Here is a 57,671-nt window from a genome sequence, read left to right as displayed (position 1 = left end):
AGATGGCGGTGGTGGCTACACGCATGAACAACACAAGAAAAACTACAGTAATATGTTAAGCGCTGCTACCGCTTATCAAATATCTGGGCAAAAGAAATATGCAGATTACGTAAAAAACGTACTGTTAAATTATGCTTCGCAATATGAAAAATGGCCTTTACATCCCAAAAGAAAAAGTGAAGATGATGGTGGTCGTATTTTTTGGCAAAGCTTAAACGACTTTGTATGGCAAATTTATACCATACAGGCTTATGATTTGGTTTATGACGGTTTACCTGCTGCTGACAGGAAAACCATTGAAGAGAAATTGTTCGTGCCTATCTTAAAGTTCTTTACTGAAGATAGGTACGAAGTCTTCAACAAAATTCACAATCATGGTACTTGGAATTTGGCTGCGGTAGGCATTACTGGCTACGTTTTGAATAAAAAGGAATATGTAGAAACAGCCATTAAAGGTTCTAAAAAAGATGGGAAAACTGGTTATTTGGCACAAATAGACCAATTGTTTTCTCCAGATGGTTATTACATGGAAGGCCCTTATTACCAACGTTACGCTTTATTGCCTTTCGTATTATTTGCTAAAGCGATCAACAATTACGAGCCTTCACGTAAAATCTTCGAATACCGAGATAAGCTACTTTCAAAAGCTATTCAAACTTCTTTACAAACCTCATATACCGATAAAACTTTCTTCCCAATTAACGATGCCATTAAAGATAAAACCTACGAATCAATAGAGTTAGTTTATGGTGTAGATTTAGCTTACGCTGATATCAAGCCAGAGGTTGATTTATTGGATATCGCTAAACAGCAAAACCGTGTCATCGTTTCTGATGCTGGTTTAAAGGTAGCTGCGGATTTAGCCGCTGGTAAAGCTGTACCGTTCAAATATCAAACTTTGTTTATTAAAGATGGTGCAAAAGGAGAAGATGGTGGTTTAGGTATTTTGCGTAGTGGTGCAAATACAGACCAGCAAGCAGTTTTGATAAAAGCGGCGTCGCAAGGAATGGGGCATGGACACTTTGATAGATTAGGTCTTCTATTCTACGATAATACCACAGAGATTTTTCCAGACTACGGTGCTGCCAGATTTCTAAATATCGACACTAAGAATGGTGGAGGTTATTTGCCAGAGAACAATACTTATGCAAAACAAACGGTAGCTCATAATGCCTTGGTGGTAGATGAAACTTCACATTTTAATGCTAAAGTTGGCCCAGCCGATAAAACTAGTCCAAACTTATTGTATTTCTCTAATCAGCCAAATTTAAAAATAGTAAGCGCTAAAGAGGCTAAAGCTTACGCTGATGTTACGATGATTAGAACTTCTGCATTGGTGAAAGTGGATGGGCTAGAAAAGCCATTATTGATTGATGTAATGCAAGCACTATCTGCAAAGAATCATCAATACGATTTACCATTTTGGTACAAAGGTCAGTTGGTGAATACTTCATTTCCTATAAAAGCAAAAGCCGATGGCTTAACTGCGCTAGGCAACAACAACGGTTATCAACACCTTTGGTTAAATGCTAGCAATAAATTAGATGTTAAAGCTGGCTTGGTTGGGTTGTTGAATAAAAATCGTTTCTACACTACTCACTTCGCATCAGATAATCCTTTAGAAGTGAAATTGGTTTCTATTGGCGCTAACGATCCAGAAATGAATTTGGTAGATGGCAAAGCATTTATGTTGAGCAGCAATGGTCAAAATCAAACTTTTGCAAGCATTACCGAAACGCATGGCGGTACAGACCCAATTAATGAAACGGTATCATCGGCATTGCCATCCATCAGCGAATTAACCATTGTGAAATCTGATGCACAACAAACAGTTGTTAGCTTCAAACTGAAAGGAAAAATTTACACGTATCAGATCAATTATAACGATAAACAGAATTATATTTCTTTTAAGTAGGAGACAGGGGTTAGTGGTCAGGTATCAGTTAACCGATTTAAACAATTAAGCAATTAAACAATATCAAGATATGCAAAGCGAATTATTTCAAATAGAGACAGAAACCACTTGGGAAGATTTAGGTAACGGTGTACAACGTAAAATCTATGGTCACGATGACCAAATCATGCTAGTGAAAGCAAAATTCGAAGCTGGAGCTATTGGTCCATTGCACGAGCATTACCATGTACAAGTTACTTACGTTGAAAGTGGTGTTTTCGAAATGACTATTGGTGACGAGAAAAAAATCATCAGAAAAGGTGATGGTTACTATGTGCCACCTCACGCTGTACATGGTTGCGTATGCGTAGAGCCAGGTATTTTAATCGATGTTTTCGCTCCTCACAGAGAAGATTTTATAAAGTAGGATTTTCCTCCCCCTGCCCCCTCGAAGAGGGGGATAAGCAAAATGCTTAGAGCGAATGTGTCTCCCTCTGGAGGGAGAATTGAAGAGGGAGGAAAAAGAAATAACTAGAAATCAGATAAGATGAAAAAATTAATCATAAGCTGCTTTTTAATAGCAGCAGTGGGTTTTACTCAAGCGCAAGAAACTGAAGTAAAGAAAGTTACTTACCCAACTGGATTTTCTGAGCAATTGAATGTGGTTTACACCAAAGCTGGCGATTGGGAAGGCAAAATGGATTTGTACTTGCCATCAAAAGAAAAAGGACCATCTCCGATTGTCATCAACATTCATGGTGGCGGTTTTAACAAAGGTAATAAAGAGTCGCAAACAGGCTTTAATTCTTTTTTTAAAAATGGATATGCAGTAGCTAATATCGCTTACCGTTTGGTACAAGTTGCGCCGGCTCCTGCTGCAGTAGAGGATACGCGTTGTGCTTTAATTTACTTAATCAAAAATGCCAAAGCTCTAAATATCGATCCTAATAGAATTGTGATTATGGGTGGTTCTGCTGGTGGTCATTTGGCTTTAATGGGTGGTTTATTAGGTAACGATACCCGTTTTGATGGCAACTGCCCTGGAGTAAAAGAGGTGAAGGTTGCGGCTATTATCGATAAATATGGTATCACGCATATTGGTAATTGGGCAAGTCGTTCGGCTACTTGGTGGTTGGGTGATAAAGCAAAGGACCAAAAATTTATCGAGTCGGTTTCTCCTTTATATCAAGTAAAAAAAACCAGCCCACCGGTATTTATTGTGCATGGCGATGCCGATCCAGTGGTGCCCTATCAACAATCGGTAGATCTGAAAAAGAAACTAGATGAATTTGGTATTAAAAATGAATTTATGACGATAGAAGGTGGCGAGCATGGGAAATTTCCTAAAGAGAAAAACTCTGAATTGAATGCTGCCATCATCAATTTCTTAAAAGAATTAGGTATTCATAAATAGGACACAAGCTCCAATGCAAAAGATCTTCAATATATATTTGGTTATGGCTGCTATTGTTATCTCAACTTTTGGGATGGGATATGCAATACAGCCTTTTTTAAATTCGGCTAAACCAATTATCGTTGCGAATAGCAGTCAGTTGAAGAAAGCTTTGGCTACCGCGAAACCTGGAGATTCTATCATTTTAAAAGATGGTATTTATGAAGGGAAATTTGTAATTGAAGCAAATGCTAGCGGAACAAAGGCAGCACCTATTGTGCTTACAGGAGGCAGAAACGCCATTTTAGACGCTGGAAGTACAGAAACAGGCTATGTGTTATCCTTAAAAGCAAATTATTGGAAGTTAAAAGGCTTTACAATGCAAAATGGCTTGAAGGGGCTGGTTGCTGATGGAGCTAATTATAATGTAATAGATGGGGTTTTCGTCACTCAATTAGGCGAAGAGGGCATTCATTTCAGAACTTTTAGCAAACACAACATCGTTAAAAATTCGGAAGTAACCCACACGGGTAAAAAGAGACCTGGTTATGGCGAGGCTATTTATATCGGCACTGCTTACAGCAATTGGGCTAAATACACTGCTGGTGAACCAGATAAATGTGATTCGAATCTAGTGCTAAATAATAAGCTCGGGCCTTATGTTACAGCAGAATGTATCGATGTGAAAGAAGGTACGACGGGGGGGATCATTAGAGGCAATACTTTCGAAGCGCAAGGAATTACTGGTGAAAATAGTGCAGATAGCTGGATGGATGTGAAAGGCAATCACTATCTCATTGAAAATAATATCGGACATAACACACAGCCTTCAGTTCTAAAAGATGGTTATCAAGTGAATTGTGCTTACGAAGGATGGGGTTCTTATAATCAATTTAAAAATAACATCAGTAATGTAAACGCTGATGGCTACGGGATAAACATCAAATTGAAAAGCGGTAAGGGAGAAGCGATAGGTAATGAAGTTTATGCGGATAATAAAGTGGTAAATGCTGGAAAAGGCATTACGAATATCGAACTGAAAAAAAATTAATATATGAAAGTAAAAGGCTTAAGATGGTGGATCATTGCCCTTATTGGACTTGCAACTGTAATCAATTATGTGGATAGGAGTGCTATTAACATTCTTTGGCCTTACATCTACAAAGAATTTGGCATTGCAGATGCTGACAACAAAAGTGCGCTGGCATTAATTACCACTTTCTTCATGATTGCTTACGCATTAGGTCAAACTTTTACAGGAAAACTGATGGATGCTGTGGGTACACGTTTGGGGATGACTTTGTCTATTATCGGATGGAGCGTTTCTATTGCCTTGCATGCCTTTGCAAAATCGTTGCTTTCTTTCAATATTTTCAGGTTCATGCTAGGTTTCAGCGAAGCAGGTAACTGGCCAGGGGCAACAAAAAGTAATGCAGAATGGTTTCCGGCAAAAGAAAGAGGAATTGCTCAAGGAATTTTCGGTGCTGGTGCATCGCTAGGTTCGGTGGTTTCAGCTCCAATCATCGCTGCATTGTATCTGATATTCGGTTGGAAAATGACTTTCGTTTTAATCGCTGTCTTGGGTCTGATCTGGATTATTCCTTGGTTGTACATCAACAAAGCTACGCCAGATAAACATCCTTGGCTAACCGAAGAAGAGCGTGATCACATTTTGGATAAAAAAGAAGGTGTTGTTGTGGAAGAGGTTAAAGATGAAGCGCCTGCATTGACTTGGAAAGAACTTTTGAAAATTAGAAACACTTGGGGAATTATTACAGGTAGGTTTTTTATCGACCCAGTTTGGTGGTTGTTCGTTACTTGGTTACCTACGTTTTTGAAAGAGCAGTTCATGTTCGATATCAAGCAAATTGGAGCTTTCACTTGGGTACCTTATTTATTTGCAGCCATTGGAAGTTTAGCTGGCGGATATCACGCCTCTTTACAAATTAGAAAAGGAGTAGCTGCTACGAAGGCCCGTAAAAATGCCATTGCTGTAGGTTGTGTATTGATGTTGACTTCTTTAGTTGCTATCGTTTATCAGCTAGATAGCTTAAAAGACTCGCCAATGCTGGCCATGGTTTTAATTGGTATCACCTTGTTCGGTTTTCAATACCTAATTGGTAATATCCAAACTTTGCCTAGCGATTATTTCCACGGTAAAAATGTGGGTACGGTAGCAGGAATGGGCGGTACAGCAGCTGTAGCTGGTACACTATTAACCACTTGGGCGGTGCCAATAATTACACAAACTAGTTATGTATCATTCTTTGTATTGGCAGCTGTTTTAGTGCCGGTATCATGGTTGTGTATCAAATACATTTCATCAAGTAAGTTGTCATAAGTTTGGTGAGGATACCAAATTATAGAGTATAGCTATAAGTAGGTATAACCACCCACTTATAGAATTTTAAATATTTATAAACAAAAAATTAAATAATAACAATATGCGTTTAAAAAACAAAGTTGCGATAGTTTCTGGAGGTTCTAGAGACATAGGTAGAGCCGTTTCATTACAGTTGGCTAAAGAAGGTGCTAAAGTGGTTGTAAATTATTTCGATAGTAAAGAACAAGCGGATGATACCTTGAAATTAATACAAGATTTAGGCGGTGAAGCTATTGCTGTGAAGGCAGATATGACTAAAGCTGCTGAGGTTGAAACATTAGTAGCTGAAGCTAGAAAAGCTTTCGGTGATGAAATCAACGTGTTGGTAAACGTTGTTGGTGGTTTAGTTGCTCGTAAAACAACAGCTGAAATGGATGAGGATTTCTGGGATTTCGTAATGAACGTAAACTTGAAATCTGTGTTCTTAGCAGTTAAATCTGTTTCTCCGTTTATGCCTGCTGGCTCGTCAATCGTTAATTTCTCTTCATTAGCTGCAAGAGATGGTGGTGGTCCAGGTGCAAGTGCCTATGCAACTTCTAAAGGTGCGGTAATGACTTACACTAGGTCTTTAGCCAAAGAATTTGGACCAAAAGGTATTCGTGTAAATGCATTAGCACCAGGTATGATTGCTACTACTTTCCATGATACTTTTACAAAATCTGAAGTAAGAACTAACGTAGCTAATGCTACAGCGCTAAAAAGAGAAGGTGATGCAAAAGAAGTTGCTGATGTAGTAGCTTATTTAGCTTCCGATGAATCGAGTTTCTTGACAGGAAATAATATCGATATCAACGGTGGTTTAGCATTCTCTTAATCACAAATTGAAAAATACGCTTAGATGTTTTTGGTTTTGAACATCGCATGGCGATTAATAACTCTAAAATGGGGATGTTCTGAAAGGATAGCCTTTGCAGTACATCCCTTTTTTAATAATGAACAATTACCAAATGAACAGTTATCAGTTAACCGATTAATCAGTTAAACAAATAACCAAACAAACTAGTGAACCAACCAATATTAAACAAAGCCAACTAAAACCATTACAACATTCTTCTTTTTCGCTCCTCAGCAAAATTTTTAAATAGTTATACTATTTTTTTTGATTACAAATAATAATTATATATTTGGTTTACCAATTTTTGGTAAACCAATTTAAGCCGATGCTGAGAAGTTAAGGCAACCTAACCAACATATAAACTGATTTGCTATGACATTAAAGAATCGCGTTAGCAGCGTTGTTTTTTTACTAGTTTGCTTACTGTCATTAGGAGTAAGTGCACAAACCGTAAAAATCAAAGGCGTTGTTACATCTGCAGATGGACAGGGTATTCCTGGTGTTTCTGTTGTAATTAAAGACACCAACAAAGGAGTTTCTACCAATGAGAAAGGAGAGTATGAAATCTCTGTTCAGAAAGGAAAAATATTAGAATTTAAATCGCTCGGTTATAAAATCCATCTACAGGGAGTGGCAAATGCTACTACTATTAATGTGACTTTGGTAGACGACGTAAGCTCTATGAACGAGGTAATTGTAGTTGGTTACGGTACCCAGAAGAAATCTACGGTTAGTTCTGCCGTAAGTAAGTTAGAGAATAAAAACTTAGATGAAATTCCAACTTCGAGGTTAGATAATGCTTTAATTGGTAAAATAGCGGGTTTAACTGTTCAAAACAATAGTTCTGAAGCCGGTGCTGACCCAACCTTACGCGTGAGAGGTGCAAGTTCTATCAATGCTAATGCTGAACCTTTGGTAGTAGTAGATGGGCATCCTATTGCAGATGGTCTAGCCTTTATTAACCCGTACGATGTGGAGTCTATTGAGGTATTAAAAGATGCCGCTTCATCAGCTATTTATGGTTCTAGAGGTGCTAACGGTGTAATTTTAGTAACTACTAAAAAGGGTGTTGCCGATAAACCTAAATTCTCGGTTAAATCTTACTATGGTATTAAAGAGGCCTATAGTGTTTATCCCATTTTATCGACCACAGATTACACAAAATTACTTTTTGCAGAGGCAGCTTTGAGAGAAAATGATCCAAGTGTACCCGCGAATTTGAAGAATATCATTAATGTTAACGAACGAGCAGCGTATATTATAGAAAATCAAATTAGCGGTTCTACAACAGATTGGCAACAAGAGTCTTTGCGCAATGCGGGTATCTACAACATGCAGCTAAACGTAGCTGGTGGTAAAAAAGATTTTAGGTATTATGTATCTGGAAACTTACAGCAAGATCAAGGTGTAATGAAAGACAGCGAAAACAATAGAGGGAATTTTCGTGTAAAACTAGATGTTAATCTTTCACCAAAACTGACACTAAACGTTAACATCAACCCAACTTATACTAAAATACAACGACCAGCAGAAAATTTCACAAATTACTATAGATTTCCATCCTTTTTACCCGTTTACCATTCTGCATTTACTGCGGCTTTCGTAAACCAAAATACCCAATGGGCAAATTTAAGGTCTGGGGATTGGGCGCAGGCACGTCATTTTATTAATTTACCTTACGAAGGTACTATGCCTGATGGATCTTATTGGAAAAGTGGTACTGCTATTAATCCATTTTCATCGACAAATAACACGCCTTTATCTCATGCGGAAAGAGAAGATCGGTTTTCTGAAAGTTATCGCTTTCAGGGGGGTACAGATTTAACTTACAACCCAAGTAAAAACCTTTCATTTAAAACTTCGGTAGGTGCTTATTATCTTTCGAGAGAGGATAAAACCCTAATTAGAAGTGAGGCACGTAAAGATGGTGATGTTAACCAAGCAACTATAACTAACGGAACGACATTAGATGTTTTGTGGGAAAATACCATGAACTATAAAAAGAACTTCGGCAATCATAATTTTAGTGGATTGTTAGGTTTTACTGTACAAGGTAACTCGGTTACAGGTTCTCAGCAAATTGGTTATAGTTTTCCATCAGATGATTTTAGTACTTTAAATCAAGCTGCTTATTTCGATCAGGCGGCTGCGATACCTATAAACGTAAAAACAGGCTTAATTTCTTATTTAGGTAGAGTTAACTACGATTATAAAGGTAAATATATAGCAACGGCAAGTTTACGTACCGACGAAAGTTCAATTTTTGGCCCAGGTAATAGAAGAGGCTGGTTCCCTGCTTTTTCAGCCGGTTGGAATATTGCAAGCGAATCTTTCATGAAGGGCAGTAAAAAGTGGTTAGAAAGTTTGAAATTAAGAGCAAGTTATGGCGAAACAGGAAACAACAGAATTACACCATTCTCTTATCTAGATTTATTATTCAGATCAAACTACGTATTTGGAGAAGGTACTGGAAACGTAATAGCTGGTCAGTCGCCTAATAATGTAGTAACCTTTGGTAGTAACATTACTTGGGAAACTACACGTTCGGCAAACATTGGTTTAGACGTGGCTTTGTTTAGAAACAAAGTACAATTAAGCTTAGAGTATTATCGCTCTATCACTGATAAATTATTACTACAACAATCGCAACAGGCAATTACAGGATCAGACTCTTTCTGGAACAATAACGGAAAAATCAGAAATCAAGGTTTCGAGGTAGAGCTTACTTCTAATAACATTGGTACTAAAAACTTTAATTGGACAACCTCTCTTAATGTTGCCGCAAATAGAAATAAATTGTTAAAATTAGGTGGCGACGAGCCTTACCTATATAGTTATGGCGAACGTAGCGAAATTTATGCCTCTATTGTTGGACAACCTTACGTGCAATTTTATGGTTATAAAACAGATGGAGTTTGGCTTTCTCAAGCAGATGCCAATGCGGCTGTAGCATCTGGTCAAACTTCTGTTTTACAGAGTTATTACCGAGAAGGTGGCGTTAAATTAAAAGACATTAATGGTGATAATAAAATTGATTTAAACGATAGAGTAATCATGGGGTCGCCATTTCCAGATTTTACATGGGGCATCACCAATACTTTTAGATACAAGAAATTCGATTTAAATATCTTAATGCAAGGTTCGCAGGGTGGGCAGTTAATTAATGGCGATTTGTTTTACAATGAATCTAAAAGACAAAATGTCAATTATATCAAGAATAGGTGGGTAAGTCCTGCAAACCCAGGCGATGGTAAAACACCATATTTTAACAATGGTATTGCTGCAGATTTACTCCTTACAGACTATGCGGTAGAAAGTGCGAGCTATGCTTTCTTACGTAATATTATTGTAGGCTATACTTTGCCAGCTAAAACGCTTAAAAAATTCAAAGTAAACAGTTTAAGATTATATGGTTCAGTAGATAATGTATTTTTTATTACTGGCAACTCTTATCGGGGTATTAACCCAGAAGCAAGGGTTACCTCTTCGGCTTATGCATCTCCAGTAATTTCTGGTTATCAACGAGGAGGTTTCCCAATCAACCGTACTTACACTTTTGGTCTTGATTTTAACTTTTAATACCATCATATCATGAAACAAATTAAAAATATATCAACTCGCTTCATCATTTTGGTATCATTGGTATCTGCTTTTACCTCTTGTAAAAAGGTGGTAGATCAAGAACCTATATCAAACGAAGTTGCAAAAGATTATTATAAGGATTATAAAGAAGTTAGTGTTGCTCTTGCAGGATGTTACAACGGTATGCAGGAACCATTAATTAACGAGTGGCAATTTACAGAGCTACGTAGTGATAATGCTCGTCAACGCTCTGTAAATAGCACCACCAATACCAATATGGAGCTTAACGTGTTAAATCTTTATAACGCAGGGCCTCAGCACCAGCAAATTTACAACTACTGGTTAAGCGTGTACAAAAACATTCGTAATGTAAATTACGTGCTAAAAAGCTTAGGAGTAAGTTTTGAAAATGGACAATTGGTTTTTGGTACACCTACAGCCTCGGTTACAGAAGCGCAACGCAACGAATTAGCAGGACAAGCGCTCTTCATCAGGGCTCATCATTACTTCAATTTAGTGAGATTGTATGGTGGTGTTTTTTTGGTAACTAAGCCTTTAACAGCTGCCGAAGCTAGAAAAATAAATAGATCATCTATTAACGATACTTATAATCTAATCACCAAAGATCTAGAAGCTGCGGCTACTTTAGCTAGTGCCAAACCGTACAACCAAATTGCGTCTACAGATTTTGGTAGAGTAAATGCTTGGTCGGCTAAAGGTTTATTGGCTAAGGTTTATTTAACACTGCCAGTGCCACGTTCTGCAGATGCGTTAGCTCTATTAAACGATGTAATTGCAAATAGTGGTTATGGTTTAGAAACAAGTTTTCAACGAGTATTTGCAATCAATAACGAAATGAATAAAGAGATTTTATTTGCCGTTAGATACAGATCTGGTTTGGTTGGTTTGGGTAATCCAATGGCAAATCTCTTTGCTCCCGCTAGTAGTGGCGATGCGATAATAAATGGTGATGGAGGTGGTTTTAACTACCCAACACCAAGTGTTAACAGTGCATTTACTACGAGTTTAACTAGTTTCACCGACGCTAGAAAAGATGTGACTATTGCTAGTTATTCTGGCAGTACCACACCTTTGTATGTCAATAAGTTCTTTTCTAAAGTTATTGTAGCTAATGATGCGGAAAATGATTTCACCGTATTGCGTTTTTCTGATATTTTATTGTTGAAAGCGGAGGCGCAAGGTTATGATGGTGCTGCGGGCTCTTCGGTAGGTATTATTAATCAGATAAGAGAAAGAGCTGGTGCAGGTAATTATTCCACAGGTACGTTTACAACTGCCTTTTATAAATATCCAGCTTCTGGTACGGGTGCAATAACTAGCGATGCCGATTTTCATATTGCTTTGTTAAAAGAAAGACGCTTAGAGTTTGCTTTCGAGAACCAACGTTTGTTTGACTTGATCAGATTTGGAGACGCAGTAGCAACCATACAGGCCCATTACGCTACAGAATATAGTGCTTACTATGGCAGGTTTAACCCAGTTATTCCACTAGTAACATTGCAAGCCAATATAAATACCAATAAGTTGTTGTTACCGATTCCTCAGAGAGAAATTGATACCAACACAGAGATAACAATCACACAAAATCCAGGCTATTAAAAAAATAACGGAAATGAAAAAGATCTTAAACCCATTATTATTTTGCTTTTTGGCATTGGTGATCATAGCCAGCTGTAAGAAAAACGAACTTATTGGCGATGGCGAAGGTACTATTGAAACTAAGGAATATATTTTTAACCGCGCAACCAAAACATTTGAAACTGGTGATAAAGTAACAAGTAATATTTCGGCAGCTAACGGAGTAAAGTTTGTATATACCTACTTGGTACGTACTGGTCAACCAAATGTATTGGTTCACGTAGCTGATAATAGCAAGTTGTCTTCAAATAATTTTGAGTTATCTATGCCTGTAGATAGTATCAAAAATTATAATTTAACTGCTATAACCGGCTTAAAGGTTTTGGCAAAACTGGGCGACAATAGTTCTTTGGAAGGCTTTATTCCAGTGAAATATCTTGATCCGGCTTTACCTCAATTCAGTACTTTTCCATCTACAATTAATGCAGATCCTAATGGTACGCCAACAGCTATTACAGGTACTATTAAATCAGAATTCGGCATTAAGCAAGTTGATATTTTGGATGATCAGCAAACGGAAAATACATACGTTTTGGTTAACAGTATTACTGGTATTACTAACGTTAAAGAGTATGCATTAAATTATGCTTACACTTATCGTAAAGCAGCACAACATATTAAAGTAAGAGCTATCGATATCTATAACCAAGCCAATGAGATTATTATAAATATGCCTGTAGATGTGACCATTTTTAAACCTAAACTTCAAAATTTCCCTGCTAGCGTTGCTACTACTGCTACTTCAGTTGCAGGATTAATTACTTCGGTAACTGGTTTGAAAAAAGTTGATATCTATGATGATAGGAATGGTGCTTACCAGTTATTGAGTACTGTTAACAATTTAAATGGTGTTAAAACGTACAACTATAGTAGCAGTTATACTTTCAAAATGAGGGCATCGAATATTAAAATTATAGCTGTCGATATTGAGGACGTACAAACAGAGTTGGTAATTCCGATAAATATTACTTATCAAAGTGTGTTGTATCGAGACATAGTCATGTCGGCTCAAGGTACATCTTCCACTGGTTCAACAAATAGTATGTTTATTGCAGAAACAGGTAAGGTTCTGGGTAATTGTGAGCTAGGTGCTAATGAAGAAACAGCTGCGTTTCTAATGTATGGAGGTGGAAATAATACGACTACTCCGTCTAGTATCAGTTTAAATTTTTACAGCCCAACCAACTTGGGTACTTCTTTTACTAATTATAGATGTAATGGAGTATCATGGGTTCGTAACCCAGCATCAAATTTTAAAGCAACTAGATTTAGGGTCTTAGTTAAAGGAGCAAGTACCACTATTGATAAGATATATGCTGATATTGATGCAGGCAATGTTGATGTAATGGACGCTGCTTATTTCACGTCAATTTCTGCTCCAAGTGGTCAAAGTGCGCCTTCATATCATGCATCATCACAGGTTTATAACGTTGGTACGGCATCTATTATTTATGCTCAAATACCAATTGGCGGTGTAATGAAAAACGCACTTATTAAAGTTAAGGAGTTGACCGTTCATGATACAACTGCTGGTTTATCTTCAATTAAATTCGATATCTATATTCAGAAATAAAGGCTTTTGGTTTATATGTAAATGTTTGTCGTTTCGGTCGGTTAAAAAGTGAAAGAACTTTGTGCTTGTTTAATTTTCTTCACCCGATCGAGATGGCACCATTTTTACAAGGGTTCAGGTACTAGTAGTCAGGTATGGGTTTAGTACAATTGCCAATATCCAAAATCAGCGTCAATCTGCGTATAAAATCTGCGAATATCAGCGGGGAAACAATTAACCAATTTAAACGATAACCATATTTGATGAAATTCCGTATCTCTTTTTTAGCACTTTTTCTAATGGCTTCGTTAACTAATGCAGCCGATATTTTAGTCAGCACGCCACAAGAATTAAAATCTGCAGCTGCCAAAGCCAAACCAGGTGATGTTATCCTCCTTAAAAACAAAGTATGGACTGATGTTCAACTGGTGATTTCAGGAAAAGGAACTAAAGAAAAGCCAATTTGGGTAAAACCAGAAAGTGGCGATAAAATAGAAATTGCTGGAAAATCTAATTTGAAGATAGGGGGCGAGTACGTTTTTATTAAAGGCCTTCATTTCAAAAATGGTTACAGTCCTAAAGACCATCTTATTAATTTTAGGGTAGACAACAATAATTTAGCTAACAACTGTCGTATCACTCAATTTGCGATAGAAGATTTTAGTCAGCCAGAACGTTTTAAGGGTGATTCATGGGTAGTGCTTTGGGGAAAGAACAATCGTGTAGATCACTGTACTTTCACTAATAAATTAAATGCAGGCCCAGTAATTATAGCAGAGCTTAATGATGAACGCAGCCAACAGAACTATCATCGTATCGATTCTAACCATTTCAATGGCCGTCAACGTTTCGGTTCTAACGGAGGAGAAACTATCCGTATTGGTGTTTCTAGGTATTCTTTAACAGCTTCAAAAACACAAATTGTACATAATCTTTTCGAAAGATGTAATGGCGAGGTGGAAATCGTTTCGATTAAATCGGGAGAAAATAACATCAGCTTCAATACTTTCTTAGAATGTGAAGGAAGTTTGGTGTTAAGACACGGTTCTAAAAACGTGGTGCAAGGCAATTTATTCTTGGGTAACAATAAACCGTTTACTGGCGGTGTAAGGGTAATTAATCCTGGGCATGAAGTGTTCGAAAACGTATTTAAAGATTTAAAAGGTACTGCTTTTCGTTCGCCATTGGCAGTAATGAACGGTGTTCCAAATTCACTGATCAACCGTTATTATCAGGTAGTTGATGCTAAAATTGAACGTAATACCTTCATCAACTGTGAGCCGTCATTGTTTGGAACAGGTAAAGATGCAGAACGTACTTTATCGCCTCAGCGTGTAGTTTTTACAAAGAACTTATTGGTTCAGCCAACAAACGCACTTTATATAGATGAGAATAAAGATGGCGGTATTGTTATTAAAGATAATGCTTTGCAATCAAACCTTCCGGTTCAAGATGGTTTTGTAGTTAAGAAGCCAGCTCAAGTAAGCATCAATGGCATTTCATTTCCTTACTTGGCGGATTATGGTGCGTCATTGAAAAAAATGAAGTTCGTGCATAAGAAAGATGTTGGTGCATCTTGGTATAAGCAAGAAGTAAAAGCAATCAATACGCAACCTAAAATAGTGAAGCTGTCAGCAAAAGAGAGTACAAGCATTCAACAAACAATTGCTAAGTTAACCGATGGAGATATCATTGAATTAACCGATACAGGTCTTTACAGCATTGAAGATGAAATTGTAGTAGATAAGTCGATTACCATCAAAGCTGCCGCTGGTTTAAAAAGCAAGCCTGTGTTTGTGAATAGTAGCAGCAAAACATTAGCAGCTTTCATCACTATTGATAGCGGTGCGACAGTAAAAGTAACTGGAATTGCATTTAAGGGCGCTAATGGAAGCGGCGGCGATGTTCGTTGTGGCATTCGTTCAACTGAATTGCCTATGAACAAACCTTACAAAGCATTTATTGATGCTTGCGAATTTTACGATTACAACGAAGGTTCTTTTGCAGGCTTTAAAGGAAGTAAATCGACTTTGGCTGATAGTTTAGTGATTACCAATTCCTTGTTTAGGAATATTTCTGGAACAGGTATCAACTTAGCGGAAGAAAGAGACGATAAAGGCATCTACGGAGCGGAATATACTGTGGTTAAAAACTGTGTATTTACCAATATTCTGGGCAGTGCAATCAATGTGTATCGTGGTGGAAATGATGAAAGTACTTTAGGTCCATTCGTTACAATAGAAAATTGTACCATTAACGAAGTAGATAACAGGGAGCAGGGTTCTGCACTTCGTTTGTTGGGTGCACAATATGCAAGGGTGCTCAACACTAATTTCGTGAATAGTGGTCAGGGAGGTAGATCTTTAGAGTTCAGAGAGTTCCGTTGGGATAATATCTTGGTAGATAACTGCAATTTTTATAATTCAGGAAAAGTGGATACTTATTACAACAAAGCCCTTGGTAAAAACATCTTCGAGATCAAACCTGATTTTACTAATACCAAAGAATTCAATTTTAATTTAAAAGAAGGTTCTGAGCTTTCGGCAAAATCGAAGGCAGTAGGAGGTGTGGGCGCAAGTTTATAGGTTAAATCTTAAAATTCATACGATGAAAAGATATATTTTAATGTCTTTGCTAGTTGTGACACTTTTTTCTTGTGAGAAAGATGCTGTAGTTGAAGAAAAAGAAGAAACGGTTACACCAGAAGCTAAAAGAGAAGTTCAGGTGGAAGCGACAGCTACGGTTGTGAATGTAACGCCAACCACCGCACTAGATGCTGCATTTTGGACGGGTATTCAAACCATGTTGCAGTCTAACCACGTTGATGTAGTTTTTGCCGATGGAACTTACAATATTAGTTCTACCATTACCTTATCTAACATTGGAAGCGCAACAAAAAGACTTCAGTTAAAAGCAAATACCGTCGGTGCGGCTGTACTTACAGGTTCTATTGCAAAATTGATGTCGCTAAATAATTGCCAAAATATCTTAATTCATCGATTGAAGTTTACTGGAGCAGTATCGGAATATGCTTTGGTGATACAGCGTAGTCCTAATATTACGATAGCTTACTGTCGTTTCGAGAACATGCCGAATTTATATTATGGAGCGGTTGGAGCACATTATCCAACTTCAAATAATATCATCATCAGGCAAAGCCAATTCTCTAATGTTGGCATAGGTTCAACGGCACATATGATTTATGGCGCTTTTGGCGTTAAAAGATTAAAGGTTATTGAAAACACTTTTACTGATTGTTCGGGATCGTTTATTAGGTTTAGGGGTGATAATTCTACTCATGGCGTGGTCTACGGTAATACATTTAATTCAACTGGAACCTACATGGTAAATGGAGCAGGCGTAAATCCAATTTTTGTAGAAGTGCCTGTGTTTAATGATATAAATCCTGGAGACGAAACTTTTGGCACCAGTTTTATGGTCACAAAAAACAATTTTAATTACGCTACAATAGGCAACCAAAGTACAAGATTTGCGTTGGCATTTCATCATAGTGGTTTTAATCCTGTTGGCCGCACGCATTTAATAAGCGCTGCTGATGCGGCAACTTTGGGTACTGGTACAGTTGCCGAAAAGAGAGCAATGATGTCTGGCAAATTAGGTTTAGATGGCACGAAGATTTTATTTGGAGGAAATAACAATGTGAACCTATCCACCAATGTGGTTTACAGGTGTTGGAGTGCATACGATGGGGTAGTAGCACCATGGACAGGCGTGGTGAGCATTGGATCTGCAGTAACGTCAACTGGATTAGCTACTACTTACGATGCAGCGCTGGTTTTTTATGATAACCTATACTAAAGATATTTGAAATGAAATTTATTTTTTCCAGTAGTCTAATGCTTTTCTTTTTCCTGCAATATAGTAGTTGCGCAAAAGCGATAGAGGCTGATAGTATTTCCAATAATACAGAAAAGCAGATGGTTACTGCTAAAACCTATACTGTGGCTAATTCTGCCGAGCTAAATGCGTTGAGTTTACAACCTGGCGACAAAGTAATCATGAAATCTGGAGAGTGGAAAAGTCAGTTGATTAACTTTAAAGCAAAAGGAACAGCAGAAAATCCAATCACATTGGTGGCAGAAACTAAAGGATCGGTGATTTTAACTGGCAACTCTAACTTAAAAATTGATGGAGAATGGTTAATCGTAGATGGTTTATCGTTCAAAAATGGATTCTCTTTGAAAGATGATGTAGTGGTGTTTTCAAAAACTACCTCAAATAGCCGATTGACCAATACAAATATCGAAGATTATAATCCAAGTGATAAAACCGTAGACTATAAATGGGTTTCTCTATTTGGAAAAAATAACCGCGTAGACCATTGTTCTATTTCTGGAAAAACACATCAAGGTACTACTTTGGTTGTGTGGTTAGATGATAAAGCAAATTACCATCAAATAGACCACAACTATTTTGGTCCGAGGCCGGATTTGGCTAATAATGGCGGTGAAACCATTCGCATTGGTACAAGTACCTACTCAATGAACGATTCTTACACCACTGTGGAGAATAATATTTTCGATAAATGCAGTGGCGAGGTCGAAATCATTTCTATCAAATCGGGATACAATAAGATTTTGAACAACTTATTTTATGAATGCGTAGGCACGGTAACCTTTAGACATGGAAACCATTCTGAAGTAGGCAATAACTATTTTGTAGGCAATGGTATCACCAATACTGGTGGAATAAGAATTATCGGCGAAAATCAAAAAGTTCATGGAAACTATCTTTATAAAATAGCGGGAAGAACATTGCGTTCGGCAATTTCGATAATGAATGCTTATGAAAACCCAGCATTGAGCGATTATTGGAAAGTTAAAAATGCTGATATCCAATATAATGTTATTGTAGATGCCAGAGAAGCTTTTGTACTTGGTGCTGGTAAAGATGGCACTAGAACCGTAGCTCCAGACGGCGTTACCATTGCTAACAACTATGTGATCAATCCAACTACTTTGTTGGTAACCCAAGACGACCCTAAAAATTTGAAGATCGAGAATAATCAATTGGATGGCGGTACTTTGATTTCTGGTTTTGTAAAAATGGGTAACGATTTAGAGCTGTCGGATGGAGTTTGGCAAAAGAAAAATGCTTCAAAGAAACCTTTTTGGTTAAACACGGCTATAGGTCCTGGTTGGAAAAAAGACAATAGAAGCTTTATTTTTAAGTAATCCCTCTCTGCCCGTTGGGCATCTCTCCCAAAGGGAGAGAAAAAAGATATGTTTAAGCAGTTTTGTAATTCTCTCCTTTTGGGAGAGATGGCGAAGCCAGAGAGGGTTTTTCATTATGTCGATATCTAGCGTACATCATTTTAAACACCCCGCCCTTTGGGCACCCCTCTAAAAGAGGGGAATGTTGGAGGCAATTCCCTCCGATAAATTGGAGGGTGTCAAGGGATATGGTGTTTAGTTCTTCTTGTGCAATAACTAATTTTTTCGTTATAATTTTGGATAGTTTAATTGCTAGATATCTCCTTGTACCTTGTTCGAGATGACGGACGGCATAGGTACGGTTTTGCATCCAGTATCCCCCTTTGGAGGGGGTAGGGGGAGGAAGTTATTAGTTTAAGTTATTATCACCAGTTCTCTCTTCATACCTCTCCGAATAGCGATGTATTAAAGTGTTGGCATAAACAGCCGCACATTAATGGCCAAGTAGCCCCGACAGGAGTGGGCACGAAGCGAGCGCTAGCGAAGTGAAGTAAAAAGGATGGCGGGACTTCTCTCTAATTTTAACGGCGAAATTGCGCTTCAAAAAATAATTCGCTCCTGAAATCCTTAACAAAATTTAACGTTAAAACTCTTTTCTATAACTAAATTAGTTTCGTATATTTACGATTATTTCGTAATTAATTGATGGAGAAGTTAACACAACAAGAAGAAGAAGCAATGCTAGCCATTTGGCAAGTAGGTCCTGGATTTATCAAAGAATTTATGGATGCCATGCCCGAACCAAAGGCGCCTTATACTACGGTTGCTTCTACTGTGAAAAATTTGGAGCGTAAAGGCTTCTTAAAAGGCGAGCGCTATGCCAATGCCATTCGTTACAGTGCAAAAGTGAAAGAAGCAGATTATAAAAAACGTTTCATGAACGGGTTTGTGAATGATTACTTCCAGAGTTCTTACAAAGAATTGGTCGCGTTTTTTGCGAAAGATAAAAAGATAAGTGCAGCCGAGCTAAAAGAGATAATTGACCTGATTGAGAAACCTGAAGATAAATAGGTATGCCACATCTTTTTATTATTCTGTTAAAAATAAATTTGGTACTGTTATTATTTGCAGCCACCTATTATCTGGTGTTACGTAGACTAACTTTCTATGTTCTAAATCGTTGTTTTTTGGTGTTCGGCATTGTTTTTTCAACGGCCTATCCATTTATCGATTTAACTGATTTATTCTATCAGAAAGAAGTAGGTGAAGTGATTAATTATTTGCCACAGTTTAATGAGAAGGCGTCTGCATTAGTGCCAACAGGATTTTTTATTAATAATTGGCCAATTTTGAGTGCTGTTTTTTATTTGGGGGTATTACTGATGACTATTAGATTAGTCATACAGTTTATCTCGCTTTACAGCATTCATAGGAAATCAAACCCTGATATTGTAGCTAATTATAAGGTAAGAACCTTAAAAGAAAGTGTCAGTCCGTTTTCCTTTTGGCAAACTATTTACGTAAACCCTACGCTACATAGCGAAAGAGAATTGGATACCATTTTGGCTCACGAGACGGTGCATGTTAAGCAATGGCATTCTATTGATATCATCTTGGCAGAGTTAAGCGTGGTTTTCTATTGGTTTAATCCAGGAGTTTGGTTAATGAAAAAGGCGGTAAAAGAGAACTTGGAATTCATTACAGATCAAAAGATACTGAGAAAAGGAATGGATAAAAAAACCTACCAATATAGTTTGTTGGGGGTAGGAAAACTCAATACGTCAGTTGCCATTGTCAATAATTTCAACCTTTCTGATTTAAAGAAACGTATCCAGATGATGAATGTAAAACGCTCTTCTCGCCTAACTTTAAGTAGGTATGCGTTGGCATTACCTGTTCTGCTATTAACAACTTTGGCATTTACAGTATCAAAAAAAGAAGTAAAGGAAAGCTTACCGCAATTAGCCAGAATTATACCCCAATTAGCTGTTGAACAAGAGAAGCCTGTAGACATTGCTAAAGTCAAAGCCAAATCTGTAAAACTAGGTAAAAATAAAAAGCAAAAAATTGTTAAAAAAGTAGATACAGGGCTAGCAAATGTCAATATGATATTTGTTAGAAGAGATAGTCTTGTTGGTAAGCCTTCTGCCGAAGAAATACAGCAAATTATGGATGCAGTGAAGCGCAAAAATCTTAACGCCACTGAAAATCCTGCTAATGCCACTTTAGGTAGAGTTTTCTTTTACAGAAAGGATAGCGTAAACCTTGGGAATATCGAAGAAGCAAACAGGACTGCCCTTAAGTTTAGAGTAGAAGGGAAACTGGCAGACGATAAAGGTCTTTTTCAAAAAGGAGATAAGAAGCCGATAGTTAAGGTTTTTAAAATAGGAGATACACTTTTAAATCAAAATATAGAGTATTTGATTAACGGCAAAGTTGCTTTCATTAATGATATCAAAGATTTGAATCCCAATGAAATCCGAAGTGTAAACGTCATTAAAAAGGTAGTGGGTAAATCTCAAATACAAATAGAAATGAAAAGAAAGTCTGAACTGTAATCGTTCAGCTTTCTTTTTATAAAATACTTTTCAATCGTAAGTGTTGTAAGAGCATGATCGTTTTTCCGTCCTTAATTTCTCCGCTGTCAATCATATTTAAGGCGTCCTCAAAATCAAATTCTAACACTTCAATGTGCTCTTCCTCGTGAGCTAAGCCTCCGCCATCATTTACTTTCATGGTTTTGTTGTAAGCTGCAATAAAAAAGTAGAGGATCTCTGTTACAGAACCTGGCGACATATAAGCTTCAAATACTTTTTTTACATCAGTTATTTTATAGCCCGTTTCTTCTTCTGTTTCACGTTTAATGCAATCTTCCGCATTGTCTTTATCTAGCAAGCCTGCGCAAGCTTCAATTAACATCCCAGAAGGATTTCCATTCAAATAAGTAGGTAAACGGAATTGCTTGGTAAGGATAATAGATTTTTGTTCTAAGTTATAAAGTAGAATCGTAGCACCATTTCCTCTATCGTAGGCTTCTCGGTTTTGTATGTGCTTACTACCATCAGGTCTTGTAAATTCGTAGGTTACTTTGTTGAGGATGTACCAATTATCACTTAGTATTTCTGTCTTTAAAATATGGATATCGTTAATCATTGTTGTTTTTTTCTAATCTATAGATGCTCGGCATTGCTTTTTGTAACAGTTGGACATTAAAAAAAGGAAAAGCGGAAGTGACTAATCCAGTCGACTTCCGCTTTGTTAAAATTAACGCTCTCGTATATATAAACTATACTTTCGGGAAATTATTGTTTTGCAGTGTTAAAATTCTCTCCCTTCTAGGGAGAGATGTCCAACGGACAGAGAGGGTAATAGACATATGAGTTAGTTAAAGAACTAGGTGCTAAGTCTAGCACTAAGATTGCTTCATTCCTCGCAAATACCTGCTAACCACATAAAGCTGCTTTAATAATTAAACGTCGCTCTAAACATTGCCACTCTTCCTGGGATCTGATAAGTTCCGACGGTTAATGAGTTTGCCGTAACATTTATGGCTTCAAAACTCTTCACGTTAGCCAAATTGGTAACGCCAAACTCCAAATCTGTTTTTAGCTTAAGCACTTTATACCTGATATTAAAATCGGCAAACAAGTACTTTAAATCTGGTTGGCTTGATTGCTTAGTAAAAATATGCTCTGCCGAGAAATTCAAGAAAACCGATTTTAGCATGTTAACTGCTAATCCAGATTGTTGCCTCAACTGTTGATAGTTGGTGCTTACCCCAGTTCCGCTAGCCTTGTTTTTACTGTCAGTATAAGTTCCTGTGTAAGTGAAATTCATGAATTTGGTGAGCTTTGCCTCAATACCAGCTTTATATATGTAGTTGTCGCTTTCGAAAGGTAGCAAAATGTCGTTCTGTAATTGCTGGTATTGATTGTGGTTATAAGCAAAGCCTGCATTTACAGTGCTTTTTAAAGCGAAAAGATACTTGCTCAATCCAGCGTTTAAACCTAAACTTTTCATTTGGTTTTCTAAGGGAAGTACAATGCGTTGTTGTGTGTTGTTGGTAAGTGTAAATGAAGAAATGGTATTTAACTTAGTCGTACTATAGCTTAAGCTGATGTTTCCAAACAACATTTCAATCGCCTTGCGAAAATTGAAACCTCCTGAAAATGCATGTGATGAACTTTCTGAAATGGGAGCATTGTTGGCAAACAAAGAACGGTAGTTTCGTAAAACAGTGCCGCTGTAAACATCGTCTATAGTCCCTAGGTTATTCCTGAAGTTATAGCCTGCAGTTACGTAATTTTCTGCACTGGTTTGGTACTTAAAGTTAAATGACGGATTTACAAAAAAGCGATCAAGACTTTTATCCATTCCATGGTTTGCGTCACTGTAATTGATACTGTTGTAACTTACAGGTACCCTAACTCCAGCGGTTATTTTATCTGTAGTGTATTCATAAATATTCTCTACATATATCCTCGAACGTAACCAATCTAAATCGTTAAAAGTACCAGGTGCAGCAAGTTCGCTAAACCCATTGTCCTGCATTTTGGTGAGGTCGGTAGCCAAATTTTGCTGCTGAATCAAAAAGCCAGCTCGGTAAGTTTGTACAAAATTCCCCTTAGGAAAAGCCATCGAAGCAAAGTTGTTGGTATAAAGCGTTGGCAAATCTAGGTATTGGTTCAAAGCGGCGTAAGGTGCTCCATTATTAAGGATATCCTCATTTAAGCCTGGTTTGATATTTAGGGTTTCGGGTTGGGTACTTCTGCTAATAGCAGAAGAGAAGTGTAAAATATTGCCAGATTTCAATTTTTTGCGGTAACCTAAATCGTTAGATAAGGTAAACATATCCTGTTTTAACGTTTGAAAAGCACCTACACCATTTATAAATACGTTAGAATTTGTGCGAGTAGGATTATACTCAACAGAAAGAGTATTATTAATATAGTAACCATCTGTATTTCCGTTTAAAGTAAACTGACCTTTTAATTTTTGTGGGCTAAGGAAATTATCCTGATTTTCTTGGTAACTGATCGTCTGTCCAGCCAATTGGGTTTCCGAAAACTTATTGTAAACCTGCTTGCGTTCGTCATATAGGTAAGAAACGTTTGCTCTTAGCTGTAAATCGTTTTTAAACTTGAAAAGGTTATTCAAATTTGCTTGTCCAGCTTTGTTAAAAAGTGTACGACTTTGGGGCAGGGTAGGCACACCCGCTGCGCCTGCAGAAAGTAGACTAGTGGGTTTGGTATTATCGTTTGCCAAAGGATTAAACGAAGTGAGATCTAACCCAGGATCTATCCCGATATTGTTGCCCTTTAAATTATTCAAGAATTTTACCTTTTTGTTAAATAGCATTGCATTTACATTACCGTCAAAGCGGTCTGGTGTGCCCAAGCCAGCTTTAACTTCTCCCATCACTTTTAGCTTCGCATCATCTTTAATAACTAAGTTCAAAGCCACATCATCGCTGGTGTTGTTCTTCTGTAGCATTTTTATGGGTTGGTCTTTCTCAATTACCTGCACTTTATCTACCGCACCATGAGGAATACTTTTTGTACCAATACCATACTTATCTTCCAATAAATTATCTCCATCTATATACATATTGGAGATGTTTTTACCATTGTAACTTATTTTGCCATTTTCAGCAACCTCTATACCTGGCATTTTCCTTAATACATCACCAATGTTGCGATCTTGCTTATCTGAAAAATCCGAAGTTTTGTAATTTAAAGTATCTCCATTTGAACTTAAACGTGGTCTATTTTTTACTTCCACGGTTTTAAGGCTAATTTCACTTTCTACTAAAGTAATCTCATTGTTCTTGCTAAAATCTGATAGCTTAAGGGCTTTCTTCGCAAAGCCTAAAATGCTGAATTCTAAAATAAGCTCAGGGCTATTTTCATCGGTGCTAATTGTAAAATCGCCTTTGTCATTCGTTCTAGAAAAACCAAGCGTGCTTCCTTCTTTGTCTTTTAAACTAACCATGACAGAAGGAAGCGGCTTAGCTTTATCGTCTTTAACCTTGCCTTTAATTTGCTCTTGTGCGAGCACAGCAATAGAACTTAAGCTCAAAATCATGAGCATAAAGAGTAGCTTGTTCATCAGGATGTGTGTTGGATGAAGGCTTGCCAGTAATTGGTAGGCAAGCCCAAAATAGTTTGTTTGGTTTGGTTTATTTTTTCTCAGTAAGTTCTATTGGATTGTTGAATGCCATTTTTTTAGCACCACTTGGAGCGGGAACAAACTTCGTATTACTTGAAACTACCATGTTTCCACTTACACCTCTTCCGGCCATTTGTGCGTTTACAAAACCTTGTGGGTCTTTATCTCTGGCTTCTTTTAGCTTATCTATTTCTTTTTGTGTCGTTTTTACCGCATCTGTAGGTAGTTTGATTTCACTGCCTAAATAAGCGCTACCATCCATACCTCCAAACTTTAACACGCTCGGACCTCCGCTGCCTAAAGTAACGGTTTGCGTTTCTTCAGGCTTTTCTTCTGCAATCACTTTATCGATGCCCGCAAACTGGAATTTTACTTCGTTTCTTTCATCGTTGGCTTCTATAATTAGGCCAGGCAAACCATTTAGTTTCCATGGGCCACTTTGAAAAGGTAACTCGGGTGCAAACCAAGCAATCCAGTTTCTTCCTTTGAAATAAGTGGTAGCTTTTTGACATTTTACACCAGAAAAACTAGCAGTGTCCTTTGTGATTTTCCAATTGATTTTTGGCGCAGTTTCTTCTATTAAATAATTACTGATTACACGTTCTTTGGTGTAAAACTTATTTTCGTTCGCAAAATAAAAGTAATCTGCAGCAGTAACTGGTTTAGATGAGCTCTTGCTAATGTTTAAACTGGTTAAGTTTCCCCCTTGAGCTTTAATTTGCTCTTCTATATTTTTCTTTATCTCTAAGTCTCGGTTAATTTTATCGTAACTGGTGTAAACCGAAGCATTTTTTCCGATAACCAATAACATGTTTTCGGTCTGGAAGTTATCTCTTTGAGTGGTGTCTCTCATATGCGAGAAAGTATATCTCACTCTTGCTAGGGCTTTATCTGCACTTTGGGCAAAAACAGATGTGCTCACGCTAGCAACAATTAATGTAAGTTTTAGAATCTTCATAGCTTTTAATTAAGTTTTCGTAAAACTACGAAATATTCGTAACAAGAAAACACTTTTAACACTTTTTAACGAGAACTTGTGGCTGAGTGTCTAATGGAATAGCGTCTTATGTTGATTAGAAAAGCTTATTGCAATTGTTTGGGATAAGGTAGTCCCGCTTTCGCTCATAGCCTTCGCTACGTTTCGCTTACACTTCATTCTCGCTCTCAATCGCTGCGGGCTAATCCGCTCAATCGGGTTTAACTAACTTAAACCTGTGCATTAAACTTGCATTTTAAACCCGATGGGAACGAGCACGTAGGGCAAACCTATGTGTTTGCCCGAAGTAAAGTGGACAGCGGGGCTACGCTTATCTACAGCGGGAAGGTGTTGATTTTCTAAAAGAAAAATGAACAATAATCAATAACCAGATAGATAACCACCAATGCCTAATGAACGGATGAGCAAATGAACCAGTGAACCAACGAAATATTTTCTGTCAGCTATTGTGTTTGAACATTAAATGTTCTATATTTGCACCTCGAATAAAAATAAATAGAAATAAAATAATTATTTAACAATGTACGCAATAGTAAATATAGCAGGGCAACAATTTAAAGTTGCAAAAGACCAGCACCTTTTTGTACACCGTTTACAAGGAGATGAAGGCGCTAGTATTGAATTTGACAATGTATTGTTGGTTGACAATGGTGGTAAAATTTCTGTAGGTGCACCTGCAGTTAAAGGAGCTAAGGTTTCAGCTAAAATCGTGTCTCATTTAAAAGGTGATAAAGTAATCGTTTTCAAAAAGAAACGTAGAAAAGGTTACAAAAAGAAAAATGGTCACCGTCAGTCGTTCACCAAAATCCAGATTGAGAGCATCACTCTGTAGTTAAATTATTTGCAAATTCAATGGTTAGCTTTTTGCTAATTATTTAAAAGATAAAAAAATGGCACATAAGAAGGGAGCCGGTAGTTCAAAAAACGGTCGCGAGTCGCATAGTAAACGTCTTGGTATTAAAATTTTCGGTGGTCAAGAAGCTATCGCTGGTAACATCATCGTTCGTCAGCGTGGTACAAAACACCACCCAGATAAAGGTGTTGGTATTGGTAAAGACCATACTTTATTTGCTTTGGTACCAGGTATCGTAACTTTCAAAAAGAAAAGAGATAACAAATCTTACGTTTCTGTATTGCCTGCAGTTGTAGAAGATGCTGCTCCTGTTAAAAAGGAAGCTGCTCCTAAAGCTGAAGCTAAGAAAACTGCTGCTCCTAAGAAAGCTGCAGCGCCTAAAGCAGAAAAAGCTGAGAAAGCACCAGCTAAAAAAGCTGCTAAAGCTGAAGAAGCACCTGCTGCTGATTCTGCTGAATAATATTTGTATTCAAATACATCAAAAAGCCCCGATTTTATCGGGGCTTTTTTCGTTTTAGGCTTTTAAACAGTAGTGTTTGACAATTTTCAAAGACTGAAAATCCATTATTGAATAAATTGGGATTGCAAATCCCCGAATAGCATTAATAATAAAAAAATCTCCAAGAATTTCTTGGAGATTTTTTACCTTCGAAAGGTAAGCTTATTAGCTTTCTCTTTCCATAATCTGTTTTGTCAGTTCCCTTAGATTGGTTTTTCTGCTTTCTTCTACAGTTAAATCATCAAGTGCTTGGTATGCCTTAGCTAAATATTTTTTCATCTCTGTGTTAGAAAGCTCCTTTATTCCGTAGTTGTTATACAAATCGGTTACTACTGCTACTTTTTGTTCAGTATTTTCATGATTGCCTAAAAGGATATCAGTTTCTTCTGTTTTGATGAGCTGTTTTGCTGTTAAATGCAAAAATGTTTTCTTGTTAGAGATGATATCGCCTCCTACCTGCTTGCCAAATTTTTCAGGATCTCCGTAGACATCTAAAATATCGTCTTGTAATTGGAACGCGACGCCTAAGTTTTCTCCAAATTGGTAAAGCAATTCTGCATTTTTTTCATCGGCACCGCCAACAATGGCACCTAATTTCATTGCTCCACCTAATAAAACGGCAGTTTTTAATCTAATCATCTCGATGTACTCTTCAATACTTACATCATCTCTGGTTTCAAACTCCATATCTAGCTGCTGGCCTTCGCACACGCCTTGTGCGGTTTGGTTGAAGGTGTCTAAAACGGGTTTTAATACATTGACATCCACTTTGGAAAGATGTTTGTTCGATTCTACCATCATCACATCTCCGCTTAAAATAGCATTGTTAACACCCCATTTTTCGTGTACGGTTTTTTTGCCTCTACGTAATGGAGCATTGTCCATAATATCGTCGTGTACCAAAGTAAAATTATGGAAGGTTTCTATAGCAAGTGCTACATCAAGTGCTTTGATAACTTCGTCGGTAAAAAGCTCTGTAGCCATTAGCACCATTACTGGTCTAATTCTTTTGCCGCCTAAACTCATAATGTATTTAATAGGCTCGTATAAATTAGCAGGTTGTGGAGGATAAGCTATTTTAGGAATAGCATTTTCTATAATCTTTTGTAATTCTGTAGGATTGTGCATTGTTTAAGGATCTATCATAGTACCAAAAGCCGATTTACTTTCCATCATTTTAATGAAAGCATCCTCTAAAGCTGTTTGCTTTACAATAGGATTGTTCTTCCAGAATTCAGGATTGTACTCAATGGATTCGACAATAGCTTTGTCTTGTACTTTTCTATTTAACTCAGTGAATTTTTGTGTGCTTAGGTTTTTATCTAACTGGTAAATTGTTAGCATTGAACTAATGACTGGAGTGATGCTTCTGCCTCTAGTGCTTAGATTCAGGTATAATTTAGTAGAGATGTTCTGTAGTACTGGAATTGGGTTGTTTGTACCATTAAAAGTAGCAATTGTAGTTACTGTTGGTGGTATTTTAGAAGTAACGTTAACTTTTAATGGTAAATTAAAAATGCTGTTTTCCAATCTATATATTTTAGAATCTTCTACGCCGATGTAATAAATTGAGTTTACGTAAAACTCTTTTCTTTTGCCTTTATACTTACAGCTAACAACCGCAATGTCCTGATCTTTTTGTTCGATGTATCTTTCTACAGAAATCTCATAATCTTTTAAATTTTTTAATGTCACAAACTTTCCTACTTTCCTTTCTTCAAACAAGTTTCCCGCTAATAAAAAGGTAAGGTAAGATTGATTGCTCATTGAAAAAGAAATTCCATCGTTTGACTGTGCAAAGCGACTTTGCTTAGCTATCCAAGCGCTAACGTTGGATACGCTAAATTTTAGATCGTAAAAAAGCTCATAGATTTGACTAGGTTTTTCATTTATGGTGGTCAATTGTCTGTAAAAGGCATTTCCGTAAAAAATATTCTTCTCAAATTCTTTTGTTTTTTCTAAAGCTGCTTTTACCAATCTTTGTCCACGGTAGGGATCTACAGTGACTGTTTTTAGGTTAATAGCTGCTGGATTGAGCTTAACGAAAAGATTGTTGTAACTACTTATTTCATCTTCTATTAAAAGGTAGCTTACGTGGCTGTATCTCAATTTTGCTGGAAGACTAATGTTTTTTAAAATAAACTCTCCTGCATCATTGGTAACTGTGGTATTGTTAGTGCCAATTACACCGATGGATACAAATGGAATTGGCTCTCCACTCATTTCGTCGACAACCTTGCCTTGTACCGTTTGTGCATTTGAAATAACAGTAGTAAAAAGTATAAAAATGAGAAGAAAATATTTATGCATTAAACTAAGTAAAAGTTGAAAATAAAAAATCAAGATTTTATCGAATACCTCATACTGAATTGATTTCAGCACCAGTTTTATAACATACCTTGAAATAAATTTGCTTCGCAGCTACTGCGTGGTCACGGTGGCGGATGTTTGCTAATCTGGCATCAATGAAAAGTCAATTTGACGTTTGGATAAGTCTACTTTTTTAACTTTTATCTGTACTTCGTCGCCAAGTTGGTATTTGCGTTTTTTTCGCTGACCGATAATGCAATAATTCTTCTCATCGAGTACATAAAAATCGTCGCTGATATCACGCAATCGAATCATTCCCTCGCATTTGTTTTCTTCTATTTCTACGTACATTCCCCATTCGGTAACACCAGAAATGATACCGGTATAGGTTGAACCGATGTTTTCCTCCAAATACTCAGCTTGTTTGTATTTCACCGACGCCCTTTCCGCATCTGCTGCACGTTTTTCCATTGCAGAAGAGTGTACACTTGCTGCTTCTATTTCTTCGGCATTGGCGGATTTGCCACCATCAAGGTATAAAGCCAACAGGCGATGCACCATTACATCTGGATAACGACGGATAGGAGAGGTAAAGTGGGTATAATATTCAAAAGCCAGTCCGTAATGGCTTGTCTTTTTGGTTGTATAAATCGCTTTCGCCATTGAACGGATCGCTAATGATGTTAAAAGGTTTTGTTCTTTTTTACCTTCTACATCTGCCATTAAATAATTTAAAGACTTAGCAATTTCTTTATCAGATTTGGTATTGATTTTATAACCGAAACGTGAGGCAAAGGAAGCAAAACTGGTTAAAGCCTCCAGGTTTGGAGAATCATGCGAACGATAAACGAAAGTGTATTTCTGTTTGCCTTTTCCTTTTTTAGCTATAAATTCTGCTACTTTTTTGTTTGCCAAAAGCATGAAATCTTCGATGAGTTTGTGGGCATCTTTACGTTCTTTTACGTAAACGCCAATCGGCTTGCCGAAATCATCTAGCTTGAATTTTACTTCTGTACTTTCGAAACTGATTGCCCCATTTTTAAATTTGGCATCTCTGAGTACGTAAGCTATTTCGTTAAGCTTTAAAATTTCGTCAACATAATCGCCACTTTTATTTTCTATCACTTCCTGCGCTTCTTCATAAGTAAAACGTCGGTTAGAATGGATAACGGTACGCCCAAACCACTGTTCGTGGATGTTCGCTTGCTCATCCATTTCAAAAACAGCTGCAAAACACAACTTATCTTCGTGAGGACGTAAAGAACAAACTCCGTTACTCAGTCGCTCTGGTAGCATCGGAATTACCCTGTCTACCAAATAAACAGAAGTTGCTCGGTGCTCGGCTTCTTTATCTAAACTGCTTTTTGGAGTTACATAATGAGAAACATCGGCAATGTGAACGCCAATTTCGTAATGGCCATTGTCTAGTTTTTTGAAAGAAATAGCATCATCAAAATCCTTTGCATCAATAGGATCGATGGTAAAAGTTACGGTATCTCTAAAATCTCTACGATTTGCAATATCAGCCTCGCTAACTTGCTCAGGTATGGAATTAGCTTCTTTTTCTACTTCGGATGGAAAGCTTAGAGGAAAGCCGTATTCTGCTAAAATGGCATTCATTTCCGTGTTGTTCTCACCTTGCTCACCAAGAATGTGGATGATTTTACCAATCGGATTTTTAGCACCTTCTGGCCAGTCTTCTAATGATACTTGTACTTTTTGTCCGTTTTTTGCGCCATTTAAATCGCTTAGCGGAACAAAAATGTCATGGAGCATCTTCCTGTCATCAGGAATAACAAAAGCGAAGCGTTCGGACACTTTCGCAACCCCGATAAACTCTGTTTTGGCTCGCTTTAATATTTCTACAATTTCGCCTTCATTTCTTCTGCCACCACTTTTCTTGGCAAAAACATAAACTTTTACCTTATCGCCGTGAAGTGCATTTCGTAGTTTCCTTGGCGCAACGAAAATATCCTTCTCAAATTCATCGTCAGGGACAATAAAAGCGGAGCCGTCAGCAGTCATATCTACTGTTCCTGTTAAAAAAGTTTTTAGTTCTTTCATTTTAAACTTACCGCGTTCTGGTCTAATAAATAAACCTTTTTCGGTTTGTTCAATAAGTACTTCTAGTATTGCGTCTATAGATGGGGCGTCAGTTAAATTTAAGCGTGATGCTACTTGTTTATGGTTAAGTGCGATGTTTTTGTTCTTTTCGAAAATATCGCTTATTAACTGAGTGAGAACAAGTTTGAACTGAGCATTTTTATTTTTTGCCATAATCGTTTTCCAATTGTACCGAAGATAACAAATTAGGTCTTAATGTGTGTTGTTTAAGTGGCTTTTATTTGAGTTGGAAGCCTTTGGGAAGGGAGTAAAACAGGTATAAAACACAAAATCCAGGGCATGCCCTGGATTTTGAAAAAATTAAAATTATATCAGTTATATTATTTTTTAGCAGCTAGGTTGAATACATAAGTGCCTCTGTTGCCACAAGCTACAAATACATAGTTTCCAGCAACTCTAGAGCTAATTACATTAAATGTACCACCAAAAGCTGTTTCAAAATGCGTTCTAGCAATAACTTTTACTTTATTGTTTTCTATTTGAGCAACAACTAAGCTGTTACCAGTAGAGATATAGATTTTATCAGCAACAATTGAAATTGAATTTACCGAACCTCCAACATTTACTTGATTAAGTAGTTCGCCAGTTGCTTTATCTACGTATACTACAGCTTCGCTATTACCGAAAATGAAGTTTCCGTTGCTTAATGACGATGTTCTTCCTAATGAATTATCAGTACTAGCAATTGGCCAATGTTTATATGGTGACATAGCTAAAGTAGTAGGGTCGAAAAACGAATAGCTATAACCATTTGTTGCAACTACATCTGTACCAGAGATAGTGATCGATCTAGCATCTCCGTAAGATTGGAAAGCCGTTCTGCTCGCTTTTGATCCTGTGAATGAAATTACACTAACACCACCTTGAGTTGATGAAGCAGCGTATACTTTATCATTGTTAGCATTATATCTAACGTCTTTTGTAGAATAACCTTCTAAACCTACAACTTGAGGCTCTGCTAATGAACCAGCGTTAGTTCTTACAATACCTACAACTGCTGGAGCAGGATAGTCATAACTTTCGAAAGTTCTTAAGTCCATACCTAAATATAAACGACCACCACCGTTGTTAACGCAAGTGATGTCTGCATCAGGAGTGCTTACAGAAGAAATTAACTTTGGGGCACCATTTTGAATTTGAATTACGTCTACACCACCACCATAGTTAGCACCAGGAGTTTGGTAAGCGATAGCATAGTAGTTGCCAAAAGCAGAAACTTCAAGAGCACTAAGTGCGTTATTGCTAACACCAACTTGAGGATCAACTTTACCTTTGTAAATTAATTGATAAGGGAATTCAGAAGTTGTTGCGTCTGTTTTAACAAGTAGATTTCCTGTTTGGTTAACACCTTCGAAGTTTAATTCTAAACCAGCTTGAGTTTCATCGATACGGTTTGATGAAGCAGTGTTATCAATTTTAATGATTTTTGCTGCTGGGTCTTCTTGCGTAGACGAATCTTTTTCTTTTTTACACGAGTAGATAGTTGCTGATAATACAACTGCTGCAACTAATAGATACTTGTTCTTTGACATTTTCTTGCGTTTTAATTTATTCTCCTATAGAAAAAATGATTCCAAAAATAAGAAAAGTTTATAATTGTACTCCTAAAAGGTTTAAAACGTGTTTTTGAAAGAGCTTGTGGTTGTAATGTATTTTTGTTGTTGGGGAAATTACTCCTTTTTTGAGTAATGATTTCTACAGTTGTGTATTAAAAATTGCCTGGAATTGCTGCTATTAATTTCTGTGTGTAAGCCGCTTTAGGATTTTGGTAGATTTCTTCTGGATAGCCTTTTTCTTCTATTTTTCCTTTGTTCATGATAATCATCCTATCGGAAATATGTTTTACCACAGAAAGGTCGTGAGAAATAAAAATATAAGTTAGCCCAAATTCCTCCTGTAGATCTCTTAGCAGGTTTAAAACTTGTGCCTGCACAGATACGTCTAAGGCAGATACTGATTCGTCGCAGATAATGAATTTTGGTTTAAGTGCTAGTGCTCTAGCAATTACAATGCGTTGTCGTTGTCCTCCAGAAAACTCATGAGGATAACGGTTGAAATGATCTGCACTTAAATTAACTTTCTCTAAAAGCTCAATGACGTGCGCCTTGCGTTCTACGTCATTAGCATATATGCTATGGACAATTAGCGGTTCCATGATAGATTGCCCCACGGTGATTTTAGGATTCAAGGAAGAGTAGGGGTCTTGAAAAATAATTTGGATATCTCTTCTTAAGTGTCTTAGCTCTTTCTTGCCGATATGCGTAATATCATTTCCCTCAAAAAGCAATTGACCAGAAGTTGGTTCTACTAGACGTAAGATACTACGTCCAAGTGTAGTTTTGCCACAACCAGATTCCCCAACTAATCCCAATGTTTCTCCTGGAAAAACCTCGAATGAAACATGGTCTACGGCTTTAACAAAATCATGTGTTTTGCCAAACAACCCTTTTTTGATAGGATACCAAGTGCAAAGATCCTGCACTTTTAAAATCGGTTCCTTACTGTATAGTTTTGCTCTTCTTAAGTCGACTTCTTCTTGTGTAAATGCATTTTTTGCTAATAGATGCTGTAAACCGATGTCTTTGTCTTCATTTAGGAAGTCTGCAACGGTCGGTAGTTTTTTAAGCAATCGTTTTGGTGATGGTCTGCATGCTAGCAAACCTTTGGTGTAAGGATGCTGTGGATTTTCAAATAACTGTTTGGCTGTGCCTTGCTCCACAATATCGCCTTTGTACATTACGAGTAGTTCATCTGCTATTTCGCTCATCAACCCTAAATCGTGAGAGATGAAAATCATCGCCATGTTGCGTTCGGTTTTTAAGCGAGAAAGCAATTCTAGGATAGTTTTCTGCACTGTTACATCAAGCGCTGTAGTGGGTTCGTCTGCAATCAATAATTCTGGATTGCAGCTCAGCGCCATAGCAATCATTACTCTTTGTTTCTGTCCGCCAGAAAGTTGATGTGGATAGTTTTCAAAGATATTCTCAGGACGTGGCAATTGTACCTCATTGAATAATGCAATGGTTTGCACTTTTGCAGTTTGTTTGTCCACTTGTTGGTGTAACATAATCGCCTCTCTAACTTGCTCTCCGCAGGTAAAAACTGGATTGAGAGAAGTCATGGGCTCCTGGAAAATCATCGCGATTTTATTGCCGCGATATTTCCTGATTTCTTGGTCGCTTAAGTTAAGTAAGTCAATGTTGTCTAGATTGATCTCTCCATCTATCTGCGTATTTTTACTATCGTGCAAGCGCATAATAGAAAAAGAAGTAACTGATTTGCCAGAGCCAGATTCACCAACAATGCCTAAAACCTTACCCCTTTCAAGATTAAAACTTACTTTGTGAACGGTTTCTAACCAAATTCTGTCTTCTTGGTTATAAAATTTTATGGCGAGGTCTTTTACTTTCAGCATTACTTCACTAAAGTAATATTTTCTTGCGTAATTATTGGTAGTCCTTTAAATCGTAAGAATAATTGTGCGGTGGTTATCACATCGTTTTGACAATACTTCTCGATTCGAGCTAAATCTTTGTCTTGATAGTAAACGTTTTTAACCTTGCTGCCGTCAATATCATTTTTAGGCGTAGGCAAATCGAATATAGCCGCTAATAAGTTCAAAGAAGTAAAGTTTTTGTAATCGCCGAATTTCCATAGTTCCATGGTGTCGATATGGTTGATCTCCCAAGGTTTTTTACCAGCTATTTCTAAGTGAGAAGGAATAGGCAGACCATTGATGAGCATTCGTCTGCATAAATAAGGAAAATCGAATTCCTTGCCATTATGTGCACAAAGCTGTAGGTTTTTAGATTGTTTGTTGAGCAAACTAATAAGCTCTTTTAGAATGACTTTTTCATCATCGTGAGCAAATGAGCGTACTCTTAAATGGACTTCCTTACTTTCTAAATGATAAATGCCAATGCTAATACAGACTATTTTTCCAAACTCTGCCCATATCCCAGCTTTTTCATAAAACTCATTTGCTGTTTGATCTTCTTTACGTTGATATCTGCTTTTTTGGTCCCATAGCTCTCGTAAATGTGGCGGTAATTCTTCAAATTTTTCCTTTTGAGGAACAGTTTCAATATCGATAATAAAGACATTGTTAAGTTTAATATCTTTTAACATAGTAGGTAGGATAGATGTATATACAAATTAGTAATTTTTTTTGAACCACCTTAGACACCTTAGCACATTTTAGTAATTTATTTCCCTAAGATTTAAGAAGATAGGTTGTAATAGAAAAAATAACCATCTAAGAGACCTTAGCAAACCTTAGTTTTAATAGTTTAATTAAATTATTCGTTTTATTTTAATCTTCATTAGAAAAGTTAATCTTAAGTGGACTTAAGTGTCTAAGGTGTTTAAATACAGTAAGTACGTAATTAATTCTTCATGTTTCTTAATTCCTTAATGTTTCAAAATAAAAAATCCCTCCCGAAAACGGAAAGGATTTATGCGCAAAGTCTTTATTCCTTGCTCCTTATTCTTTATTCCAGTTAAACGTAACCCAGAATTTTAAGTACTTGCTTACTGTTTTGCTCTTCACCAAAAACTTCGAAATTAAAAGTCTCATCGCGGTTTCTGCGAATAATTACATGTTTTGGACTAGGCAACAAACAATGGTGAATACCACCGTAACCGCTTAAGACTTCCTGATAAGCACCAGTATTAAAGAAACCTAAATACTGCACCTTACGGGTTTTAGGCATAAATACACTGTTCATGTGTGCTTCTTGATTGTAATAATCCTGTCCATCGCAAGTAATACCACCTAAGTTTACACGCTCATATTCTGCATCCCAATTGTTGATAGGTAGCAACACATATTTTTGGTTTAATGCCCAAACGTCAGGTAAGTTGGTAATGAAAGAACCATCTAGCATCAACCATTTTTCACGGTCGTTTTGTTGTTTACGGCCCAATACTTTGTATAAAATTCCTGAAGCTTCGGCAACGGTGTATTTACCAAACTCGGTAATGATATCTGGTTCAACCACGTCGTGCTCTGCACAAATTTCTTTGATACGTTTTACAATCTCGTTTACCATATACTCGTAATCGAAATCGAATACCAAGCTATCTTTAAATGGCATACCACCACCAATATCTAAAGTATCTAATTCAGGATTGATTTTTTTGAACTTGCAGTATAAGGTCACATATTTCTCCAATTCGTTCCAATAATATGGTGTATCAGAAATACCAGAATTGATGAAGAAGTGCAATAATTTTACCCTAAAATTTGGGTTTGCGGAGATTTTGCTGTTGTAAAAATCAATTACATCTTCCATACGCACACCTAAACGCGACGTGTAGAATTGCGAATCTGGTTGTTCCTCAGCCGCAATACGGATACCCAAGTTACAAGGCGTATCCATCTCAATCTCGTCATCGTAAAGATTAAATTCCTCTTTATTATCCAATACAGGAATGATGTTTTTATACCCATCGTGCAACATGTCAATAATATATTGCTTGTATTGGAAAGTCTTGAAACCATTACAAATAATAGTGGTATCTTTAGTCAGGTTACCCTTTTTCTCCAAAGCTTCAATCATCGGCATATCAAAAGCCGAAGAAGTTTCCAAGTGGATTTCGTTTTTCAATGCTTCTTCAACAATATGCTTAAAGTGCGAGCTTTTAGTGCAATAGCAATATTTATAATCGCCACGGTAGTTGTTCTTGATAATCGCCTGTTGAAACAACAGTTTTGCCTGCTGAATTTTCTTACTCACCATCGGCAAATAAGTGAAACGTAATGGCGTACCATAGGTTTCAATCATTTCCATCAAATTTAAATCGTGGAAATATAATTCATCATCTATAATGCTATAGCCCTCTTGAGGAAAACCAACACTTAGATCAAGAAACTCTTCGTAACTCTGCATTGTCTAAAAATTTTTGCAAAAATGTAATTTTAAATCGAGAAAAATGTAGCTTAAATAACATTTTTATATTAACTCTAAAAAAGAGCTTTAGTTTTTAATTTTTATAACATAAAATAAAGTTTAGGTATGTTTTCAACTTGTTGATTTACTTTTGATTGTGTTTGACTATTGCTGTTTTCGCTACTTTTGGGGTAAAACTAAAATTGCTTCAACTAATTAGCATATTAAGCCTAATATTTTACCTATTTAGTATTTTAATATATGAAAAGCAATTACCGTATCATTTCGGTTCCGAAAGTCCCGCTTTTCGTTTCTCCCGATGAAACCTGTGAAGCAAGAAAGCATACAGATAAATCATAAAAACAGATGCTTAAATCGGGATCCACTTCAATCTGGTTTATTAAACATCTTTTCTCCCTCCGAAAGACCTAGCATAAGCCTATAATGCTACCGCTTAATCATAAGAAGATCAAAAAGCAATAATTAATCTACTAATCTACTAGATTTTAATACCTTTGCGCCTCCAATAATATTTGTATAACACGAATGATTGAACTGAAGAACATTACTAAAACGTTTCTGCATAAAAAGGGAAACTTTACCGCATTGAAAGATGTTTCCTTATTTGTGCCAAAAGGTAAGATTTTTGGCATTATAGGGGCTTCTGGCGCTGGTAAAAGTACTTTAATTAGAACAATCAACTTACTCGAGCCTCCAACAGCAGGCACGGTAACTATAGATGGTGTAGAAATAACCAGTTTATCATCATCAGCGTTAGCTAAAGAGAGAAGACACATCGGTATGATTTTTCAGCATTTCAACTTATTGTCTTCACGTACAGTTTTCGATAATGTTGCTTTGCCGCTAGAATTGGAAGGCTGGTCTAAAGCAGCTATTAAAGAAAGGGTTTTAGAACTGTTAAAGTTGGTATCGTTAGAAGATAAAACCGACCATTATCCTGCGAATTTATCTGGAGGACAAAAACAGAGAGTCGCTATTGCTAGAACCTTAGCCAATAGTCCGAAAGTGCTTTTGTGCGATGAAGCAACAAGTGCCTTAGACCCCGCAACTACTAATTCGATATTAGCGTTGCTGAAGGATATCAACGAACGTTTAAACATTACCATTTTGCTGATTACACATGAAATGAAGGTGATTAAGAAGATTTGTGATGAAGTAGCTGTAATTAGCGAAGGAAAAATTATCGAACAAGGTTTGGTAGGAGAGGTGTTCTCTAATCCAACACATCCATTAACCCGTGAATTTATTTTAGAATATGTCTGATTCAATGATTTCGCTCTTAATAAAGGGCTTAGGCGAAACTATTTTAATGACTTTCTTAGCTGGTTTTTTCGGTTTCGTTTTGGGTTTGCCAACGGGAGTTTTGCTTTTCACCACCAAAAAAGGACAATTTCTAGAGCATCGTACTTTAAACCGTTTACTCGCTGTACTGGTAAATATATTCCGCTCCATACCTTTCATTATTCTTATTGTATGGATGATTCCGTTCACTAGAATGGTTGTGGGCACTTCTATTGGGGTGTGGGCAGCTTTAGTTCCGCTGAGTATTGGTGCCGCACCGTTTATTGCTCGAATGGTAGAAAATAGTTTGACAGAAGTTCCATCAGGTTTAATTGAAGCAGCGAGAGCGATGGGAGCTACGCCAATGCAAATCATCAAAAAAGTATTGTTGCCAGAAGCTTTGCCTTCTTTAGTTAATTCTGCTGCAATTACATTGATTACCTTGGTAGGCTATTCTGCAATGGGTGGTGCAGTTGGTGCTGGTGGCTTAGGGCAAATAGGCTATCAGTATGGTTATGTAGGCTACGATGTAGTTGTCATGAATACAGTGCTGGTGATATTGGTATTGCTAGTTTTTGCCATCCAGTTTGCCGGCGATTTTATTGCGAAAAAAGTTGACCATAGAAAATAAATTCAATTATATGTATAATCAAATCAAAGGCTATTTTGTAGCTGTTTTTTCCGTTTTTATAGTTGCATGTGGCAGTGCCGACAAGAATAGTAATGTAATTAAAGTAGGGGTGCAAGCTGGACCAGAGTTTGAAGTTGCAAAAACAGCTCAAAAAGTGGCAAAAGAAAAATTTGGGCTTGAAGTGGAGTTAGTAACTTTCAACGATTACGTAATGCCTAACGAAGCCTTAAATCAAAAAGATATTGATGTCAATGTGTTCCAAAATAAGCCATATTTAGATGTACAGGCTGAACAACGTGGCTATAAATTTGCAATTTTGGGCAACACTTTCGTTTTTCCCTTAGCAGGATATTCTAAAAAAATAAAAAGCATTAGCGAGCTGAAAGATGGAAGTACCATTACTATTCCAAATGACCCTACCAATTTGGGTAGAGCCCTGTTATTGTTGCAATCAGCGGGATTGATTAAGTTGAAGCATGGCGTAGGTTTATTACCGACTGCCAATGATATTACGGAAAATCCAAAGAACTTAAAGATTTTAGAGTTAGAAGCTCCACAGTTGCCTCGAGTATTAGATGACCAGAATGTTACCATTGCTATTATTAACAATACTTTTGCTTCGCCAGTGGGCTTAGTGGCAAAAAGAGACGGTTTGTTTGTGGAAGATGAGAAATCGCCTTATGTGAATATTATCGTTTCAAGAGAAGATAATAAAACTGATGAACGAGTTAAGAAGTTTGTAAAAGCTTATCAATCTGAAGAAGTGGCACAAACTGCAGAGAAAGAGTTTAAAGGTGGTGCAATAAAGGGTTGGTAGTCGATGGTAGTGAAAACTTCGTAAGTTTTTAAAACTTACGAAGTTTAATAATTTCTTACTTCAAAGGCAAATGTATTTCTGCCAACATGCACCTCGCACTGCCACCGCCATTTTGTTCTATAGTATAGATAGGAGCGGTTACAATTTTCGAAAATGTAGATAACGCAGTGAGTTGTGTTCCATGTAAAGCTTTTAATGCTTGTTCCGACATGACTAGTAAACTTTCTCCATCTTTATTTTTTACCTCGAGCATATTACCAGCAAAATGGTTCATTTGTTCAAAAGAAATGTCAATTACCGTTTTTTTAGTAGCCTTGAAGCTTTCCAAAACCGCAATTTTATCTTCGGTATATTTAATGCTGTCTAAACAAACTACAGCAAATTTTTCTCCAATACACATCATCACATTGGTGTGGTAAATAGGGAAGTTGCTTTCATCTACGGCTTGGAACGTCACCACTTCATAGCCACTCAGCATCGCAAAATTTTCTAGTACTTCCTTGTCAGTACGGATACTTAAACAAGCGTATGCAATTTTATTGGTTCTATCTAAAACCATGCTGCCAGTACCTTCTAAAAACAAATGTTGTTGCTCAAAAAAGCTCAAATCTGTTAAATGGCCAACCTCGAAGGTTTTTCCTAACTCATCAATGATATCTTTTCTGCGCTCTTGCCTTCTGTTCGGCGAATGCATTGGATATAAAAACACAGAGCCATCTTCATGAAATGAAACCCAGTTATTCGGGAAAATTGAATCTGGCGTTTCTGGTTGTAAAGTATCATTAACAACAGTTACATCTACGCCGTTTGCCCTCAATACATTAACAAAGCCATCAAACTCAACTAAAGCTTGCTGTTGTACATCAGCTTGTTCGCTCGCTACCTGAAATTTGTTATCGCCAGCTGTTTGCTCATTGAATTTAAAATCAACGGGGCGTATCATGAGGATATGTGAAGTTGTTTGCATCTTTTGTTGTTCATTTGTTCAATATGTTCATTAGATCACTGGGCATACCCTAATGAACTAATGGCTAATGAACTATTTCTATAATATTTCATCTCTCAATATCGGCAAGCTCATACAGTGAAAACCACCTCTAGCTCTAGATAACTCTGCCGAAGGCATTAAAACCAAAGTATCTGTTAAAGTATCTGCATCCACTTTTCCGCTTTCCAAATCTTGAATTAAATCTTGAACTTTCACGACATTAAAATTACTAGCTTTAAAAGCTTCAACAGTTCTGTCATTGCGATCGTAACCTAAAACCACGCCTTCTTTCAACGCTAGCAAATTGCAAGAATCTGTCCATTGTTCTCTGCTGTCGTAAGGGAAAACGTTGCCACCACTGTAAATAATTTTAGTAGGAGTGGTACTGCCCAAGTCATTTCTACTGATATCATCTAACAGAGCCTCCACATGTTCATAATATTTCGGCTCGCCAGGTTTGTTTTTATGGAATTGTATCGCTGTGGTAGCTTCCAATTTTTCAGGTTCTTTTAAAAAGTGGATAGGTTCAGTTGCATCATAAGCCGGACTATGTGCAATGCTGTGTAAAATAACCCAAGTATCACGTTTAACCTGAGTGAAAACCGTGTCTAAGTGCATGTAATCACGCTTGGCTGGGATTTTAACTACAGTTACTTTTTCCACTACATCGTTCTCAAATAATAGCTTAATTGCTTCATTGGCACCTTCTTCCGATGTACGTTCACTTACGCCAATCAAAACATGGTTTTTACTCACCATCATTACATCGCCACCTTCTAAGGTTGTACGAAATTCAGGTTCATCGCCAGGTCTTAAAAAATGTTGCGTAGGGTCTGGAATTTCGATAACATTATCCTGATAAGCCGCAAAAAATGGATGATTAAAGAAAATATAACGCATCAACATCGTTTCACGAACACGAGCTTTTTTAGCAGGTTTGTTCAGTAAAATGTGGCTGTTAATTGTTGTGCCCACATCTCGAGTAAAAATTAAGTTCGGAACAGGGGCAAAAATCATGGTGTCATCTGCCATCGTGCCCGAAATAAAAATTTCTGCCAGCTCTTTTGGATCTGTGGCTGTTAGCTTTAATTGCAACTTATAGGTACAGCCTTCAATGGCGCAAACTGCTGCTGTCAACTTCTTGCGGATATATTCATCAGCCAAAATATCGGCCAATAAGTTCTGCAATTCCACTACATTTTCCGAATTATGAAAATTCGGGTGATTTGGTTTGTAGAAGCCTCTGTTTGCTTCTACACTATCTATTTCCGCCAATTTTCCTTTAATCTTTTCCGGATCAAGGAAATACATTAAAAGCTTAGTATAATAATCGTATTCGTCTTTTCTAATGGTATCAAGGTGTACAATATCCTCAAAAAGCCAATCTTGTGCTTTAGAAGGCACCACTTTGCCCAACCCGCTATCCGGACTGTGCACCAATAACTTTCTTAACCTTCCAATTTCGGTAGTAACGCCTATTTTAAAAACGCTCTCAAACGGATTTTGCTGCATGTGTTCATTTCATTTTGGTGTTGCTACAAAACTATTCTTTTTTTTGAAAGCACCTAATTGTTTCAATGGTTTATTGATTAATTTTAGAAAAGCAATGGTAGTGCTTCGAAGAAAATACAGTCCCGCTATTTGCTACAATTCCCGATGAAACCTGTGCAACAAGCGAGCATGCCTTTAAAACAATAAATACAGATGCTTAAATCGGGAGATTTCCGCTGCTATCGGGTTTATGTTACAACGTTAGTTCCTTTTAAAGCGCCGAAAGCAATAAGCATCCCCAACCTAAAATCATCAGTAAACCACCAAGTGGCGTAATCGGGCCTAAAAACTTGAAGTTCCTTTTCAGGTATTCTGATAATGACAAAAAATAGATGCTGAAAGAGAATAGTATGGTGCCAATAGTAACAAAATAATAAGCCCACTGTATTAAGTTAGTCTCGAAATTTGCATTGTATCCAATTAAAATAAGAAACAGTGCGCTATAAGTTTGATACCTTACGCCAACTTCAAAAGAAGTCAATTTTTCTGCAGATAAAACCTTTTTCAAGGCGTGTGCACCAAAAGCTCCTAAAATAATGGCAAGTAAGCCAAATGCAGCTCCTGTGATAATTGCGCAATTGTTTGTCATGTGGTAAAGGTAGGAAAAAATCATTGCCGTCGGCTTAAGCCGACGGCAATGATTAGCTATTTATTCAAAGCTTTTCTTACCTGTGGAGCAATCTTTTCTCCAAAAATCTCGATTGATTTCATCATGTGTTCATGAGAAGGAGCGCCAACATCCATGTGTGCAGAGAAACGAGTTAAGCCAAAAAGTTCATGCATCATAATTATTTTTTCTGCAGATTCATTGGCATCACCTATAATTAAGTGGCCGTGTTTAGAGCGACCATAATCATATTGTCCACGTTGAAATGGAGGCCAACCTCTCGATTTTCCAATTCTGTCCATTTGTGCAGAATAAACAGGGTAGTAGTAATCTGCTGTTGCCTGACTTTCATCTCCAAAGAAGGAATGCATGTGTACACCAACTTGAAATTTGCTCATATCATGTCCAGCATCTTCATATGCTTGTTTATAATAGTCAAACAAAGGTTGAAATTGCGTTGGATTACCGCCAATAATAGCGAACATGACAGGCAAACCTAATTTGCCAGCTCTAACTACAGATGCTGGCGTACCGCCAACAGCAACCCATATTTTCAAATTATTATCTACCGCACGAGGTAAAATCTGTTGTTCTTTTAATTCAGGTCTAAATTTGCCTTTCCAAGAAATGGTTTCTTCTTGGTTGATTTTAACCAAAAGATTCAATTTCTCTTCAAACAGAGCATCATAATCTGCTAAGTTTTGACCGTATAGAGGAAATGATTCGATGAAACTTCCACGACCAGCCATTAATTCTGCTCTACCGTTAGAAATCAAATCTACGGTGGCGAAGCTTTGATACAGTTTCACTGGGTCCGAAGAACTCAATACCGAAACAGCACTACCTAATTTGATATTTTTAGTAACTGTAGCCGCTGCAGCTAATATTATTTCTGGTGCAGAAACAGCATAATCTGGTCTATGGTGTTCGCCAATGCCATAAAAATCTAAGCCAACTTGATCCATCAACTTAACTTCTTCTATAATTTCTTGTAAGCGTTGTTGTGCCGATTGTATTTCGCCTTGTGCGTTAATCTGCAAATCGCCAAACATTCCAATACCTAATTCCATATTGTTCCTTTTTTATTTGATACAAAGATAACTCTAACCTTATCGCAAAGTTTTTGATGTATGTTAAGAAATTATTGAGATTACGAAGTTTTTAAAACTTCGTAAGTCTAAGATCGAACGATAAAGGTTTTGTCAAGAAAATCGATTACTTCTTTAGATTGGTTTGGCTCAAACCAAGTAGTTTCAGTATCTTTTCTAAACCAAGTAAGCTGTCTTTTTGCAAAGCGACGAGTGTTCTGCTTAATCTTATCAATGGCTGTAGGTAAATCTATGCTATTATCTAAATAATCGAAAATTTCGGAATAGCCAACGGTTTTTAAAGCATTTAGCTCTTTATAGGCAGTTAATGATTTTACTTCCTCAATTAATCCATTTTCAATCATGATATCCACTCTGTGGTTAATTTGATTGTACAGTTTTTCTCTGTCTGTATTTAAGCCGATTTTGATAATATTAAACGGACGTTCTTTTTTGTTCGAAGTAAGAAACGAGCTTAATTTTTGTCCAGTTGAAAGTACCACTTCTAGTCCACGAATCATACGTTGTGGATTGCTCTGGTCAACTTTTGCAAAATATTCTGGGTCAAGCTCGGCCAATTGATTTCTTATTACTTCAATTCCCTCTACTGCAAATCGTCGGTTTAATTGCTCACGAATTACTAAGTCTATTTCTGGCATTTCATCTAAACCATTACAGATGGCATTGATGTACAATCCAGAGCCACCAACCATCACTAAAACATCATGTTCGGTAAATAGTTTCTCTATTAAAGCCAAAGCTTGTACCTCGAAATCGCCAGTGCTAAAAAGTTGTGTAACGCTATGCGAATTAATAAAATGATGTGGCGCTTCTGCCAATTCTTCGTCTGAAGGTTTGGCAGTTCCAATACTCATTTCCTTGAAAAACTGGCGTGAATCTGCAGAAATAACCTCTGTTTGGTAATGCTTGGCCAACTCGATAGCTAACGAAGTTTTACCAATAGCCGTTGGCCCAACTACAACAATTAGCGTTTTTTGTGTCATTAGGTTACGGGTTACGAGTTGAAAGTTACAGGATTAATAGCAATGTCTTCGGACTCTCTGATATCCAACTTTCGGACTAGTAGTCGTCCTTATCACTTTCGTACTCATCGTTACCATAATCATCTTCGCCATCGCCAAATTCATCTTCTTGCTCATCGTCTTCGTCGTCATGTCCTTCTTCTTGCGCATTGATGCCTCTGCCACCCATTGCTTCCAACTCTTCGGTATCTTCAGGAACAAAATCCATCTCGTTTAAGAAATCAAAATCGCTATTAGCAGCTGCGCTACTTGCAGCAACGGCACCAATATTACCTTTTTCTATGATTTTTGGCGCTTCCCCAACACTTTTTACCAAGTATGGGTATTCAATTTTAGGATCGTTATCTAAAATAATCTTGATCAACTCAACGTGAAAATCGTAAGGTCTTTCGAAATTATAGATGTAGTAAAATTTTTGATGAGGGTCTTCAATAAAGCTGCTCAATTTTGATTTTTCCATCAAAGCTACACCATTATCAATTTTACGTTGATTAGGATGAATTGCGATTTCATCACCTTTAATCCAATTATCTGTACTCACATAAAAGGAAGAAGACTTGTCAGCATTATAGCCAGTACTGCGGTGTATAGCTCTGTGTAAATCTTCGAAAGTTTGAGTACTCTTGATATCTATTTCGCGGTTAACTTCGTCGTAATCTTCAAAAGAAATTCTAAATCTATAAATTGCCATGGGTTATAAATGCTGCTTTTTTTCGGTAAAAATATAAAAAAACTCTAAAAGTCCGAAGACGCATATCCAAAAGTTGGACGTCGGAATCTACAACAATAATCGTACCTCTAAAGTTTAAAATAGTAACTTAAACTGGTTTTAATCCTAACTCTTTGGCTTTTTGGAGCATAAAACTAAACGCCTCGTCGTAGTTGTTTGTGATATCTCCTTCTAAAATTGCCTCACGTATTGCATTTTTTAGAATTCCAACTTCTTTTCCGGCACTTAATCCAAATGTTTGCATAATATCATTGCCAGAAATAGGAGGTTGCCAATTACGTAGTTGGTCACGTTCTTCAACATCTTTTATCTTCTGTTTAACCAGTTCAAAATTGTTGCGATATTTCTTGATTTTGTATTCGTTCTTTGTAGTTACATCGGCATTGCAAAGTAGCATTAAAGCTTCAATATCCTCTCCAGCTTCGAAAAGCAAACGACGAACTGCCGAATCGGTAATCTTGTCTTGAGCCAACACAATTGGGCGTAGGTGCAACAAAACCAATTTTTGTACAAACTTCATTTTTTCATTTAAAGGAAGTTTCAGCTGTGCAAAAATCTGGGGAACCATACGAGCTCCCTTATCTTCATGACCGTGGAAAGTCCATCCATGGCCTTCTTCGAAACGTTTAGTTGCGGGTTTGGCAATGTCGTGGAGTATAGCCGCCCAACGCAGCCATAAATCATCCGTAGTTTCGCAAATGTTGTCTAAAACTTGTAGCGTATGGTAAAAGTTATCCTTATGGCCTCTTCCTTTAATTACATCAACGCCATATAATTTAGCCATTTGCGGGAAAATCAACTCCAATAAGCCGGTATCAAACAGATAATTGAATCCTATAGAAGGTTTTTTTGCAAGGATAATTTTATTGAGTTCATCACTGATTCTCTCTTTAGATACAATTTTGATGCGCTCTTTCTGCGATTTAATGGCATCAACAGCTGTTTTGTCTATTTCAAAATTGAGTTGAGTTGCAAAGCGGATGGCTCGCATCATACGCAGTGGGTCATCAGAAAACGTAACCACTGGGTCTAAGGGTGTGCGAATAAGCTTATTTGCCAAGTCTTCCAAGCCATTAAAAGGGTCTACCACTTCACCGTAGTTAGCTTTATTTAGAGATATAGCCAGTGCATTGATGGTGAAATCTCTGCGCAACTGATCATCTTCTAAGGTGCCATTTTCAACAATTGGCTTTCGAGAATCTGCCCTGTAACTTTCTTTACGGGCACCTACAAATTCTACTTCCAAATCAGCGTGTTTCAACATTGCGGTGCCAAAATTTTTAAACACTGCAACATTTGTTTTTAACTTCTGACCCACTTTTTCGGCAAAGGCAATACCATTGCCCAGAACTACCACATCAATGTCTTTTGATGGTCTTTTAAGATAGATGTCTCGAACAAAGCCACCAATAACATAAGTTTCGGTATCCGTACTTTCGGCAGTTTCAGCTAGCGTTTTGAAGATAGAAGCCTCAATATTTCCTAAAAGGGATTTCGCATCATGAGGCTGTAGGTTGGTTTGCATAGGCTGCAAAGTTAAGAAAAACCCTTTAATTATGGCGTCATTGCGAGGTACGAAGCAATCTTACTGCTATAGTCAGTTAATATTTCGTTTTAAGATTGCTTCGTACCTCGCAATGACGATAGCACTATCTCCTTATAAACTCAAACTGTCCACCATACCCTAGTTTAACAATTGTTGATGGTTGCTTCGGAGTTCTGTCTTCCTGTTCCAAATCCACAATGTAATCTACTGCATCTTTAATCTCTTCACTAATTTCATCGAAGAATTTAGCGGTAGGTTCGCCACTAATATTGGCAGAAGTAGATACGATTGGTTTACGGAAACGCTGAATCAATTGTTGGCAAAAATCATGTTTTGCTATCCTGATACCCAAACTTCCGTCTGCATTAATGACATTTGGAGCTAAGTTTTTGGCATTAGAAAAAATGACCGTTAAAGGCTTTTCTGTATACTCAATTAAATCGTAAGCCACTTCGGGAACATCATTTACGTAACTTTGTATCTTATTATCTGTGTCTAGTAGCACGATTAAACTTTTATCTGCAGCACGGCCTTTAATTTCATTTACCTTGGCTACAGCTTCAGTATTTGTTGCATCACAGCCTAAGCCCCAAACGGTATCGGTAGGATATAGGATTACACCCCCGTTTTTTAGTATTTCTAACGTTTTGTTGATTTCTTCTCTCATCGCCATTAGGCAAAGTTAAGCATTAGAAACGAAGCTTATATCCCCAATTTATTACATTTTTATACTAACATTTTTACTTACAGATGTGTTAGAATGTATGAAAGCAAAAAAGTTATCAGTAAATTTATAGAGGTTAAAAATTGTATAACGAAACACACAAATGTTATGGATTCAATTAAAAAATTAGGTGGTCTTTTGATAGTCGTTGTGCTATTGTCTTCCTGCACAAGTTTACGTGTTGCTTCAGATTTCGATAAAGAAGTAAACTTTAAAAACTACAAAACGTATAATTTTTATGAAAAGGGTTTGGAGAAACTGGAGGTAAACGGCTTGGATAAGAAAAGAATGATTGCTGCTGTTGATGCAGAAATGCAAGCTAAGGGTTTTGCCAAAGTAGAGAAACCAGATTTGTTAGTGAATTTAGTGGTGATGAAACGTGACCGCACTGATGTTTACGATAATGGTTTTTACGGTGGTCCTTGGGGATGGCGTGGAGGCTGGGGTTGGGGTATGGGTTGGGGTGCTTTTGGTGGCGGTATGCGAAGTGTCGACCGTTACCAAGAAGGCTTGTTCATCATCGATTTTTTAGATCCAAAAACTAAAATGCATGTTTGGCATGGCCGAGGCGATGGATTTAATTTAGATAGCTTTAAAAATAGAGAGGAAAGAATTAATACAGGTGTGAAGGAAATTTTGGCACAATACCCACCAAATGCAGGGCAATAAGCAGTTATAGCCACTTTACATTTTTATTCACAATTGATTTGCCTATTGTTGCAATAATATGGTTAAGGTTGTAGTTTGAGCCCAGTTTTCTTTGCAAACTTTGAGTTGCAAACTTAGACTGGGCAACTTTATTTTTTTGTGCTATAAATTCGCGTAAGCTCTTTAAAATCCAAAACTCTCCTTTTAACAAATGACCTAAAAGCGTTAAAGTCAACAACTGTACGAACCAAAGAACTCTTTTTGTTCCTTCTAGATGTATGCTTTGCAATAAGAAACTATTGCGATTGTAAATAACCTTAACAGAGTTGCCTTTATTAACCTTACCTGTTGAAGAACTTACTTGATGATAGCAGTAAGATTGGTGGTCGTAATAACAAAACCATCCCATTTTCCAAGCTCTCAAGCCTAAATCGAAATCCTCGAAATAAAATGGAGAGTAAATTTCGTCGAAGCCATTGAGTAAAAGTATTTTTTCTCGATCTATTAGTGCATTTGCGCCAGATAAATAGGTGGTGAACGTATTGCTGTCACCTTCAGTATAATAGAATTTATTTGCTTTGAACTTTCCTCCTTTGTAATAAGGCAACCTGGCTGTATCTTCTATATTTTTTCCATCAAAATTCATAATGCGCCCCATTACGCCAAATGTATTTATGTCAGAAAAATATTGGAACTGGTTCTCAAAATAAGATGGGGTTAGCTGTACGTCAGAATTCAGCAGAAATATCAGATCTTTACTTGCATGGTTTATTCCTTTGTTACAAGTTTTAGAGAAGCCATTGTTTATTTCATTTTTTAGGAGTATGAAATTTGGGTAATTACCCTCGATAAAAGCTACGGATTCGTCTTTAGAGCAATCGTCTATAATTATAAATTCGTATTCTACTTGGCTTAAAGCTAGAGCTTCTAGGGTTGATGGGATGAATTTTTCCATCAAATGCTTGCCATTGTAATTGGGGAGAATAACCGATATACTTTTCTTATTATTCATCCTCTAAGCAATTTTTTGATAGTTTTTATATTCAAATAGGCGTAAGCCCGATACCTTCTCTATCCAAGCTAGTATTTTTCTACGTAAAGGCAATTTATTTTTTGCTTTAGTAGGGTCAAAATTAAACTTCCAGTTGCTTTTTTCTACTCTCGATAAAAAAGTTTGAGGATGCGTTTCTGAAAAATGATATAGTTCATCAGCATTTTTGTAATCGAAGGCGGTAAACTCTGGATAGGTTTCCTCTATCCATTCATCATTGGTTGTATAAAATTTATTGAAGTTTCGCACTTTATTTGTCAATCCCTCTGGTGGTTTAACCCATCCATAATGATAAATGTAGGCATCAATGTGCTTCACTTTTACTTTTCTATCATTGTATCTAAATCCTTGCGCATCTTTGTAAGAATGCATGCCAGGAAGGTTTCTGATGATTCTCACTTCTCTTCTGTACCATCTTCTAGAGTGAGCTACAAAATCATAAGAACCATAAAAGTGTTTGTAATTGAAAAGTAGTCCTTCAATTTTTTTATCCTCTAAACAAAGCTCCATCTCCCTTTTGATGACAGGCAGGTATTTTTCGTGTACACACTCATCACCCTGTATATAAAAAGCCCAGTCTACATCTTTACTTATGGCATTAAAGGCTTTATCTGTTTCTAAAGCGAATGTTTGGCCGCCTTCTCTTAAACTATCATCCCAAGTGGTTTGAATAATACGTATTTTATCAGAAGCTATGCTCTTTAAAAGTTCTAGGGTGTTGTCATCCGAATTACCGTGTGCTATCACAAATTCATCACAAATTGGCAGTATCGAAGTTATCGCTTCAACTATGGTATAGTCGTTTTTTACTGCATTTCTGATGAATGTAAAACCGGCAACTTTCATTTGTTAGGGATTTGTTGGAGGACGAAATTAAGCAAATGCTTGCTTATTGTGGTAAATTGAAGCTATATCTTTTCTGAGAAGGCTTTCTGATAGCATTTCATTACTTCCTTGGCCACAAAATCATTGTTGAACTTTTGGACGTATTTCAACGATTTTTTAACCATCTCTTGTCGGAGGTTCTCATCTGCTAGTATTTTATCTATTGCCGAAGCAAGTTCTTTAGGATTGCTAGGCGAAACATAAATGCTATCTGGCCCCCCAGCTTCTTCTAGGCAAGAACCGCTAGCTGCAATAACTGGAACCTCACTATTAATTGCCTCAATAATAGGTATACCAAAACCTTCATAAAATGATGGATAGACAAATAAAGATGCAGATTGATAAACCGCAGGTAGGTCGTTAAAGGTAACATTATGCAAGAAAATTACCCTGTGTTGCAGCTGATATTTTTCGATAGACTGCTTTACTTTTTCGAGATAAGTTGTGGTTTTACCTACAACAACTAATGGGTGAGAAGTAGCAGCTGTAGACAAAGCTTCGATAGCTAAATTTAGGTTTTTTCTTTCCTCAATAGTTCCAACACTTAAGATGAACTGATTTGGAAGTTGATATTTTTCTCTAACTTCTGCTAATTTAGAGGGGCTTGCCTTTATTTTAAAAGCCTCTTCACAACCTTGGTAAACGATGTCTATCTTTTTTTCTGGAATTTGATAAAGCTCAATAATATCCAACTTTGTTCGTTCGCTAATAGCGATGATTCTGTCGGAATTTTTACAGGCATATCTACTTTTTAATTCGTAGATTTTTCTATCTATAAATTTATAATAGTTAGGTTTCCTGAGAAAAATCAAATCATGTATAGTTACAATAGATTTGATATTGGATTTTCGCAGTCCTAACGGGATTTCATGACTTAAACCATGAAATAAATCGATTTTATCAGCAAGTAATTGCTTTTTTATACCTAGAGCTCTCCAAAGAAATTTCGAAGATTTAGGAAGGCTTAATAAGACGTTGGCTAATGAGAAAACACTAATTTCTTTGAGTTTTTCCTCAACTTTTGGCGTATAAACAAAATATTTGTTTTCGGGATAATTGAGCGCTAAGCTTTCGATCACAAACCGACTGTAATTACCTAGTCCAGTGAGGTTATTTGCCGCTCTTTTGCCATCGTAACCAATTTTAAGCTTAAAGCCTAAAGCCGAAAGTCTAAGGCTTGATGGCTCAAGTTTAGTGCTTTCGGCTTTATTAGTTTGTTTTCTGCTTTCTGCTTTCACCTTTAAGCTTTATACAGCTACATTGTTTTCTCTCAACGCATCATTAAGAGAAGTCTTTTTATCTGTAGATTCTTTACGTTTGCCGATGATTAAAGCACATGGCACTTGAAATTCGCCAGCAGGGAATTTTTTAGTGTAAGAACCAGGAATTACTACCGAACGTGAAGGAACAATGCCTTTATATTCTACCGGAGTATCACCAGTTACGTCGATGATTTTAGTTGAAGCAGTTAATACCACATTTGCACCTAAAACAGCTTCTTTTTCTACACGTACACCTTCAACTACAATTGCTCTAGAACCTAGGAAACAATCGTCTTCGATGATTACTGGAGCTGCTTGTACTGGCTCTAAAACACCACCGATACCAACACCACCACTTAAGTGAACACGTTTTCCGATTTGTGCACATGAACCTACTGTAGCCCAAGTATCAACCATGGTACCTTCGTCCACATAAGCACCAATATTTACATAAGAAGGCATCATAATTACGCCAGGAGCCAAAAAAGCACCATAACGAGCACTTGCCATTGGCACAACACGTACACCCTTTTCTTTATAATCGGTTTTTAAATCCATTTTATCATGGAAAACAAAAGGACCAGCTTTAGTTTCGCCCATTTGCTTAATCGGGAAATAAAGGATAACGGCTTTTTTTACCCATTCGTTAATTCCCCAACCATTTAAGATCGGCTCGGCAACTCTAATTTCTCCAGCATTAAGTTTCTGAATAACTGTTTCAATGGCTTCAGAATATTCTTTGTATTGTAATAAAGCTCTGTCCTCCCAAGCTTCTTCTATTTGTTTTTTTAGTTCGGCAATCATTGTATTTTAAAAATTTATGCAAAATAAGCGTTTATAAATTAAAAGTTGAAGGTAAAAAGTGTAAAGTTGTAAGTAATAAGTTTTATGTGCTGAAATGTGCGTGCAAATCTCAATATGTAAATCTAAATTTTGTTTAATTTTGAAGCATGGGAGAAGCAGAGAAACTACGTGTCGATAAATATCTTTGGGCTATTCGTGTTTTTAAAACTAGAAGCTTGGCGACTGATGCCTGCAAAGCAGGAAGGGTAAAATTAAAAGGGCAAAATATCAAACCCTCAACAATTGTTAAAATTGGAGACGTTTATCAGATCAGTAAAGGTGCAGAAAGAAAAGTAATAGAAGTAGTTGATTTTTCTTATAATAGAACTGATGCTAAAATAGCTGTAACCAAGTACAAAGATCTAACACCAGTTGAAGAAACTCGTGCTTTTAAATCGGTATTTCATGCGCCAACGTTGCAAAGAGATCGAGGAGCGGGGAGGCCAACTAAAAAAGACCGTAGAGATACTGATGATTTGTTAGGTGGTTTTTGGCAGGATGAGGATTAGTTTGCGGTTGCTAACTCCCTCTCCTTGAAAAGGATAGAATTGTTTACAGTAGTGCAAATCAAATTATTTCTTCTGCTTCGCTAAATTTTGCACCACACAAAAATCGACTATCTTTTTAATCAAATCCATTGGTAAAGGTTTGTCAATAGGAAATTGCACTGTTCCTTTGGATGTATGATAGCCTTTTAAATCGTCTGCTAAAACTTCAACAGCTTTACCGCCTGGATATAAGCCAATATGATTTTTATAGCCAGCAAAATGAATTAAATTTCCGTTTAAAGTGAAAGTAGGTATCGCATAGCTGATTTTTTGCTTAGCCTCTGGAACCATTTCTTGCAAATCTTCTCTTAGCTGTTGTAGAATTTTTTGAGTTTCTACAGGAAAGCTGGCAATGTATTCGTCGATGGTGTTATATTTTTCCATACTCTAAATATCGTTTCAACACCTAAGACAGCTAAGTTCATCTAAGCTTAGGCGCCCTAAAGTGTCTAAGGTGGTTAATTTTTTATCACAGTTTTTTCGCTTCGTTCCAATAAACATCCATTTCGGCAAGTGTCATATCTTGCAAAGCTTTTCCGCTTTCTTTTGCCTTTTCTTCCAAATATTGGAAACGTTTAATGAACTTCTTGTTGGTTTTTTCTAATGCGTTTTCAGGGTTGATATCAATAAAACGAGCGTAGTTTACCAAGGAGAAAAGTAAATCGCCAAATTCGCCTTCTGCTTTCTCGATATCAATTTCTTTACCATCTACGATATTAAATTCATCCTTAAATTCCTGTAATTCTTCTTCTACTTTTTTCCAAACCTGCTGTTTCTCTTCCCAATCAAAACCAACACCTCTTGCTTTTTCCTGTATTCTGCTAGCTTTTACTAGCGCTGGCAATGAAGTTGGTACACCTCCCAAAACTGATTTGTTGCCTTCCTTCAGTTTCAGTTTTTCCCAGTTCTGCTTCACTTGCTCCTCATTTTCAACTTCGATATCGCCATAGATATGAGGGTGTCTGCTAATCAATTTATCGCAAACTCCGTTCAGTACATCTGTAATATTAAACTGATTTTGCTCATCCCCAATTCTGGCGTAGAAAACAAGGTGCATCATTACATCACCAAGCTCCTTTTTAATTTCCTGCATATCGCCATCCAAAATGGCATCAGAAAGTTCGTAGGTTTCTTCGATGGTTAAATGTCTCAAGGTTTCCATGGTTTGTTTTTTATCCCAAGGACATTGAGTGCGCAACGTATCTAAAACATTTAAAAAGCGTAAAAAGGCGCCATCGGGAGTTGAAGAACTTATAGGAGGAATATTAGCAGGCATAATTATATAACGTTAAAGGCAATCAGTATGGTAGTTAGAAATAAGATAATCAATCCACAAAGAAATAAAACATCGGCCAGTTTTTCTAACCGTGTTGAGCGTTGTTGTGATTTGTTCCTGATGGCAAGAAAAGAAAGCAAACAGCTGCTCATAAAACTTACAATTGCTAGGGTTGCGCCTTCATCAATGTAAGAAGCTTCACTCATTTTAGTGATTTTGCTAGACGTTAATACCACGAAGCAGAAACCTAAAAGATTTGCAGAAGTATTTAATATGTGAGGCGATTTAGAAGATTGGTTATTCTGCTCGCTCATCAGTTTGTATCGTTTTTTTAGATTTAAACAAGGATGTTCTCTTCTTTTTGCGATAGATCTTTTGCTCTTCGCCAAGCAGGATTGCCCAAGCGTCTAAACCATCCACTTTTTGGAAAATGATCTTCATCATCGCCAAATAAGGCATACACAAGAACATTCCAGAAATTCCCCAAATCATTTCGCCTACCACAATGCCAATAAATGCAATTAGGGCATTGATTTTTACTTTTGAACCTACGATTAGCGGCATTAAAATATTGCCGTCAATAGTGTGTATGCCCACATAAGCGAACAGTACAAAAAGAGCCTTAGTTGCGCCAGCGGTGGCAAAAGTGATTAATACGCTAATGATTAATGATATTGAAATTCCTAAATAAGGAATGATGTTAAAAATACCAGCTACTAGACCTAATAGGATAGCATATTTAACACCCAAAATAGAAAGCGTAAGTATCATGAGCACACTTACAATTACCATTTGGATAAAGAGGCCAGTAATATATTTTTTAATAATATACTGAATTTCGTTTACAGTTTCCGTTACTTTTACTCTGTGTTCTTCAATAAATACAGTACTTAAGAATTTATAAAGCAATCGCCTGTAATTAAGCATGAGGAACGTGAAAAGCAAGGTGAATGCTATAAACAACAGACTCGAAGAAAGTGTGATTAGCGTAGTACCAACAACGGTAGCACTTGTTGCCAATGCTTTTTCGGCACTGTCTGCTAAATAAGTTTCCTGTTTGCTAATGTTGACATGAAAAGTCTTCGAAATCCAATGCTGTAATTCGTGAAAAGAGTTAGTCACTTGTTTTTCAAGCAATGGCCAATCGCCCCAAAGCTCGCTTAATTGAATGGCAAAAAAATGCCCAATTCCGTAAAGCAAGCCCAACATGATGATGACTGTAAAGATAGTGGCAATACTTCGTTTTAATCTCAGCTTCGTTTCTAGAAAGTTAGCTAGCGGCAACATCAAAAATGCCAACAATAAAGAAAATAGAAGCGGCGAAAGTATGCTTTTGCCAATAATCGCAAGATAACCCAGCAATAATATGGATAGCAAAGTAAATGTTAGCCTAACTATAAATGGTAATTGTATTTGCATATGCTGCTAACTAAATTTAATTGTAAAGTTAAACATTAGAGTAGATAGAAAGTTGTTTTGGTTAGTAACTTTTCTTAACTTTTAAGAATGAACTCTAATAACTAAGTATTAAAAAAGTCTACTGTTATAGTAGATTTTTGTAGTTTTGTTGTAAATATCATATTCGCCAATATCTAGCGCTCGCACCATTACTATTCTATTGTAACGTTTAGATGAATAAAGAAGCATTTAAGGAGAGATTATTTAAGGAGGTCTATGAAAATCATTGGCTGAAGCTTTATTTGCACTCACTTAAGATAGTGGATGATGAAGATGACGCAAAAGATATTGTGCAAGAAGTTTTTACTAATCTCTGGCATAATTTTGATAGCGTAGGGATCAATACTTCTTACTCTTCTTATTTGTATGCGTCCGTAAGAAATAGAGCAATAAACTATCTGGCGCACAAAAAAGTTATCGTGGATCATGAAAGATATCAGGAAGCCCAGCCCAAAAGTCAAAGCTTCAATGAACCCGATGTTTTTCTAATTGAAAAAGAACTAGCTAGACAAATTAACGCAGAAATAGATAGTTTGCCTCCGAAAATGGCTGCTATTTTTAGAAAAAGTCGATTTGAAAACAAATCGTATAAAGAAATTGCCGACGAGCTTGAGATTGCAGAAAATACTGTAAAAAAACAGGTAAGCAGGGCATTGCAATTAATGCGAGAAAAATTTCTTCATATCAAGTACTACCTTTTCTTTTTATAGCTGTCTTATTATTGTTTTTAGCCAAACAATAATATGTCTATTAAAATTACCAACGAATTATTAAAACGATATGCTGATAATCAATGTACTTCTGAAGAAAAGATTTACGTAGAACTTTGGTATAATAAATACACCCAAAGTAAGCAGGCGAAGGTGTCAGATGTAGAAAAGTTAAATTCCATAAATCACCAGATATGGACAGGGATTAATCAAGGGATACATCGGAGACCTAATTCAAGATTCACCTTTTTAAAGGCGGCAGCAGCTATCACCGTATTGGTAAGTATCTCTTTTGCCATTTATCAATTTAATAATGATGCAAACAAACACACTTCTATTGCAAAAAGCAACTTTGTAAGTGGAAAGGTTAAAGCCCAAGTGATGGTGGCTTCCAATAGTTCTATCGTTTATGGCAATTCGGATGTTAAAAGCATGATGTCTGAGTTAAGCGGAACTGAGGAAATGTCTATTACTACGCAAATTGGTGAAGAATATCATGCTGTTTTAACGGATGGAAGTGAAATTTGGTTAAATGCAAATAGTGAGATCGTCATTCCGGCTAATTTTAATGAAACCTATCGAGACCTAAAGCTTAAAAAAGGAGAAGCATATTTTAAGGTAGCTAAAGACAAAACCAAACCATTTAGGG

Annotated in this window: 48 protein-coding genes and 1 pseudogene (2 of these 49 running past the window's edge); 23 read left to right on the top strand and 26 right to left on the bottom strand. The window is 36.9% G+C overall.

Features of this window, described 5'->3' with window-relative positions:
* From CRO54_RS09140 to CRO54_RS21710, 14 genes and pseudogenes are all read left to right on the top strand, one after another.
* On the top strand, nt 1-1,915 hold the 3' portion of the coding sequence (locus CRO54_RS09140) for a heparinase II/III domain-containing protein (protein WP_097131204.1). 218 nt of this gene lie to the left of the window's left edge; the window shows 1,915 of its 2,133 coding nt (coding positions 219-2,133); the start codon falls outside the window, past its left edge; its stop codon occupies nt 1,913-1,915.
* A gap of 70 nt (nt 1,916-1,985) precedes the next feature.
* Nucleotides 1,986-2,321, top strand: a complete 336-nt coding sequence (locus CRO54_RS09135; RefSeq protein ID WP_097131202.1) for a cupin domain-containing protein — start codon at nt 1,986-1,988, stop codon at nt 2,319-2,321.
* Nucleotides 2,322-2,441: 120 nt separating this feature from the next.
* Nucleotides 2,442-3,308, top strand: coding sequence for an alpha/beta hydrolase (locus CRO54_RS09130; RefSeq protein WP_097131200.1), 867 nt, complete (start codon nt 2,442-2,444; stop codon nt 3,306-3,308).
* Between the two features lie 13 nt (nt 3,309-3,321).
* Complete coding sequence (locus CRO54_RS09125; protein ID WP_138765792.1) at nt 3,322-4,338, top strand: chondroitinase-B domain-containing protein; 1,017 nt, start codon at nt 3,322-3,324, stop codon at nt 4,336-4,338.
* Between the two features lie 3 nt (nt 4,339-4,341).
* Complete coding sequence (locus CRO54_RS09120; RefSeq protein ID WP_097131198.1) at nt 4,342-5,628, top strand: MFS transporter; 1,287 nt, start codon at nt 4,342-4,344, stop codon at nt 5,626-5,628.
* 103 nt (nt 5,629-5,731) lie between these two features.
* Nucleotides 5,732-6,484, top strand: coding sequence for an SDR family NAD(P)-dependent oxidoreductase (locus CRO54_RS09115; RefSeq protein WP_097131196.1), 753 nt, complete (start codon nt 5,732-5,734; stop codon nt 6,482-6,484).
* 393 nt (nt 6,485-6,877) lie between these two features.
* Complete coding sequence (locus CRO54_RS09110) at nt 6,878-10,084, top strand: SusC/RagA family TonB-linked outer membrane protein (RefSeq protein ID WP_097131194.1); 3,207 nt, start codon at nt 6,878-6,880, stop codon at nt 10,082-10,084.
* A gap of 12 nt (nt 10,085-10,096) precedes the next feature.
* Entirely contained in the window at nt 10,097-11,707 is a 1,611-nt protein-coding gene (locus CRO54_RS09105) for a RagB/SusD family nutrient uptake outer membrane protein (protein WP_097131192.1), read from the top strand.
* 13 nt (nt 11,708-11,720) lie between these two features.
* Nucleotides 11,721-13,319 carry a hypothetical protein gene (locus CRO54_RS09100; protein ID WP_138765791.1) on the top strand — a complete coding sequence of 533 codons (1,599 nt, stop codon included), beginning with the start codon at nt 11,721-11,723 and terminating at the stop codon, nt 13,317-13,319.
* A 242-nt stretch (nt 13,320-13,561) separates the two neighbouring features.
* Nucleotides 13,562-15,883 (top strand): chondroitinase-B domain-containing protein, encoded by a 2,322-nt coding sequence (locus tag CRO54_RS09095; protein WP_240775067.1) that lies wholly within the window; start codon nt 13,562-13,564, stop codon nt 15,881-15,883.
* A gap of 22 nt (nt 15,884-15,905) precedes the next feature.
* On the top strand, nt 15,906-17,117 hold the full coding sequence (locus CRO54_RS09090) for a right-handed parallel beta-helix repeat-containing protein (protein WP_097131187.1): 1,212 nt from the start codon (nt 15,906-15,908) through the stop codon (nt 17,115-17,117).
* 11 nt (nt 17,118-17,128) lie between these two features.
* Nucleotides 17,129-18,493, top strand: coding sequence for a polysaccharide lyase 6 family protein (locus CRO54_RS09085; protein WP_240775066.1), 1,365 nt, complete (start codon nt 17,129-17,131; stop codon nt 18,491-18,493).
* A gap of 684 nt (nt 18,494-19,177) precedes the next feature.
* The gene (locus CRO54_RS09075; RefSeq protein WP_097131181.1) at nt 19,178-19,543 is read left to right on the top strand and encodes a BlaI/MecI/CopY family transcriptional regulator; all 366 of its coding nucleotides are present in this window, start codon (nt 19,178-19,180) and stop codon (nt 19,541-19,543) included.
* Between the two features lie 2 nt (nt 19,544-19,545).
* A pseudogene (locus CRO54_RS21710) lies at nt 19,546-20,301 on the top strand (M56 family metallopeptidase); the annotation flags it as partial.
* A gap of 745 nt (nt 20,302-21,046) precedes the next feature.
* Here the strand turns inward: CRO54_RS21710 and nudK are convergent.
* The 3 genes from nudK to CRO54_RS09050 form a co-directional block, all read right to left on the bottom strand.
* On the bottom strand, nt 21,047-21,625 hold the full coding sequence (gene nudK, locus CRO54_RS09065; RefSeq protein ID WP_097131175.1) for a GDP-mannose pyrophosphatase NudK: 579 nt from the start codon (nt 21,623-21,625) through the stop codon (nt 21,047-21,049).
* Between the two features lie 309 nt (nt 21,626-21,934).
* Entirely contained in the window at nt 21,935-24,580 is a 2,646-nt protein-coding gene (locus CRO54_RS09055; RefSeq protein WP_138765790.1) for a peptidase associated domain and porin domain-containing protein, read from the bottom strand.
* Between the two features lie 70 nt (nt 24,581-24,650).
* A complete protein-coding gene (locus CRO54_RS09050) occupies nt 24,651-25,598 on the bottom strand; it encodes a GLPGLI family protein (protein ID WP_097131168.1) in 948 nt (315 codons plus the stop codon).
* Between the two features lie 559 nt (nt 25,599-26,157).
* Between CRO54_RS09050 and rplU the strand changes: the two genes are divergently transcribed.
* A complete protein-coding gene (gene rplU, locus CRO54_RS09045; RefSeq protein WP_097131165.1) occupies nt 26,158-26,469 on the top strand; it encodes a 50S ribosomal protein L21 in 312 nt (103 codons plus the stop codon).
* A 58-nt stretch (nt 26,470-26,527) separates the two neighbouring features.
* The gene (gene rpmA / locus CRO54_RS09040) at nt 26,528-26,950 is read left to right on the top strand and encodes a 50S ribosomal protein L27 (protein WP_097131164.1); all 423 of its coding nucleotides are present in this window, start codon (nt 26,528-26,530) and stop codon (nt 26,948-26,950) included.
* A 204-nt stretch (nt 26,951-27,154) separates the two neighbouring features.
* Here the strand turns inward: rpmA and CRO54_RS09035 are convergent, their stop codons facing one another.
* From CRO54_RS09035 to CRO54_RS09005, 7 genes are all read right to left on the bottom strand, one after another.
* On the bottom strand, nt 27,155-28,117 hold the full coding sequence (locus CRO54_RS09035; RefSeq protein ID WP_097131163.1) for a polyprenyl synthetase family protein: 963 nt from the start codon (nt 28,115-28,117) through the stop codon (nt 27,155-27,157).
* 3 nt (nt 28,118-28,120) lie between these two features.
* A complete protein-coding gene (locus tag CRO54_RS09030) occupies nt 28,121-29,299 on the bottom strand; it encodes a carboxypeptidase-like regulatory domain-containing protein (RefSeq protein ID WP_097131161.1) in 1,179 nt (392 codons plus the stop codon).
* 141 nt (nt 29,300-29,440) lie between these two features.
* Entirely contained in the window at nt 29,441-31,576 is a 2,136-nt protein-coding gene (rnr, locus tag CRO54_RS09025) for a ribonuclease R (RefSeq protein ID WP_097131159.1), read from the bottom strand.
* 167 nt (nt 31,577-31,743) lie between these two features.
* Nucleotides 31,744-32,955 (bottom strand): hypothetical protein, encoded by a 1,212-nt coding sequence (locus CRO54_RS09020; RefSeq protein ID WP_097131157.1) that lies wholly within the window; start codon nt 32,953-32,955, stop codon nt 31,744-31,746.
* Nucleotides 32,956-33,131: 176 nt separating this feature from the next.
* A complete protein-coding gene (locus CRO54_RS09015; protein ID WP_097131155.1) occupies nt 33,132-34,838 on the bottom strand; it encodes an ABC transporter ATP-binding protein in 1,707 nt (568 codons plus the stop codon).
* On the bottom strand, nt 34,838-35,551 hold the full coding sequence (locus CRO54_RS09010) for a 3'-5' exonuclease (protein WP_097131153.1): 714 nt from the start codon (nt 35,549-35,551) through the stop codon (nt 34,838-34,840). The genes CRO54_RS09015 and CRO54_RS09010 overlap by 1 nt, the downstream gene beginning before the upstream one ends.
* A gap of 371 nt (nt 35,552-35,922) precedes the next feature.
* Entirely contained in the window at nt 35,923-37,314 is a 1,392-nt protein-coding gene (locus tag CRO54_RS09005; protein ID WP_097131151.1) for an arginine decarboxylase, read from the bottom strand.
* A 546-nt stretch (nt 37,315-37,860) separates the two neighbouring features.
* Here CRO54_RS09005 and CRO54_RS09000 point away from each other — a divergent pair.
* From CRO54_RS09000 to metQ, 3 genes are read left to right on the top strand one after another with little or no spacing between them, the layout of a single operon-like run.
* Nucleotides 37,861-38,598, top strand: coding sequence for a methionine ABC transporter ATP-binding protein (locus CRO54_RS09000; protein ID WP_097131149.1), 738 nt, complete (start codon nt 37,861-37,863; stop codon nt 38,596-38,598).
* 4 nt (nt 38,599-38,602) lie between these two features.
* Nucleotides 38,603-39,247: a methionine ABC transporter permease MetI gene (gene metI / locus CRO54_RS08995; protein WP_240775064.1), complete on the top strand. Its 645-nt coding sequence runs from the start codon at nt 38,603-38,605 to the stop codon at nt 39,245-39,247.
* 10 nt (nt 39,248-39,257) lie between these two features.
* Nucleotides 39,258-40,064 (top strand): methionine ABC transporter substrate-binding lipoprotein MetQ, encoded by an 807-nt coding sequence (metQ, locus tag CRO54_RS08990; RefSeq protein WP_097132318.1) that lies wholly within the window; start codon nt 39,258-39,260, stop codon nt 40,062-40,064.
* A 55-nt stretch (nt 40,065-40,119) separates the two neighbouring features.
* On the opposite strand, the gene ctlX is transcribed toward metQ, so the two are convergent.
* The 8 genes from ctlX to CRO54_RS08950 form a co-directional block, all read right to left on the bottom strand.
* A complete protein-coding gene (gene ctlX / locus CRO54_RS08985) occupies nt 40,120-41,031 on the bottom strand; it encodes a citrulline utilization hydrolase CtlX (RefSeq protein WP_097131144.1) in 912 nt (303 codons plus the stop codon).
* A 78-nt stretch (nt 41,032-41,109) separates the two neighbouring features.
* Nucleotides 41,110-42,564, bottom strand: a complete 1,455-nt coding sequence (locus CRO54_RS08980) for an arginine deiminase family protein (protein WP_097131142.1) — start codon at nt 42,562-42,564, stop codon at nt 41,110-41,112.
* Nucleotides 42,565-42,814: 250 nt separating this feature from the next.
* A complete protein-coding gene (locus tag CRO54_RS08975; RefSeq protein WP_097131140.1) occupies nt 42,815-43,192 on the bottom strand; it encodes a DUF423 domain-containing protein in 378 nt (125 codons plus the stop codon).
* 56 nt (nt 43,193-43,248) lie between these two features.
* On the bottom strand, nt 43,249-44,280 hold the full coding sequence (locus CRO54_RS08970; protein WP_097131139.1) for an LLM class flavin-dependent oxidoreductase: 1,032 nt from the start codon (nt 44,278-44,280) through the stop codon (nt 43,249-43,251).
* A 107-nt stretch (nt 44,281-44,387) separates the two neighbouring features.
* Entirely contained in the window at nt 44,388-45,302 is a 915-nt protein-coding gene (miaA, locus tag CRO54_RS08965) for a tRNA (adenosine(37)-N6)-dimethylallyltransferase MiaA (RefSeq protein ID WP_097131137.1), read from the bottom strand.
* Nucleotides 45,303-45,378: 76 nt separating this feature from the next.
* Nucleotides 45,379-46,032 carry an IS1096 element passenger TnpR family protein gene (locus CRO54_RS08960; RefSeq protein ID WP_097131135.1) on the bottom strand — a complete coding sequence of 218 codons (654 nt, stop codon included), beginning with the start codon at nt 46,030-46,032 and terminating at the stop codon, nt 45,379-45,381.
* A 127-nt stretch (nt 46,033-46,159) separates the two neighbouring features.
* Nucleotides 46,160-47,596: a CCA tRNA nucleotidyltransferase gene (locus CRO54_RS08955; protein WP_097131133.1), complete on the bottom strand. Its 1,437-nt coding sequence runs from the start codon at nt 47,594-47,596 to the stop codon at nt 46,160-46,162.
* A 124-nt stretch (nt 47,597-47,720) separates the two neighbouring features.
* Entirely contained in the window at nt 47,721-48,284 is a 564-nt protein-coding gene (locus CRO54_RS08950; protein ID WP_097132317.1) for an L-threonylcarbamoyladenylate synthase, read from the bottom strand.
* Between the two features lie 165 nt (nt 48,285-48,449).
* On the opposite strand from CRO54_RS08950, the gene CRO54_RS08945 reads away from it, so the two are divergent.
* A complete protein-coding gene (locus CRO54_RS08945) occupies nt 48,450-49,010 on the top strand; it encodes a DUF4136 domain-containing protein (RefSeq protein WP_171047867.1) in 561 nt (186 codons plus the stop codon).
* 4 nt (nt 49,011-49,014) lie between these two features.
* Here CRO54_RS08945 and CRO54_RS08940 read toward each other — a convergent pair whose 3' ends face one another.
* The 4 genes from CRO54_RS08940 to CRO54_RS08925 all read right to left on the bottom strand — a co-directional run bounded on the left by CRO54_RS08940 (nt 49,015) and on the right by CRO54_RS08925 (nt 52,991).
* Complete coding sequence (locus CRO54_RS08940; RefSeq protein WP_097131129.1) at nt 49,015-50,001, bottom strand: glycosyltransferase family 2 protein; 987 nt, start codon at nt 49,999-50,001, stop codon at nt 49,015-49,017.
* 3 nt (nt 50,002-50,004) lie between these two features.
* Nucleotides 50,005-50,886: a glycosyl transferase gene (locus tag CRO54_RS08935; protein WP_097131127.1), complete on the bottom strand. Its 882-nt coding sequence runs from the start codon at nt 50,884-50,886 to the stop codon at nt 50,005-50,007.
* Nucleotides 50,887-50,948: 62 nt separating this feature from the next.
* Entirely contained in the window at nt 50,949-52,163 is a 1,215-nt protein-coding gene (locus CRO54_RS08930) for a glycosyltransferase family 4 protein (protein ID WP_097131125.1), read from the bottom strand.
* Between the two features lie 9 nt (nt 52,164-52,172).
* Complete coding sequence (locus CRO54_RS08925) at nt 52,173-52,991, bottom strand: 2,3,4,5-tetrahydropyridine-2,6-dicarboxylate N-succinyltransferase (protein WP_097131123.1); 819 nt, start codon at nt 52,989-52,991, stop codon at nt 52,173-52,175.
* Nucleotides 52,992-53,137: 146 nt separating this feature from the next.
* Here CRO54_RS08925 and CRO54_RS08920 point away from each other — a divergent pair, with 146 nt between their 5' ends.
* On the top strand, nt 53,138-53,539 hold the full coding sequence (locus CRO54_RS08920; protein WP_097131121.1) for an RNA-binding S4 domain-containing protein: 402 nt from the start codon (nt 53,138-53,140) through the stop codon (nt 53,537-53,539).
* 63 nt (nt 53,540-53,602) lie between these two features.
* Here the strand turns inward: CRO54_RS08920 and CRO54_RS08915 are convergent, their stop codons facing one another.
* The 4 genes from CRO54_RS08915 to CRO54_RS08900 form a co-directional block, all read right to left on the bottom strand.
* Nucleotides 53,603-53,962, bottom strand: a complete 360-nt coding sequence (locus CRO54_RS08915) for an iron chaperone (RefSeq protein WP_097131119.1) — start codon at nt 53,960-53,962, stop codon at nt 53,603-53,605.
* Between the two features lie 85 nt (nt 53,963-54,047).
* Nucleotides 54,048-54,854: a nucleoside triphosphate pyrophosphohydrolase gene (gene mazG / locus CRO54_RS08910; protein WP_097131118.1), complete on the bottom strand. Its 807-nt coding sequence runs from the start codon at nt 54,852-54,854 to the stop codon at nt 54,048-54,050.
* A 2-nt stretch (nt 54,855-54,856) separates the two neighbouring features.
* Nucleotides 54,857-55,168 carry a hypothetical protein gene (locus CRO54_RS08905; protein WP_097131116.1) on the bottom strand — a complete coding sequence of 104 codons (312 nt, stop codon included), beginning with the start codon at nt 55,166-55,168 and terminating at the stop codon, nt 54,857-54,859.
* On the bottom strand, nt 55,152-56,273 hold the full coding sequence (locus CRO54_RS08900; RefSeq protein ID WP_097131114.1) for an AI-2E family transporter: 1,122 nt from the start codon (nt 56,271-56,273) through the stop codon (nt 55,152-55,154). The genes CRO54_RS08905 and CRO54_RS08900 overlap by 17 nt, the downstream gene beginning before the upstream one ends.
* 212 nt (nt 56,274-56,485) lie before the next feature.
* On the opposite strand from CRO54_RS08900, the gene CRO54_RS08895 reads away from it, so the two are divergent.
* A complete protein-coding gene (locus tag CRO54_RS08895; RefSeq protein WP_097131111.1) occupies nt 56,486-57,022 on the top strand; it encodes an RNA polymerase sigma-70 factor in 537 nt (178 codons plus the stop codon).
* Between the two features lie 33 nt (nt 57,023-57,055).
* Nucleotides 57,056-57,671, top strand: partial view of a FecR family protein gene (locus CRO54_RS08890; RefSeq protein ID WP_097131109.1) — the 5' portion only. Its footprint extends 446 nt past the window's final position; the window shows 616 of its 1,062 coding nt (coding positions 1-616); it begins with the start codon at nt 57,056-57,058; its stop codon lies off the right edge, out of view.

The sequence above is a fragment of the Pedobacter xixiisoli genome (assembly GCF_900215335.1).
Lineage (GTDB): Bacteria > Bacteroidota > Bacteroidia > Sphingobacteriales > Sphingobacteriaceae > Pedobacter > Pedobacter xixiisoli.
The sequence above is the reverse complement of the archived record's forward strand: the minus strand, read 5'-3'. Positions and strand labels throughout refer to the sequence as shown.

Excerpts from the sequence above, each read along its gene's own strand:
- CRO54_RS09105 (WP_097131192.1), top strand. The coding sequence starts at position 10,097 with ATGAAACAAATTAAAAATATATCAACTCGCTTCATCATTTTGGTATCA.
- rpmA (WP_097131164.1), top strand. The coding sequence starts at position 26,528 with ATGGCACATAAGAAGGGAGCCGGTAGTTCAAAAAACGGTCGCGAGTCG.
- CRO54_RS09135 (WP_097131202.1), top strand. The coding sequence starts at position 1,986 with ATGCAAAGCGAATTATTTCAAATAGAGACAGAAACCACTTGGGAAGAT.
- CRO54_RS09020 (WP_097131157.1), bottom strand. The coding sequence starts at position 32,955 with ATGTCAAAGAACAAGTATCTATTAGTTGCAGCAGTTGTATTATCAGCA.
- CRO54_RS09095 (WP_240775067.1), top strand. The coding sequence starts at position 13,562 with ATGAAATTCCGTATCTCTTTTTTAGCACTTTTTCTAATGGCTTCGTTA.
- CRO54_RS08895 (WP_097131111.1), top strand. The coding sequence starts at position 56,486 with ATGAATAAAGAAGCATTTAAGGAGAGATTATTTAAGGAGGTCTATGAA.
- CRO54_RS08980 (WP_097131142.1), bottom strand. The coding sequence starts at position 42,564 with ATGCAGCAAAATCCGTTTGAGAGCGTTTTTAAAATAGGCGTTACTACC.
- rplU (WP_097131165.1), top strand. The coding sequence starts at position 26,158 with ATGTACGCAATAGTAAATATAGCAGGGCAACAATTTAAAGTTGCAAAA.
- CRO54_RS08955 (WP_097131133.1), bottom strand. The coding sequence starts at position 47,596 with ATGCAAACCAACCTACAGCCTCATGATGCGAAATCCCTTTTAGGAAAT.
- CRO54_RS08945 (WP_171047867.1), top strand. The coding sequence starts at position 48,450 with ATGGATTCAATTAAAAAATTAGGTGGTCTTTTGATAGTCGTTGTGCTA.
- CRO54_RS09030 (WP_097131161.1), bottom strand. The coding sequence starts at position 29,299 with ATGCATAAATATTTTCTTCTCATTTTTATACTTTTTACTACTGTTATT.
- CRO54_RS08950 (WP_097132317.1), bottom strand. The coding sequence starts at position 48,284 with ATGAGAGAAGAAATCAACAAAACGTTAGAAATACTAAAAAACGGGGGT.
- CRO54_RS09115 (WP_097131196.1), top strand. The coding sequence starts at position 5,732 with ATGCGTTTAAAAAACAAAGTTGCGATAGTTTCTGGAGGTTCTAGAGAC.
- CRO54_RS08900 (WP_097131114.1), bottom strand. The coding sequence starts at position 56,273 with ATGCAAATACAATTACCATTTATAGTTAGGCTAACATTTACTTTGCTA.
- CRO54_RS08935 (WP_097131127.1), bottom strand. The coding sequence starts at position 50,886 with ATGAAAGTTGCCGGTTTTACATTCATCAGAAATGCAGTAAAAAACGAC.
- mazG (WP_097131118.1), bottom strand. The coding sequence starts at position 54,854 with ATGCCTGCTAATATTCCTCCTATAAGTTCTTCAACTCCCGATGGCGCC.
- CRO54_RS08970 (WP_097131139.1), bottom strand. The coding sequence starts at position 44,280 with ATGGAATTAGGTATTGGAATGTTTGGCGATTTGCAGATTAACGCACAA.
- CRO54_RS09005 (WP_097131151.1), bottom strand. The coding sequence starts at position 37,314 with ATGCAGAGTTACGAAGAGTTTCTTGATCTAAGTGTTGGTTTTCCTCAA.
- CRO54_RS09125 (WP_138765792.1), top strand. The coding sequence starts at position 3,322 with ATGCAAAAGATCTTCAATATATATTTGGTTATGGCTGCTATTGTTATC.
- CRO54_RS09035 (WP_097131163.1), bottom strand. The coding sequence starts at position 28,117 with ATGCACAATCCTACAGAATTACAAAAGATTATAGAAAATGCTATTCCT.
- CRO54_RS09050 (WP_097131168.1), bottom strand. The coding sequence starts at position 25,598 with ATGAAGATTCTAAAACTTACATTAATTGTTGCTAGCGTGAGCACATCT.
- metQ (WP_097132318.1), top strand. The coding sequence starts at position 39,258 with ATGTATAATCAAATCAAAGGCTATTTTGTAGCTGTTTTTTCCGTTTTT.
- CRO54_RS08925 (WP_097131123.1), bottom strand. The coding sequence starts at position 52,991 with ATGATTGCCGAACTAAAAAAACAAATAGAAGAAGCTTGGGAGGACAGA.
- CRO54_RS09010 (WP_097131153.1), bottom strand. The coding sequence starts at position 35,551 with ATGTTAAAAGATATTAAACTTAACAATGTCTTTATTATCGATATTGAA.
- CRO54_RS09100 (WP_138765791.1), top strand. The coding sequence starts at position 11,721 with ATGAAAAAGATCTTAAACCCATTATTATTTTGCTTTTTGGCATTGGTG.
- CRO54_RS09075 (WP_097131181.1), top strand. The coding sequence starts at position 19,178 with ATGGAGAAGTTAACACAACAAGAAGAAGAAGCAATGCTAGCCATTTGG.
- nudK (WP_097131175.1), bottom strand. The coding sequence starts at position 21,625 with ATGATTAACGATATCCATATTTTAAAGACAGAAATACTAAGTGATAAT.
- CRO54_RS09015 (WP_097131155.1), bottom strand. The coding sequence starts at position 34,838 with ATGCTGAAAGTAAAAGACCTCGCCATAAAATTTTATAACCAAGAAGAC.
- CRO54_RS08940 (WP_097131129.1), bottom strand. The coding sequence starts at position 50,001 with ATGAATAATAAGAAAAGTATATCGGTTATTCTCCCCAATTACAATGGC.
- ctlX (WP_097131144.1), bottom strand. The coding sequence starts at position 41,031 with ATGCAAACAACTTCACATATCCTCATGATACGCCCCGTTGATTTTAAA.
- CRO54_RS08975 (WP_097131140.1), bottom strand. The coding sequence starts at position 43,192 with ATGACAAACAATTGCGCAATTATCACAGGAGCTGCATTTGGCTTACTT.
- CRO54_RS09110 (WP_097131194.1), top strand. The coding sequence starts at position 6,878 with ATGACATTAAAGAATCGCGTTAGCAGCGTTGTTTTTTTACTAGTTTGC.
- CRO54_RS09130 (WP_097131200.1), top strand. The coding sequence starts at position 2,442 with ATGAAAAAATTAATCATAAGCTGCTTTTTAATAGCAGCAGTGGGTTTT.
- CRO54_RS09000 (WP_097131149.1), top strand. The coding sequence starts at position 37,861 with ATGATTGAACTGAAGAACATTACTAAAACGTTTCTGCATAAAAAGGGA.
- CRO54_RS08915 (WP_097131119.1), bottom strand. The coding sequence starts at position 53,962 with ATGGAAAAATATAACACCATCGACGAATACATTGCCAGCTTTCCTGTA.
- CRO54_RS08905 (WP_097131116.1), bottom strand. The coding sequence starts at position 55,168 with ATGAGCGAGCAGAATAACCAATCTTCTAAATCGCCTCACATATTAAAT.
- CRO54_RS09090 (WP_097131187.1), top strand. The coding sequence starts at position 15,906 with ATGAAAAGATATATTTTAATGTCTTTGCTAGTTGTGACACTTTTTTCT.
- CRO54_RS08920 (WP_097131121.1), top strand. The coding sequence starts at position 53,138 with ATGGGAGAAGCAGAGAAACTACGTGTCGATAAATATCTTTGGGCTATT.
- CRO54_RS09085 (WP_240775066.1), top strand. The coding sequence starts at position 17,129 with ATGAAATTTATTTTTTCCAGTAGTCTAATGCTTTTCTTTTTCCTGCAA.
- miaA (WP_097131137.1), bottom strand. The coding sequence starts at position 45,302 with ATGACACAAAAAACGCTAATTGTTGTAGTTGGGCCAACGGCTATTGGT.
- metI (WP_240775064.1), top strand. The coding sequence starts at position 38,603 with ATGATTTCGCTCTTAATAAAGGGCTTAGGCGAAACTATTTTAATGACT.
- CRO54_RS09055 (WP_138765790.1), bottom strand. The coding sequence starts at position 24,580 with ATGAACAAGCTACTCTTTATGCTCATGATTTTGAGCTTAAGTTCTATT.
- CRO54_RS09120 (WP_097131198.1), top strand. The coding sequence starts at position 4,342 with ATGAAAGTAAAAGGCTTAAGATGGTGGATCATTGCCCTTATTGGACTT.
- CRO54_RS08960 (WP_097131135.1), bottom strand. The coding sequence starts at position 46,032 with ATGGCAATTTATAGATTTAGAATTTCTTTTGAAGATTACGACGAAGTT.
- rnr (WP_097131159.1), bottom strand. The coding sequence starts at position 31,576 with ATGGCAAAAAATAAAAATGCTCAGTTCAAACTTGTTCTCACTCAGTTA.